Origin of the sequence: Pseudomonas sp. NFACC56-3 (assembly GCF_900100025.1) — a bacterium.
In the GTDB taxonomy this organism is placed as follows: Bacteria; Pseudomonadota; Gammaproteobacteria; order Pseudomonadales; family Pseudomonadaceae; genus Aquipseudomonas; species Aquipseudomonas fluorescens_AA.
The window spans coordinates 454910-507921 of record NZ_FMTK01000002.1 but is presented as its reverse complement, the minus strand read 5'-3'; the positions used below and the strand labels follow the sequence as shown (position 1 = coordinate 507921).

Here is a 53012-nt window from a genome sequence, read left to right as displayed (position 1 = left end):
CGTAAGGACGTACATGTTGGGCTGCTATGAGTTTGGGTTGATGGCCACAACTGACTGCGAATCGCCCCATGAAATGCGCACCGCCGCAGGCTTCCATAGCCAGGGTGCAAGGGGGCAGTTGAGCAATGAAGGCAAAAACCTGAGCGCGTGAAACCTTGGCACGGAACAGGTGGCGCCCGCGGTTATCTTGACCGTAGAAGTGGAAGCAGTTTTTGCCTAGATCCAAGCTGGTAATAGCAAGATTGTCAGTATTCATGGCGGCGGTCTCCGGTAGATCCCCCAGTGAAAGCTTAGCTTTCACTGGGGGAGGTCTGAGAGGACCATTTCATTAGGGGTTGTGACATGTCTTAAGAAGTCGGTGCTAAGCCTTGCCTCGAATTAAGGCCCGCAACGCGAACCGGTTCGGGTGGCAGGCCTCGGCCACGTTGCGGGGCAGTGGCAGCGGTTCGTTGTCCAGCCAGGCGGCGATCAGTTCGCCCGACAGGGGCGCGGTGATCAGGCCTCGGGAACCGTGGCCGCTGTTGATGTACAGCCCCTCGAGCCACGGGCAAGGGATATCCGGTACTTGGCGGGCGTCTTTGCCCAGGGCCGCATAGGCGTCGATAAAGGCCTGGCGGTCGGCCAACGGTCCGACAATCGGCAGGTAATCCGGGCTGGTGCAACGAAACGCCACGCGGCCTTCGAGGTGCTCCGGGTCCAAGGTAGTGGCGTTCAAGCGCTGCACCAGGTCTTGGGAGATTTCTTCGAGCATCCGCAGGTTACCGGCGTGCTCGGCGGCGGTGGGGGTCAGATCGTCACTATTGAAGTCGAAACTGGCGCCCAGGGTGTGTTCGCCCTGTCGCGGCGGCGCCACATAACCTTCGGCGCAGACTACCGTCGCCAGGCTCTGGCTGCGGTGGGTTTGCGGCAGACGGGTGATCTGCCCGCGAATGCGCTTGAGCGGCAAGTCGGCAGCCGGTTCGAAGCGTTTGATCTCGGCAGCACTGGCGAGGATCACCACCGGCGCACTGGCCAGGCAGCGTTCGCTGTCCCACGCCTGCCATTGGCCGTCGACGCGGCGCAAGTGCAGCACGTCATGATGGGGTTGCACATCGATCGCCGGTCCCGAGGCCTGCCAGCGACACAGCGCTGGCGGATGCACCCAGCCGCCCTCGGGATAAAACAAGCCTCCACAGGCCAGGCCGATGCCGGATCGGGCCTGGGCCTCGGACTGATCCAGGGAGTGCAGTAAATCCGCTGGGAACGCCTCGGCCAGTTGTGCCTGGCGTTCGGCTTCCTTGCTGTTGAAGGCCAACTGCAAGACGCCACAGGCATCCCAGTCAACGCCGCGTTGCAATTGCTCCAGCACGCGCCGGGTGTAGCCGAAGCCGCTGAGGATCATCTGCGACAACGCGGTGCCGTGGGCCGACAACTTGAGGTACAGCACGCCCTGGGGGTTGCCGGAGGCCTCCTCGGCCAACCCGGCATGACGCTCCAGCAGCGTCACCTGCCAGCCACGGGCGGCGAGGCTCGCCGCGCTGGCACAACCGGCCAGGCCGCCTCCGATCACCAGGGCCCGGCGCTCGCCGGCGGGGGGCACGGGGCGGGCGTACCAGGGTTTTGCCGGGGATGGCGCCGCCGTCTGCTCCGGCCAGCCAAGAAACACGCCCCGCAGGATTTCCCACTTATGGCCGATGCCCGGCGTGCGCTTCATCTTGAAGCCCGCCGCGTTCAGCAAGCGCCGGACCCAGCCGGTGCTGGTGAAGGTGCTGAGGGTGGCGCCGGGTGCGGCCAGCCGGGCCAGTTCGGCGAACAGCTCGGCGGTCCACATCTCGGGGTTCCGGGCCGGGGCGAAACCGTCCAGGAACCAGGCGTCGATCTGCCCGTCCAGTTGCGGCAACTGCTCCAGGGCATCGCCGATCAACAGGGTCAGCGTCACCCGCCCATTGGCCAGGACCAGGCGCTGGAAACCCTGATGGATCGCCACGTATTGCCCAAGCAGTTGCTCGGCCTGGAGGGCGAGCTGCGGCCAGAGGGCCAGGGCCCGGCACAGGTCCTGCGGGGTCAATGGATACTTCTCGACGCTGACGAAATGCAGCCGCGCCCCGGTCGGCGCGCATTGTTCGAACAACTGCCAGGCGCAGAGGAAATTCAAGCCGGTGCCAAAGCCGGTTTCGCCGATCACCAGGCGCCCGTTGGCGGGCAGCGCGGCAAAGCGCTCGGCCAGGTTGTTCTGCTCGAGGAACACGTAACGGGTTTCTTCCAGCCCGGACTGATCGGAGAAATACACGTCGTCGAACACCCGCGAACGCGGGCGACCCTGGTCGTCCCAGTCGAGTTGGGCGTGGTGCTGTACAGGCGTCATGGCAGGCTCGGTCGAAACAAGGTGGCCATTCTAGCCGATCGGTATCCGCTTGCTTGACCCATCGCAACACAGCGTTGTTCCTGATGGAATCTGCTGCACAGGGCCGCATCCAATCCGCTAGTCTTGCCCCAATCCCTGGAAGGAGCTGTCCATGTTTGAATCCGCTGAAATCGGTCACGTCATCGATAAAGACACCTTCGAAGCCGAGGTGCCGGCCCTGCGTGAAGCACTGCTGGAAGCGCAGTTCGAGTTGCAGCAGCAGGGTCGGTTTCCGGTCATCGTGTTGATCAACGGTATCGAAGGCGCGGGCAAGGGCGAGACGGTGAAGTTGCTCAATGAATGGATGGACCCGCGGCTGATCGAAGTGCGCACCTTCGACCAGCAGACCGACGAGGAACTGGCGCGGCCTCCCGCGTGGCGTTATTGGCGGATGCTGCCGGCCAAGGGGCGCATGGGGATTTTCTTCGGCAACTGGTACAGCCAGATGCTGCAAGGCCGGGTCCATGGCGAATTCAAGGACCCACGGCTCGACCAGGCGATCGCCGGGGCCGAGCGCCTGGAAAAAATGCTCTGCGATGAGGGCGCGCTGATCTTCAAGTTCTGGTTCCACCTGTCCAAGAAACAAATGAAGGCCCGCCTCAAGGGGCTCAAGGATGACCCGCTGCACAGTTGGCGCATCAGCCCGCTGGATTGGCAGCAATCCCAGACCTATGACAAGTTCGTCAAATACGGCGAGCGTGTGCTGCGCCGCACCAGTCGCGATTACGCGCCGTGGCATGTGATCGAAGGCATGGACAGCTGTTATCGCAGCCTCACCGTCGGGCGGATCCTGCTCGACGGCTTGCGCCAGGCCCTGGACCGGCCGAAGATCAAGCCGCAAAAGGTCAGCGTGGCGCCGCTGCCCGAGTTGGATGGCCAGATCACGTTGCTCGACAGCCTGGACATGACCCGGCGCCTGGACAAGGCCGACTACGAAGAACAGCTGATCACCGAGCAGGCGCGCTTCGCCGGGCTGCTGCGGGACAAACGCATGCGCCAGCATGCCCTGGTGGCGGTGTTCGAAGGCAATGACGCGGCGGGCAAGGGCGGGGCGATCCGGCGGGTCACGGCGGCCCTGGACCCGCGCCAATACAACATCGTGCCCATTGCCGCGCCCACGGAAGAAGAGCGCGCCCATCCCTACATGTGGCGGTTCTGGCGGCATATTCCCGCACGCGGCAAGTTCACCATGTTCGACCGCTCCTGGTACGGCCGGGTGCTGGTGGAGCGGGTCGAAGGGTTTTGCAGCCAGGCCGACTGGCTGCGGGCCTACGGGGAGATCAACGACTTCGAGGAACAGCTCGCCGATGCCGGCGTGGTGGTGGTCAAGTTCTGGCTGGCCATCGACAAGGAAACCCAGCTGGAACGTTTCCAGGAGCGCGAGGACATCCCGTTCAAGCGTTTCAAGATCACCGAGGATGACTGGCGCAACCGCGACAAGTGGGATGCCTACCGCGCGGCAGTGTGCGACATGGTCGACCGCACCAGCACCGAGATCGCCCCCTGGACCTTGGTGGAGGCCAACGACAAGCGCTGGGCGCGGGTCAAGGTGTTGCGCACCCTCAACCAGGCGCTGGAGGCGGCTTTCGAGCGCAGTGCGAAACAGGCTCGCAAGAAGAAGCGCTAGGGCGATGGGCGCGCATACGCCAGGTGAATGATTGTCGCGGTCGGTTATCCAGTGGATCTATGCTCGATCCACTCTCAACCGACTACAACAATGAGGTGCAGCCATGCGTGAAGTGGTGATCGTCGACAGCGTACGGACCGGCCTGGCCAAGTCCTTTCGTGGCAAGTTCAACATGACCCGTCCGGATGACATGGCGGCCCATTGCGTCAATGCCTTGCTGGCGCGCAACGACATCGACCCGGCCAGTGTCGAGGACTGCATCGTCGGGGCCGGGTCCAATGAAGGTGCCCAGGGCTACAACATCGGGCGCAACGTGGCGGTGCTCTCGCAATTGGGCATCGGCACGGCCGGCATGACCCTCAACCGCTTCTGCTCTTCGGGCCTGCAAGCCATTGCCATCGCCGCCAACCAGATCGCTTCCGGTTGCAGCGACATCATCGTGGCCGGCGGGGTGGAGTCCATCAGCCTGACGATGAAAAGCGTCAACACTGACAACCTGATCAACCCGCTGCTCAAGGAGCAGGTGCCCGGGATTTATTTTCCCATGGGCCAGACCGCCGAGATCGTCGCCCGTCGTTACCAGGTCAGCCGCGAGGAGCAGGATCGCTACGCCTTGCAGAGCCAGCAACGCACTGCCAAGGCCCAGGCGGCCGGGTTGTTCGATGACGAAATCATCCCGATGGCGGTCAAGTACCGGGTCGAGGACAAGAACACGGGTGCCGTGCAGATCCTCGATGGCGTGGTCGATCGTGATGATTGCAACCGTCCCGACACCACCTATGAAAGCCTCGCGGGCCTGAAGCCGGTGTTCGCCGAAGACGGCTCGGTGACGGCGGGCAACTCCTCGCAGTTGTCCGACGGGGCTTCGATGACCTTGGTGATGAGCCTGGACAAGGCCTTGGCCCTGGGGCTCAAGCCCAAGGCGTTTTTCCGTGGCTTTACAGTGGCCGGTTGCGAGCCGGACGAAATGGGCATTGGCCCGGTGTTTTCGGTGCCCAAGCTGCTCAAGGCCAAGGGCTTGCAGATCGCCGATATCGACCTGTGGGAACTCAACGAGGCGTTCGCTTCCCAGTGCCTGTACAGCCGCGACCGGCTGGAAATCGATCCGCAGAAATACAACGTCAATGGCGGTTCGATCTCCATCGGCCATCCGTTCGGCATGACCGGTTCGCGGCAGGTGGGGCATCTGGTGCGTGAGCTGCAACGGCGCAACCTGCGTTATGGCATCGTGACCATGTGCGTGGGCGGCGGGATGGGGGCTACGGGGTTGTTCGAGGCGGTGGGATAACCACGGGCTTATGGAGGTCGGCGGTTTTTGTGGCCAGGGAGCTTGTGTGGCGAGGGAGCTTGCTCCCGCTCGGCTGCGAAGCAGTCGTTAACCTGTCGATGCGGTTTATTGACGGGGCAGGGGGGCCGCTTCGCGACCCAGCGGGAGCAAGCTCCCTCGCCACAAGAGAGCGGTGCGCTAGCTGGCGACCTGAGTCAGTCGCAGCATTCGCTGTACATACGCCTCCACCTCCCGCAACGCATCTTCGCGACTGGCGAACGGCCCTTCCTGGGTGCCTTCCCGGGTGTTGAAGTAAAATTCGCCGTTTATCCGGCAAATCCGGTCACTGGGAAAGACCATCGCAGGGGCGAGGTCCTGGGCGCGTTTGCCGAGCATGAGGGGGCTCCAAAAGAGGCGGAGGGATCAGGTTGAGTGAAGTTTAGGAGCTGGCGTCGATGGCTGCTTGGCGAACCGATAGGCGGCGATGTGCCATATCCGTACCCGGTTCAATTAATCCACAACTGTTCCTGTGTTGCTGGGTGATAGATGCCTAGAATGGGCGTTCTTTGTCTTGGGCTTCGAGGGTCGCATGCACATATCGTCCGGTCGCTGGGTCTACGGCTTGTTCCTTGCCCTGTTGACTGCCCTGCTCTGGGGAATCCTGCCGATCAAGCTCAAGCAAGTGCTGCAAGTGATGGACCCGGTCACCGTGACCTGGTTTCGCTTGCTGGTGTCCGGCGGTTTGCTGTTCATCTATTTGGCGGCCACCCGGCGCCTGCCCAGTCGCAAGGTGCTCGGTCCTCGCGGCGGCTGGCTGGTGGCGATGGCGGTGCTCGGGCTGGTGGGCAACTACGTGTTGTACCTGATGGGCCTGAATCGCTTGAGCCCCGGCACCGCGCAACTGGTGGTGCAGATGGGGCCGATCATGTTGCTGGTCGCCAGCCTGTTCGTGTTCAAGGAGCGGTTCAGCGTGGGGCAGGGCATCGGCCTGCTGGTGCTGCTGATCGGTTTCACGCTGTTTTTCAACCAGCGCCTGGGCGAGTTGCTGACGTCCCTGAGCGACTACACCGCCGGGGTGCTGATGGTGTTGCTGGCGTCGACGGTCTGGACGTTTTATGCCCTGGGCCAGAAGCAATTGTTGACGGTGTGGAACTCGTTGCAGGTGATGATGGTGATCTACCTGTTCTGCGCGCTGCTGCTCACACCCTGGGTGCATCCGTTGGAGGCGCTGCAATTGAGCCCGTTGCAAGGCTGGTTGTTGCTCGCTTGCTGCCTCAACACACTGATTGCCTATGGCGCGTTTGCCGAAGCCCTGGCCCATTGGGAAGCGTCGCGGGTCAGCGCGACCCTGGCGATCACGCCGCTGGTGACCTTTGCCGCGGTGGCGATGGCGGCCTGGTGGTGGCCTGATTATGTCCATGCCGAGCAGATCAACCTGCTGGGCTATGGTGGGGCGGTGTTGGTGGTCCTGGGTTCGGCGCTGGTTGCCCTGGGGCCCTCGCTGATCGCCGGGCTCAGGGCCCGGCGCGAGCGTTTGGCGGTCGGGCGTTAGCCCCCTGTGGGAGCGAGCCTGCTCGCGATAACGGCTTGTGAGGCAACAGTGATGTCGAGCCTGCCGGCCTCATCGCGAGCAAGCTCGCTCCCACAGTGAATCTTCAGTGTATGCAATATTGCGGCTCACATGGATTCCCTGTGGGAGCGGGCTTGCCCGCGAAAGCGGCTTGGCAGGCGATGAGGATGTCGAGCCGACCGGCCCCATCGCGAGCAGGCTCGCTCCCACAGGGACGGCGTCAGCCCTGGCTACCCGCTTCCAACATATTCTCCGGCCTCACCCAGGCATCGAACTCTTCATCGGTGAGATACCCCAATTGCAAGGCCGCCTCGCGCAAGGTCAGCCCTTCACCGTAGGCTTTCTTGGCGATTTCCGCCGACTTGTCGTAGCCGATGTGCGGGTTCAGCGCGGTCACCAGCATCAACCCACGTTCCAGGTGCGCGGCCATCTGCTCGGCGTCCGGTTCGAGCCCGGCGATGCAGTGCTGCTGGAAGTTGCTGCAGCCATCGGCCAACAGGCGAATCGATTGCAGCAGGTTGTGGATGATCACCGGTTTGAACACGTTCAACTGCAAATGCCCCTGGCTGGCGGCAAAACCGATGGTCACATCGTTGCCCATGACCTGGCACGCCAGCATCGACAAGGCTTCGCACTGGGTCGGGTTGACCTTGCCGGGCATGATGGAACTGCCCGGTTCGTTGGCCGGCAATCTCACCTCGGCGAACCCGGCGCGTGGTCCGGAGCCCAGCAGGCGCAGGTCGTTGGCGATTTTCATCAGGGTCACGGCGAGGGTTTTCAGCGCACCGGACAATGAGGTCAGGGGTTCATGGCCGGCCAACGCGGCAAACTTGTTGGGTGCGGTGACGAACGGCAGGCCCGACAGCGCCGCCAGTTCAGCGGCAATCGCTTCGCCGAACCCATGGGGTGAATTGAGCCCGGTGCCCACTGCCGTGCCGCCCTGGGCCAGTTCGCAGACCGCCGGTAGCGCGGCGCGGATCGCCCGTTCGGCGTAATCGAGCTGGGCAATGAACGCCGACAGTTCCTGGCCAAAGGTGATCGGCGTGGCATCCATCATGTGGGTACGGCCGGTCTTGACCAGCTTCATGTGGCGTGCGGCCAGTTCCGCGAGACCGCCGGACAGCTCGCCGATGGCCGGCAGCAATTGCTGATGGACGGCCTGGGCGGCGGCGATGTGCATGGCGGTGGGGAAGCAGTCGTTGGAGCTCTGCGAACGGTTGACGTGGTCGTTGGGGTGCACCGGGCTCTTGCCGCCGCGTGGGTTGCCGGCCAGTTCGTTGGCGCGTCCGGCGATCACTTCGTTGACGTTCATGTTGCTCTGGGTCCCGCTGCCGGTCTGCCAGACCACCAGCGGGAACTGATCGTCATGCTGGCCGGCCAGCACTTCGTCGGCGGCCTGTTCGATCAGGCGGGCGATGTCGGCGGGCAGGTCTCCGTTGCGATCGTTGACCCGCGCGGCGGCCTTCTTGATCAGCGCCAGGGCGTGCAACACCGACAGCGGCATGCGTTCGTTGCCAATGGCGAAGTTGATCATGGAACGCTGCGTCTGCGCGCCCCAGTAGGCGTCGTCCGGGACTTCAACCTGGCCAAGGCTGTCGGTTTCGATACGGCTCATCGGGTCAAACTCCTTAAAGGCTGAATGCGCAGTTTAGGCCTAGATGGGCGGCTCCGGTTCCCTCAATCATCCCTCAATCCAGCAACGGTGGCTTCGGCCCGTCAATCGGACCCGACAACCATCGGGGTTGAGCCCCGGCGTTTTTTAGGCGCAGAATGGTCGCCCTTGGGGTTTTACCTCGCCTGTAATGAAAGGAAACTCGATGACCCGTCTTCGTGCCATCTGTACCGCAGTTGCTCTGGTGTGTGCCAGCGGCCCTGTTTTCGCCGATACCGCCAGCCACAACGCCAGCGCCGAAGCGTTCCTGACCCTGGCGCACGCTGACAAACTGGGCACTCCGGTGTACATGCAAGTGCAGCAGATGTTCGCCCAGCGCTTTGAACAGACCAAGGCCCCCGAATCGAAAAAAGCCACCCTGGAAACCTACCAGGCCAAGGCCAATGCCGCGTTGGACCAAGCCATCGGCTGGAACAAGCTCAAGCCGGACATGGTCAAGCTCTACACCAGCAACTTCAACGAATCGGAGCTCAAGGACCTGGTCGCTTTCTACCAGTCGCCATTGGGCAAGAAAGTCCTGGAAAAAATGCCACAGTTGACCCAGCAATCGGCCCAACTGACCCAGGCCAAGCTGGAAAGCGCGGTGCCGGTGGTCAACAAGCTGCTGGCCGACATGACGGCCGAACTCGAGCCAAAAGCCGCTCCAGCCAAGAAAAAGCCGTAAGCGGAGCCCGGTATGAGCATGCAACAACGCATCGAATCAACGCTTGGGCTGTTGCAGCCCGAGCATTTGCAAGTGCTGGATGAAAGCCACATGCACAGCCGTGGCCTGCAGACCCACTTCAAGGCCGTGGTGGTCAGCCAGCAGTTCGAAGGGCTCAATCGCGTCAAGCGTCACCAGAAGGTCTATGGCACGCTGGGCGAGCTGATGGGCGAATTCCATGCGTTGGCGCTGCACACCTACACACCTGAAGAGTGGGCCCGGATCGACGCGGCCCCGGCTTCGCCGACCTGTGCCGGTGGTAGCAAGCACTGAGTGGGCTGCTGTGGGTGGCAAGGCCTTGAGTCTATGGGAGCAAGGCTTGCTCCCATAGAGTGATCCTCACAGCATTGTTGGCCACAGCAATCGCTGTCTGCACCCCTCCTGTTTTTTGTTAGAATCCGCAACGCGCCGCTCACCCGGCGCGTTTTTTTTCGCATCCGGTTCACCCTTTACGAGGGTAGCCACCTGGAGAAACACCCATGACACAACCCATTGTCGTGGCGGCACTGTACAAGTTCGTCACCCTGGAAGATTACGTCGAGCTGCGTGAGCCCTTGCTCAAGGCCATGCTCGACAACGGCATCAAAGGCACGTTGCTGATCGCCGAGGAAGGCATCAACGGCACGGTCTCCGGCACCCGCGAAGGCATCGACGGCCTGCTGGCCTGGCTCAAGAACGATCCGCGCATGATCGACATCGACCATAAAGAGTCGTATTGCGATGAGCAGCCGTTCTACCGCACCAAGGTCAAGCTCAAGAAAGAAATCGTCACCCTTGGTGTCGAAGGCGTGGACCCGAACAAGCAAGTCGGCACCTACGTCGAACCGCGGGACTGGAACGCGCTGATCAGCGATCCGGAAGTGCTGCTGATCGACACTCGCAACGATTATGAAGTGTCCATCGGCACCTTCGAAGGCGCCATCGACCCCAAGACCACCAGCTTTCGCGAGTTCCCCGAGTACATCAAGGCCCACTTCGATCCGGCCAGACACAAGAAAGTCGCGATGTTCTGCACCGGTGGCATTCGCTGTGAAAAAGCTTCCAGCTACATGCTTGGCCAGGGGTTCGACGAGGTCTATCACCTCAAGGGCGGCATCCTGAAATACCTCGAAGAGGTCCCTCAGGAGGAAACCAAGTGGCGCGGCGACTGCTTCGTGTTCGATAACCGCGTGACCGTTCGCCACGACCTCAGCGAAGGAGACTACGATCAATGTCATGCCTGTCGTACTCCGGTGAGCGTAGAAGACCGCGCTTCGGAGCACTATGTGCCTGGCATCAGTTGCCCGCATTGCTGGGATAAGCTGAGCGAGAAAACCCGTCGCAGCGCCATCGACCGGCAGAAACAGATCGAGTTGGCCAAGGCGCGCAACATGCCGCACCCGATCGGCTACAACTACAAGCAAACATCTTCCGAGGCTTGAGCCATGACGTCACGCCTGCTCTATGTGATGGACCCTATGTGTTCCTGGTGCTGGGGCTTTGCGCCGGTGGCCGAGGCGTTGGTCGAGCAGGCGCACGCCGCGGGTGTGGAGCTACACCTGGTGGTGGGCGGTTTGCGCACCGGCAGCGGTTCGGCGCTGGAGCCGACCACCCGGCGCTACATTATCGAGCACTGGCAGGCCGTGACCCAGGCCACTGGACAGCCCTTCAAGTTTGAAGGCGCGTTGCCGGATGGTTTCGTCTACGACACCGAGCCCGCCTGCCGGGCAGTGGTGACGGCCCGCAGCCTGGCCCCGGATCTGGCCTGGACGCTGGTGAAGCTGATTCAACAGGCCTTTTATGTACAAGGCCGTGACGTCACCCACGCCAGCGTCCTGGTGGAGCTGGCCGAGCAGGCGGGGCTGCCACGCATCGAATTCGCCGCGGCCTTCGACCGCGCCGACCAGCACGCGGCCACTGCGGCGGATTTCACCTGGGTGCAGGATTTGGGCATTGCCGGGTTTCCCACGCTCCTGGCCGAGCGTGACGGCCAGTTGGCCTTGCTGACCAACGGTTACCAGCCTCTGAGCCAGTTGTCGCCTTTGCTTGGCCGCTGGTTGGAGCGCGCGACCTGTGCCTGAGCGGCCGTCAGCCCCATCGACCTCGCAGCGCATCGACCGGTTGAGCTGGGCGGAAATCCGTCGCCTGGCCCTCAAACATAAAAAAGCCCTGTGGATCGCCAACGGCGTGGCCGTGCTGGCGACGCTGTGCAGCGTGCCGATTCCGTTGCTGTTGCCGTTGCTGGTGGACGAGGTCCTGCTGGGCCACGGCGATGCGGCCCTGAAAGTCATGAACCATGCCTTGCCCACGGCTTGGCAGAGCGCAGCCGGCTACATCGGGCTGATGTTGCTGGCGACCCTGACCCTGCGCTGTGGTGCCTTGCTGTTCAACGTGGTGCAGGCGCGCCTGTTCGCCAGGCTGGCCAAGGACATTGTCTATCGCATTCGCATCCGCTTGATCGAACGCCTCAAACGAATCTCCCTGGGCGAGTACGAAAGCCTGGGCAGCGGCACCGTGGCGGCCCACCTGGTCACCGACCTGGACACCCTCGACAAATTCATCGGCGAGACCCTCAGCCGTTTCCTGGTGGCGATGCTGACCCTGGTGGGCACCGCCGGGATCCTGGTGTGGATGCACTGGAAACTGGCGCTGCTGATCCTGCTGTTCAACCCGCTGGTGATCTACGCCACGGTGCAACTGGGCAAGCGGGTCAAACACCTCAAGAAGCTGGAGAACGACAGTACCTCGCGCTTCACCCAGGCCTTGACCGAAACCCTGGATGCCATCCAGGAAGTGCGCGCCGGCAACCGCCAGGGTTATTTCCTTGGCCGATTGGGGATGCGTGCCAAGGAGGTCCGCGATTACGCCGTGAATTCGCAGTGGAAAACCGACGCCTCGAACCGCGCCAGTGGTTTGCTGTTCCAGTTCGGCATCGATATTTTTCGCGCGGCGGCCATGCTCACCGTGGTGTTTTCCGACCTGTCCATCGGCCAGATGCTGGCGGTGTTCAGCTACCTCTGGTTCATGATCGGCCCGGTCGAGCAGCTGTTGAACCTGCAATACGCCTATTACGCGGCCGGCGGCGCCTTGAACCGGATCAACGAACTGCTGGCCCGGGCCGACGAGCCCCAGTACACGGGGGGCGTCGATCCGTTCAAGGGCCGTGACACCGTGGGCATCGAAATCCAGGGGTTGAGTTTCGGTTACGGCGAGGAGCTGGTGCTCGACCAGTTGAACCTGTCCATTTCGCCGGGCGAGAAAGTCGCCATCGTCGGGGCCAGTGGCGGCGGCAAGAGCACCTTGGTGCAGTTGCTGCTGGGGCTGTACACGCCACAGTCGGGCAGCATTCGTTTTGGCGGCGCCACGCAGCAGGAGATCGGTCTGGAAACCATTCGGGAGAATGTTGCTGTGGTGTTGCAACATCCGGCACTGTTCAACGACACGGTACGGGCCAACCTGGCCATGGGGCGTGAGTGCAGCGACGACGACTGCTGGCGGGCATTGGAAATCGCCCAGCTCGACGCCACGGTACGGGCGCTGCCCCAGGGCCTGGAAAGCGTTGTAGGGCGTTCCGGGGTTCGGTTGTCGGGCGGACAGCGTCAACGGCTGGCCATCGCCCGCATGGTACTGGCTGACCCACGGGTGGTGATTCTCGACGAAGCCACCTCGGCATTGGACGCGGCCACCGAGTACAACCTTCACCAGGCACTGGCGCGTTTTTTGAGCGCACGCACCACGTTGATCATCGCCCACCGGCTTTCGGCGGTGAAGCAGGCCGATCGGGTGTTGGTGTTCGACGGTGGTCAAATCGCCGAAGACGGCGACCATTTGCAGTTGATTGCCGACGGGGGCCTTTACGCTCGACTCTACGGTCATTTGCAACAGATACAACAGCCTTGAGTTTCCCGCCGTTTTCTGTGCTTAGTATCGGAAAAAACAGGCAAACACGTCGATTCTTCCAAATTCCACGCAAAGATCTCTTCATCCATTCATTCTATGGGGCGAAAACTAGCCTAGGCTGTTGAGTCAGGAGCGGAATTCTCGCGGGTGTTCGTTCGGCAGTACCTGTGCAAGGGACCTCATGAAGCAAAAGCAGACTCTCGGAACACCACGGCTGCTGGGCATCGTCTGGCCCTTTATTGCCGTTGTGCTATTTCAGGCATTGCTTGGCGGCGTCAGCCTTTACGTGCTTTCCGCCGTCCGCGGCTATGTAGCGGGGGAGAGTCTCTGGTCCAAGGGCCAGAAAGACGCCATCTATTACCTCAACCTCTACGCCGACAGCCGCGACGAGGCGATTTTCCACAAATACCAGCAAGCCATCGCCGTACCCGAGGGCGGCCATGAACTGCGGGTCGCGCTGGACCGCGAACCGCCGGACCTGGAAGCGGCACGGGCCGGGATCCTCAAGGGCGGCAATCACCCGGACGATGTGGCCAGCCTGATCTGGCTTTATCTGAACTTCCGTCACTTCAGTTACCTGGAAGAAGCCATCGATCTCTGGACGGTGGGCGATGGCTATCTGACCGAACTGGATAACGTCGCCCGGCAGATGCACGGCAGTATTGTCGCGGGCCAGGCGTCAGAGGTGGATATTCGCGGCTGGAAGGCCCAGATCTTTGCGATCAACGATTCCGTCACCCCGGCTGCCAAGGCGTTCAGCGACGCATTGGGCGAGGGCTCGCGCTTCATCCTGAGGCTCTTGCTGGTGACCAATTTCGCCACCGCCCTGGGGTTGATCGTCCTGGCGTTGTTGCGTACCCATAAACTGCTGGCCCAGCGGCAGGTGTTCGCCAATGCGCTGCAGATGGAGAAAGAGCGGGCACAGATCACCCTGCAATCCATCGGCGATGGGGTGATTACCACCGACGTGGAGGGGGCCATCGCCTACATGAACCCCGCCGCCGAAGCGATGACGCATTGGAAGGCCGAACACGCCACGGGCTTGCCCCTGGCCGCGCTGTTCAATTTGCTCGATGACAATGCCCAGACCGAAGGACTGACCCTGATCGAGCACATCCTCAGCGGTCGGCTCAGCGGCGCCAGTGAACATTCGAAACTGATCCAGCGCCTGGATGGCAGTACCGTGTCGGTCACCCTGGTGGGCGCGCCGATCCGCCATGCGGGCAAGGTCAGTGGCGCCGTGCTGGTGCTGCATGACATGACCCAGGAGCGGCAATACATCGCCAACCTGTCATGGCAGGCCACTCATGACGCCCTGACGGGCCTGGCCAACCGCCGGGAGTTCGAGTATCGCCTCGAGCAAGCCTTGCACAACCTCACTCGCCAGATCGGGCGCCATGCCTTGATGTTTCTCGACCTGGATCAGTTCAAGCTGGTCAACGACACCTGCGGTCATGCGGCGGGTGACGAATTGTTGCGGCATATCTGCGCCTTGCTGCAGTCAGGGCTGCGGGAAAATGACACCCTGGCCCGGCTGGGTGGCGATGAGTTCGGGATACTGTTGGAGAACTGTTCGCCGGAGGCGGCGGAAAAAATCGCTGAAGGGCTGCGCCAGACCGTGCAAAACCTGCACTTTGTCTGGAAGGGCCGGCCGTTCGTGACCACCGTGAGCATCGGCCTGGTGCATATCGCCCAGACCCCGACGACCCTGGAGGCGTCCCTGCGGGCTGCCGACATGGCCTGTTACATGGCCAAGGAAAAGGGGCGCAACCGGGTCCAGGTCTATCACGCCGATGACTCGGAGTTGTCCCTGCGCTTTGGCGAGATGGCCTGGGTCCAGCGCTTGCACATGGCCCTGGAGGAAAACCGCTTTTGCCTGTACGCCCAGGAAATCGCCGCGCTGGGGCCGGGCGATCATGGTGGCGGACACATTGAAATCCTGTTGCGCCTGCATGACGAAGCCGGGCGGATGATCCTGCCGGACAGCTTCATTCCCGCGGCGGAACGCTACGGGCTGATGACGTCCCTGGACCGTTGGGTGGTGGAGAATGTCTTCAAGATCATCCGCCGGTGCCTGAATGAATCGCGGCAGGGGCCCATGGCGATGTGTGCGATTAATCTGTCAGGCACAACTATCGGAGATCAGGCGTTCCTCGACTTCCTGCGTAAACAGTTCGTGGCCTACTCCATTCCGCCGGAAATGATTTGTTTTGAAATTACAGAGACCAGCGCTATTTCGAATTTGGGCAGTGCGATCCGCTTTATCAATGAACTCAAGAGCTTGGGCTGCTATTTCTCTCTGGATGACTTTTGCGCCGGAATGTCTTCATTCGCTTACCTGAAACATTTACCTGTAGACTTCTTGAAGATCGACGGGAGTTTCGTAAAGGATATGCTGGACGACCCGATTAACCGTGCAATGGTCGAAGTGATCAATCACATCGGTCACGTCATGGGTAAGCGCACGATTGCCGAGTTTGTTGAAACCGCCCAGATCGAGCAGGCATTGCTGGAGATAGGGGTGGACTACGCTCAGGGGTATGTGATCGAACGCCCGCAATTGTTTACCTGCGACACGTTGCAATGTCGGCCGGCCCGGCCCCAGCCGCTGTTATTCAAGGCCCCCGGCACGTTCCGCTGAAACTCTTGCTGATCCGAGAAAATCACAATCAAAAGGAGCCCGACAGTGATCGACACATTCAACCGAACAGGCCCGCTCATGGACGCCACAAGCTATCCGAAATGGGCACAGCAGCTCATTACCGATTGCAGCGAGAGCAAGCGCCGGGTTGTCGAACACGAACTGTATCAGCGCATGCGCGACAACAAGCTCAGCGCCAAGACCATGCGCCACTACCTCATTGGTGGTTGGCCGGTCGTCGAACAGTTCGCTTTATACATGGCACAGAACCTCACCAAGACCCGCTTTGCCCGCCACCCCGGCGAGGACATGGCGCGTCGCTGGCTGATGCGCAACATTCGTGTCGAACTCAACCATGCCGACTACTGGGTCAACTGGAGCGCCGCCCATGGCGTGACTTTGGAAGACCTGCAAGCCCAGCAGGTACCGCCTGAGCTGCATGCCTTGAGCCACTGGTGCTGGCACACCAGTTCCTCGGACTCGTTGATCGTGGCCATCGCCGCGACCAACTACGCCATCGAGGGCGCCACGGGAGAGTGGTCGGCGCTGGTGTGTTCCAACGGTGTCTATGCGGCCGCTTTTGCCGAGGAAGACCGCAAGCGGGCCATGAAGTGGCTGAAGATGCATGCCCAGTACGACGATGCCCATCCTTGGGAAGCCCTGGAAATCATCTGTACGCTGGCGGGGATGAACCCGAGCAAGGCCCTGCAAACGGAGCTGCGCCAGGCCGTGTGCAAGAGCTATGACTACATGTACCTGTTCCTGGAGCGTTGCATGCAGCTGGAACAGGCGGAGCCTGCCAGCAGGGCGTCAGCCACCCGTGAGCGTCTGGCAATGGCCGGTAGCTGATTACTACCGCTACAGATAGCCACACAACCTGTGGGAGCGAGCCTGCTCGCGAAGAGGCCTGACAGTCGACGGGGAGGTTGACTGCCAGGCCGCTATCGCGGGCAAGCTCGCTCCCACGGTCGTTTTGGATGAGCGCTGGCTTCAGATTCACCCCAAATCCCTGTGGGAGCGAGCTTGCTCGCGATAGCGGTGGGTCAGCTCGCGCAGATGTCGGATATGCTGCCGCCATCGCGAGCAAGCTCGCTCCCACACAAGCTCGGTCCCACAATCGTTTTCAGCCGGCCATCGCCAGCCGGTTGCGGCCTTCGCGCTTGGCTACGTACAACGCGCTGTCGGCCCTGCGCAGCAGGCTTTCCGAGGATTCCCCCGGTAGCAGGGTGGCGCACCCCAGGCTGACCGTCAGATCGATCCTTGTGCCTGCGGCGAAGTAATCCTGGGTCTGGGCGGCATGACGCAGTCGTTCACCGACCATCGCCGCCGCATCCCGACTGGTATTGGCCAGCAAGATCAGAAACTCTTCACCACCGAACCTGAACACCATGTCCACATTGCGCAGTTGGCCCTTGATCGACTCGGCCACGGCCTTGAGCACTTCGTCGCCAACACCGTGACCATGGCTGTCGTTGATGCGCTTGAAATGATCGATATCGAGCATCAGCACCGACAAGGGTTGCGAATGACGCTTGGCCATGTCGATTTCCCGCATCAGGGTCTGGTCCATGGCGATGCGGTTGCCGGTACCGGTCAGTGGATCGCGCAGGGCGCTTTGGGTCGCGGCGCGGTAGAGCAGCGCGTTGCGCAGCGGATACAGCAGCGTCGACATGATGGATTCGAGGTCGCTCTGTTCCGCCTCGGAGAAACGTTGGTTACGACGGAATACCAGCTCACCCAGGTGTTCGCCTTCATGGCTGAGGTTATAGCTGAGGGTGTGATGCCCGCGTTGCCCGAACTCCAGGCGCAGATCACTGGCTTTGTGCTGATAAGCCAACGCATCCAGGGGCACCAGTCGCTGGATTTCCCGGAAAAACAGGCCCAGGATCCGCTGCGGCTCCAGGCTGGTCTGTAGTTGCTGGCTCAATTGCTGGCGCAATTGCGACAGACTGACGGAGCGTGCAGGGAGCGGCGATGGCCGAGCCAGGCCCAAACGCTGCAATTTGGCGCTGTCGAAATCGAACGCGTTGATCTGGTTGGGCGTTTTCATATGGCGTTAGCCCCTAAGCTAAATCTGTCCCGCAGGTTGGGTGCGGCGGCTTTGGGCTGCACGTCGTACTGGTCCTTCAGTCCCATAGGACAACTGATTTGAGTTTAGTCCGCTTTCCATGGCAGGCATAAGTCTCGTCTCACCGTCCATTACCTGCCGAACATGGCATGTTTGAAGAGGTTAGAGCGAAAGTCGTGCCATTCGGTTCACTTCCGTAAAAACCGATTAGGAATCAATGAATTGATAGCGAGTCACGAATGCAGGGCGACGTGGACTTGGCGGTTCGCCTGGTTTGGCGTCGACCGGGGCCGGCATCGCGACGGTAAATCGTCGCGATGCCGGCTTCATTATTGTGCATTGAACGCCTGACCGTTGACGCCGGTGCTGTCCGGGCCCATGAGGTACAGGTAGACCGGCATGATCGCTTCGGGCGTCGGATTGTTGAGCGGGTTTTCTCCCGGATAGGCCTGGGCGCGCATGCTGGTGCGGGTGGCGCCGGGGTTGATGCTGTTGGCGCGCACGGCGGCGACGGTATCGACTTCGTCGGCCAGGGTCTGCATCAGCCCCTCGGTGGCGAACTTGGACACGCCATAGGCGCCCCAGTAGGCCCGGCCCTTGCGGCCGACGCTGCTGGAGGTGAACACCACGGACGCATCCTTGGACAGCTTGAGCAGCGGCAGCAAGGTGCTGGTGAGCATGAACATCGCGTTGACGTTGACGTGCATCACCCGCATGAAGTTCTCCCCGGACAACTGTTCCAGTGGGGTGCGTGGGCCGATGATCGAGGCGTTGTGCAACAAGCCGTCCAGATGACCGAACTCGGTTTCGATCATCGCCGCCAGTTCATCGTATTGATGAGGCAGTGCGGTTTCGAGGTTGAACGGGATCACCGCTGGCTGCGGATGACCGGCCGCTTCGATTTCATCATAGACCTGGGTCAGGTTGGCTTCGGTCTTGCCCAGCAGCAGTACGGTGGCACCGTGGGCGGCGTAGGTTTTCGCCGCTGCGGCACCGATCCCGCGACCGGCGCCGGTGACCAGGATCACCCGGCCATTGAGCAGGTCGGGACGGGCGGAATAATCAAACATAAAAAACCTCAACAATTAGAGCGGCACAGTACCGGTGACGAGGAAGCTTTTGTGGCAAAGAGGCTTTTGTGGCGAGGGAGCTTGCTCCCGCTCGGCGGCGCAGCCGTCGTCCAGGGGACCGCTTCGCGGTCCAGCGGGAGCAAGCTCCCTCGCCACAAAGGCAGTAGCCTCGATTTCGCCAGTTCAGCAACTGCACAACGCGTTATCCAGCACTTCACGCAGCGCCGAGGGGTGGTCGATCACCACATCCGCGCCCCAATGGTTCGGGTTGTCGTCCGGGTGGATATAGCCGTAGGTCACCGCGCAGGTCTTGGTGCCGGCGCTGCGGCCGGACTCGATGTCCCGCAAGTCATCGCCCACGAACAGCACGCTGGCCGGGTCCAGGTCGAGCATCTTGCAGGCCAGGGTCAGCGGTTCCGGGTCCGGCTTGCTGTTTTTCACGTGGTCAGGGCAGATCAGCACTTTCGAACGCTCGGCCAGGCCCAGTTGCTGCATGATCGGTTCGGCGAAACGCACGGGTTTGTTGGTGACCACACCCCAGATCAGGTTGGCCGCTTCGATATCGGCCAGCACTTCGGCCATGCCGTCGAACAGGTGGCTGTGGACCGCACAACCCTTGAGGTAGCGGTCGAGGAATTCCTGGCGCAACTCCTCGAACCCTGGTGATTCCGGGTCCATGGAAAAGGTCACCGCGACCATCGCCCGGGCGCCGCCGGAAATCTCGTCGCGAATGTGCTGAGTGTTCATGGGGGGCAAGCCACGGTCGGCGCGCATGGCCTGGCAGATGGCGATGAAATCCGGCGCGGTGTCGAGCAGCGTGCCATCCATGTCGAAGAGAACCGCTTTGAGACGCATCGCCTTACTCCTCGCGCAGGGTCTGGATCATGTAGTTGACGTCAACGTCGGCGGCCAGCTTGTAATGCTTGGTCAGCGGGTTGTAGGTCAGGCCGATGATGTCCTTGACGGTCAGCCCGGCCGCGCGGCTCCAGGCGCCCAGTTCGGAGGGGCGGATGAATTTCTTGAAGTCGTGAGTGCCCCGTGGCAACAGCTTCATGATGTATTCGGCGCCAATGATGGCGAACAGGTAGGCCTTCGGGTTGCGGTTGATGGTGGAGAAGAACACCTGGCCGCCCGGCTTGACCATGCGGAAGCAGGCGCGGATGACCGAGGACGGGTCCGGCACGTGTTCGAGCATTTCCAGGCAGGTGACCACGTCGAATTGGCCGGGCATTTCTTCGGCCAGGGCTTCGGCGGTGATCTGCCGGTATTCCACGCTGACGCCCGACTCCAATTGATGCAGTTGCGCCACCGCCAGCGGCGCTTCGCCCATGTCGATGCCCATCACCGTCGCCCCGCGCTGGGCCATGGCCTCACTGAGGATGCCGCCACCGCAACCGACGTCGAGGACTTTCTTGCCGGCCAGGTTGACCCGTTCGTCAATCCAGTTGACCCGCAGCGGGTTGATGTCGTGCAGCGGTTTGAATTCGCTTTCACGGTCCCACCAGCGATGGGCCAGGGCTTCGAATTTGGCGATTTCGGCGTGGTCGACGTTGCTCATGTGCAGATCCTCGAAAAGCTTGAAAAATCAGATGCCCCGAGCCGCGGCTCCAGGGGCGTGGTCATTCGTTGTGGCCGCTGATGCGCCGACCCCAGGCCTGGGCCGTGGCGATCAGTGTCGGTTCGTCCATGCGGGTCAGCCGGCCATCCTCCAGTAACGGCTTGCCGCCTACCCAAAGGTGTTTGACGCAATCGCGGCCAGTGGCATAAATCAGTTGCGACACCGGGTCGTAGATCGGCTGCTGGGCCAGGCCTGACAGATCGAAGGCCACCAGGTCGGCGGCCTTGCCGACTTCCAGGGAGCCGACGGTCGCTTCGATGCCCAGCGCCCGGGCGCCGTTGAGCGTGGCCATGCGCAGCGCCCGATGGGCATCCAGGGCCGTGGCCGAACCGGCGACGGCCTTGGCCAGCAGGGCGGCGGTGCGGGTTTCGCCGAGCAGGTCCAGGTCGTTGTTGCTCGCCGCACCGTCGGTACCGAGGGCGACATTGACGCCGGCTTGCCACAGGCGCTCCACCGGGCAGAAACCGCTGGCCAGCTTCAGGTTCGATTCCGGGCAATGGATCACGCTGCAATTGCTTTCTACCAGCAGGGCCTGGTCCTCGTCGCTGATCTGAGTCATGTGCACGGCCTGGAAGCGTGGCCCCAGCAGGCCAAGACGTGCCAGGCGAGCCATTGGCCGCTCAGCGGTGTTATCCACAGCCTGCTGCACTTCGAAGGCGGTTTCATGAACATGCATATGAATGGCCGCGTCCAGTTCCTCGGCGATCACGCGGATTTTCTCCAGGTTCTCGTCCCCCACCGTGTAGGGCGCGTGCGGGCCGAATGCCACTTTGATCCGCGGATGGTGCTTGAGGTCGCCAAACAATTCGATGCCCTGACGAATGGCATCGTCGGCGCTGGCGGCACCGGGGATCGGAAAATCGAGGATCGGAATGGCGATTTGCGCGCGAATACCGCTGTCGTGGACGCACTCGCTGGCGATCTTGGGGTAGAAATACATGTCGGAGAAGCAGGTGATGCCACCCTTGATCTGCTCGGCGATCGCCAGGTCGGTACCATCCCGGACGAAATCTTCATCGACCCATTTGGCTTCAGCCGGCCAGATGTGCTGTTCCAGCCAGGTCATCAAGGGCAGGTCGTCGGCCAAGCCGCGAAACAGGGTCATGGCCGCGTGGCCGTGGGCGTTGATCAGGCCGGGGGTGAGCAGCATGCCGGGCAGTTCACGGACCTCGGTGGCGTCACACTTCAGGGCCTCTGCCCGTGGACTGATGAACACGATGCAACCGTCGCGAATGCCCAGGCCATGGTCCTTGAGCACTACACCGGCGGGTTCGACAGGTACCAACCAGGTCGGCAGCAATAATAAGTCGAGCGCAACGACAGGCTTGGGCATCGTGGAACGGCTCCATGGGGTATAAAGGATGGCGAAGTATACCCGAGCGTCTTCGCGGAGGGATCGCTATAATCGGCGGCTTTGTTCATGAGTACGGGGTGAAGGATGCGCGATCGACTATTGGCTGCGGAGAAGGTGAAGGCCATCGATTGGCGTGATGGCGTCCTGTACCTGCTGGACCAGCGTAGCTTGCCGTTCGAGGAAAGCTGGATCGCCTGCACCCGTATCGCCGATGTGGCCGAGGCCATTGGCTCGATGGCCGTGCGCGGTGCGCCGGTCATCGGCATCAGTGCGGCGTACGGCGTGGTGCTGGCGGCGCGGGCCAGGATGGCCGAAGGCGGCGATTGGCAAGCGGCCCTGGAGGCCGATTTTGCCTTGCTGGCCGCAGCCCGGCCGACGGCGGCGAACCTTTTCTGGGCGCTGGATCGAATGCGCGACCGGCTGGGGCGCTTGAAAGAGCATGCCGAGCCGCTGGCGGTGCTTGAGGCTGAAGCCATCGCGATCCACGTGAGCGATCGCGAAGCCAACCTGACCATGGCCCAGTTGGGGGTCGACCTGATCCGCAAGCACCAGGGCAACGCCCAGGCCATTCTCACCCATGGCAACACCGGCGCCCTGGCCTCCGGCGGTTTTGGCACGGCCTTGGGGGTTATCCGGGGGGCGTATATCGAGGGCATGGTGGAATGCGTCTATGCCGATGAAACCCGGCCGTGGCTGCAAGGCTCGCGCCTGACGGCATGGGAACTGGCCCGGGAAGGCATTCCGGTGACCCTCAACGCCGATTCCGCCGCTGCCCATATCATGAAGACCAAGGGTGTGACCTGGGTGATCGTCGGTGCCGATTGCATCGCCGCCAATGGCGACGTGGCGAACAAGATCGGCACTTATCAACTGGCGGTCTGTGCCATGCACCATGGTGTGCGCTTCATGGTGGTGGCACCGAGCTCGATCATCGACATGAGCCTGGTCAGCGGTGAAGACATCCCGACGGAGGAGCGCGACGGGCGCGAACTGCTGGAAATCGGCGGCAGGAGGCTCGGCGCGGAGGTGGGCGCCTTCAACCCGGTCTTCGATATCACCCCGGCGGATCTGATCGACGTCATCGTCACGGAGAAGGGCATCATCGAGCGCCCGGACACCGCGAAGCTGGCACAGTTGATGTGCCGCAAGCGGTTGCACTGATGGTTCGTGCTGCCTGACCTGTCGCCATCGCGAGCAAGCTCGCTCCCACATTGGATCGGGTCGTGGCCGAAATCTCGAGCATGCAAAGATCCCTGTGGGAGCGAGCTTGCTCGCGATGAGGCCCTTGAAGGCTACAAATCCCTTGCATTTTGCCCCTGAATCTCCATCCGCAGCGCTTCTAAGCCCCTCTGGTCCCATATCAGCCTGTCACCGGTCAACTAACTACGCACCATGCGCATCTGGGGGATAGGTGCGTGGCGGCTCTTGTGATAACATCCGGCGGTTTCCAGGGCTACCTCGCGAGGTGGCCTTTACTGCGCAGATCCATGGCATAACTCGTTGATTTGTCGTAAGTCGCTGCACGGCATTTGTTCTGCAGCGGCGAGCTTCGTTCGTCCCATCTGGATGTGACGAGGTTTCACCAGAAAAAGGAATCAGGCTTCTCATGGGCGAACTGGCCAAAGAAATCCTCCCGGTCAATATCGAAGACGAGCTGAAACAGTCCTACCTCGACTACGCAATGAGCGTAATCGTCGGGCGGGCGCTGCCGGATGCGCGCGATGGCTTGAAGCCCGTGCACCGGCGCGTGCTGTTCGCGATGAGCGAGCTGGGCAACGACTTCAACAAGCCGTACAAGAAATCCGCCCGTGTCGTCGGCGACGTGATCGGTAAGTATCACCCTCACGGCGACACTGCCGTGTACGACACCATCGTTCGTATGGCGCAACCCTTCTCCTTGCGCTACCTGCTGGTAGACGGCCAGGGCAACTTCGGTTCGGTGGACGGCGACAACGCCGCGGCCATGCGATACACCGAAGTGCGCATGACCAAGCTGGCTCACGAGCTGCTGGCCGACCTGCACAAGGAAACCGTGGACTGGGTGCCGAACTACGACGGCACCGAAATGATCCCGGCGGTCATGCCGACCCGTATCCCGAACCTGCTCGTCAACGGCTCCAGCGGTATCGCCGTGGGCATGGCGACCAACATCCCGCCGCACAACCTCGGTGAAGTCATCGACGGTTGCCTGGCGCTCATCGACAATCCCGAGCTGACCGTCGATGAGCTGATGCAATACATCCCCGGTCCGGACTTCCCGACCGCTGCGATTATCAACGGTCGCGCCGGCATCATCGAAGCCTACCGTACCGGCCGTGGCCGCATTTACATGCGCGCCCGCTCGACGGTGGAAGACATCGACAAGGTCGGCGGCCGCCAGCAGATCGTCATCACCGAACTGCCGTACCAGCTGAACAAGGCTCGCCTGATCGAGAAGATCGCCGAGCTGGTGAAAGAGAAGAAACTCGAAGGCATCACCGAACTGCGTGACGAGTCCGACAAGGATGGCATGCGTGTCGTGATCGAGCTGCGCCGTGGCGAAGTGCCTGAGGTGATCCTCAACAACCTCTACGCCCAGACCCAGCTGCAAAGCGTGTTCGGCATCAACATCGTTGCGCTGATCGACGGCCGTCCGCGGATCCTGAACCTCAAGGACCTGCTGGAAGCCTTCGTGCGTCACCGTCGCGAAGTGGTCACCCGTCGCACGGTGTTCGAACTGCGCAAGGCTCGCGAGCGCGGCCATATTCTCGAAGGCCAGGCCGTCGCCCTGTCGAACATCGACCCGGTGATCGCCTTGATCAAGGCCTCGCCAACCCCGTCGGAAGCCAAGGAAGCGCTGATCAGCACCCCTTGGGAGTCCACCGCGGTGGTGGCGATGGTCGAGCGCGCTGGCGCCGATTCGTGCCGCCCGGAGAACCTCGACCCGCAATACGGCCTGCGCGAAGGCAAGTACTTCCTGTCCCCGGAACAGGCGCAAGCCATCCTGGAACTGCGCCTGCACCGCCTGACCGGCCTCGAGCACGAGAAGCTGCTGGCCGAGTACCAGGAAATCCTCAACCAGATCGGCGAGCTGATCCGCATCCTCAACAGCGCTACGCGCCTGATGGAAGTGATCCGCGAAGAGCTGGAAGTGATCCGCGCCGAGTACGGCGACGTACGCCGCACCGAGATTCTCGATGCGCGCCTGGACCTGACCCTGGGTGACATGATCCCGGAAGAAGAGCGCGTGGTGACCATTTCCCACGGCGGCTACGCCAAGACCCAGCCGCTGGCCGCCTACCAGGCCCAGCGTCGCGGCGGCAAGGGCAAGTCCGCGACTGGCGTCAAGGACGAGGACTACATCGCTCACCTGCTGGTCGCCAACAGCCATACCACGCTGCTGCTGTTCTCCAGCAAGGGCAAGGTGTACTGGCTCAAGACCTACGAAATCCCGGAAGCGTCCCGTGCCGCTCGTGGCCGTCCGCTGGTCAACCTGTTGCCGCTGGACGATGGTGAATACATCACCACCATGTTGCCGGTGGAAGAGTACACCGAGGGTCACTACATCTTCATGGCCACCGCCAACGGAACCGTGAAGAAGACCCCGCTGGAGTCCTTCAGCCGTCAGCGCAGCGTCGGTCTGATCGCCTTGGAACTGGACGAAGGTGACGTGCTGATCTCCGCCGCCATCACCGACGGCGAGCGTGAGGTCATGCTGTTCTCCGACGGCGGCAAGGTCACTCGCTTCAAGGAATCCGACGTTCGCGCCATGGGCCGTACCGCTCGCGGTGTGCGCGGCATGCGCCTGCCGGAAGGCCAGAAGCTGATTTCCATGTTGATCCCCGAAGAAGGCAGCCAGATCCTCACCGCTTCGGCTCGTGGTTATGGCAAGCGCACGGCCATCAGCGAGTTCCCCGAGTACAAGCGTGGCGGCCAGGGCGTGATCGCCATGGTCAGCAACGAGCGTAACGGTCGCCTGGTCGGTGCGGTCCAGGTGCTCGATGGCGAGGAGATCATGTTGATCTCCGACCAGGGCACCCTGGTGCGCACGCGGGTCGCCGAAGTGTCGAGCCTGGGTCGTAACACCCAGGGCGTGACGCTGATCAAGCTGGCCAGCGACGAAACGCTGGTCGGGCTTGAGCGGGTCCAGGAACCGTCGGAGGTTGAAGGCGAGGAGTTGGACGGCGAGGAAGGCGTGGCGTTCGACGGTACCCTCGGTGCCGATGTCGACGACGCTGTCGGCGACCAACCGCTCGACGCTGCCGCAGACGAAGAAGAACCGCAGGACTAAGCGGACACGCAGGGGGCGGATGAAGATTCGCCCCCTTGTTGTTTGTTCCTTTTGAAAATTTGCGACACTGCGCATTCTCCTTGTGGGAGCGGGCTTGCTCGCGAATGCGGTGGATCAGTTAATGGGATGTCGACTGACACACCGCATTCGCGAGCAAGCCCGCTCCCACAGGGAGGAATGGGTTGAATGAAGATTTATGTGACCACCAGATCAGAGCGAGATTGGATGTGAGCAAGAGAGCCTATAACTTCTGTGCCGGCCCGGCGGCGCTTCCTGAAGCGGTCCTGAAGCGTGCCCAGGGTGAACTTCTCGACTGGCACGGCAAGGGCCTGTCGGTCATGGAAATGAGCCATCGCAGCGATGAGTTCGTGTCCATTGCCACCAAGGCCGAGCAGGACTTGCGTGATCTGCTGAACATCCCGTCCAACTACAAGGTGCTGTTCCTGCAAGGCGGCGCGAGCCAGCAGTTCGCCCAGATCCCGCTGAACCTGCTGCCGGAAAACGGCAAGGCCGACTACATCGACACCGGCATCTGGTCGCAGAAAGCCATCGAAGAAGCTTCGCGCTACGGTCACGTCAATGTGGCCGCCACCGCCAAGCCCTACGACTATTTCGCGATTCCCGGCCAGAACGAGTGGAACCTGTCCAAGGACGCGGCCTACGTTCACTACGCACCGAACGAAACCATCGGCGGCCTGGAATTCAACTGGATCCCGGAAACGGGCGACGTGCCATTGGTGGCCGACATGTCCTCGGACATTCTCTCGCGCCCTGTGGATATCTCCCGTTTCGGCATGATCTACGCGGGTGCCCAGAAGAACATCGGCCCAAGCGGCATCCTGGTCAGCATTATCCGTGAAGACTTGCTGGGGCGTGCCCGCTCCCTGTGCCCGACCATGCTCAACTACAAGGTCGCGGCCGACAACGGCTCGATGTACAACACCCCACCGACCCTGGCCTGGTACCTGTCGGGCCTGGTGTTCGAATGGCTGAAGGAGCAGGGCGGTGTCGAAGCCATCGGCAAGCTCAACGAAGTGAAGCAGCGCACGCTGTATGACTTCATCGACGCCAGCGGCCTCTATAGCAATCCGATCAACAAGACCGATCGCTCGTGGATGAACGTGCCGTTCCGCTTGGCCGATGATCGTCTCGACAAACCATTCCTGGCCGGCGCCGATGAGCGCGGCCTGCTGAACCTCAAGGGCCACCGTTCGGTCGGTGGCATGCGCGCCTCCATCTACAACGCCGTCGACATCAACGCCGTCAATGCGTTGATCGCCTACATGGCAGAGTTCGAGAAGGAACATGGCTGATGTCTGAGCAAGAACTCAAGGCGCTGCGCCTGCGTATCGATGCCCTGGACGAAAAGGTCCTGGAGCTGATCAGCGAGCGCGCGCGCTGCGCCCAGGAAGTCGCCCGGGTGAAGATGGCCTCCCTGGCCGAAGGCGAAGTGCCCGTGTTCTATCGCCCCGAGCGTGAAGCGCAGGTGCTCAAGCGTGTCATGGAGCGCAACAAGGGGCCGCTGGGCAACGAAGAGATGGCGCGTCTGTTCCGCGAAATCATGTCTTCGTGCCTGGCCCTCGAGCAGCCGCTGAAAGTCGCCTACCTGGGCCCGGAAGGCACCTTCACCCAGGCCGCGGCCATGAAGCACTTCGGTCACGCCGTGATCAGCAAGCCGATGGCGGCCATTGACGAAGTGTTCCGTGAAGTGGCTGCCGGCGCGGTGAATTTTGGCGTGGTACCGGTGGAGAACTCCACCGAAGGCGCGGTCAACCACACGCTGGACAGCTTCCTCGAGCACGACATGGTGATCTGCGGCGAAGTCGAGTTGCGCATCCACCACCACCTGCTGGTGGGCGAGAACACCAAGACCGACAGCATCAGCCGGATCTATTCCCACGCCCAGTCGTTGGCCCAGTGCCGCAAGTGGCTGGACGCCCACTATCCGAACGTCGAGCGCGTGGCGGTATCGAGCAACGCCGAGGCGGCCAAGCGGGTCAAGGGCGAGTGGAACTCGGCGGCGATTGCTGGCGATATGGCTGCCGGCCTTTACGGGCTGACGCGCCTGGCCGAGAAAATCGAGGACCGCCCGGACAACTCCACGCGGTTCCTGATGATCGGCAGCCAGGAAGTACCGCCGACCGGCGACGACAAGACATCGATCATCGTTTCCATGAGCAACAAGCCCGGCGCGCTCCATGAACTGCTGGTGCCGTTCCATGACAACGGTATCGACCTGACGCGGATCGAGACCCGTCCGTCGCGCAGCGGTAAATGGACCTACGTGTTCTTCATCGATTTCGTCGGCCACCACCGCGATCCGCTGGTAAAAGGTGTGCTGGAGAAAATCAGTCAGGAAGCAGTGGCACTCAAGGTGCTGGGTTCCTACCCCAAAGCAGTTCTTTAAGGGCGGATAGCAAATGAGTGGCAACTTCCTCGCTCTGGCTCAGCCAGGCGTGCAACAACTCTCGCCTTACGTTCCGGGCAAGCCCGTGGACGAACTGGCCCGTGAGCTGGATCTGGATCCGGCCAGCATCGTCAAGTTGGCGAGCAACGAAAACCCGTTGGGCGCGAGCCCCAAGGCATTGGCGGCGATCCGCGACGAACTGGCCGAGCTGACCCGTTACCCCGATGGCAATGGCTTTGCACTCAAGAGCCTGCTGGCCGAGCGCTGTGGTGTCGAGCTGAACCAAGTGACGCTGGGCAATGGTTCCAACGACATCCTTGAGCTGGTCGCTCGTGCGTACCTGGCGCCAGGTCTCAACGCGGTGTTCAGCGAGCACGCGTTCGCGGTTTACCCGATCGCGACCCAGGCCGTCGGCGCGGATGCCCGTGTGGTTCCCGCCAAGGACTGGGGGCACGACCTGCCAGCCATGCTGGCCGCCATCGACGCCAACACCCGCGTGGTTTTCATTGCCAACCCGAACAACCCGACCGGCACCTGGTTCGATGCCCAGGCCCTGGATGACTTCCTGCAGGACGTGCCCGCGCACGTGCTGGTGGTGTTGGACGAGGCTTACATCGAATACGCCGAAGGCAGTGATTTGCCCGATGGGCTGGATTTCCTCGCGGCTTACCCGAACCTGCTGGTTTCGCGCACCTTCTCCAAAGCCTATGGCCTGGCCTCGCTGCGGGTCGGCTACGGCCTGTCCACTGCCGTGGTGGCCGATGTGCTGAACCGCGTGCGTCAGCCGTTCAACGTCAACAGCTTCGCCCTGGCCGCCGCTTGTGCGGCCTTGCAGGATGAAGCCTACCTGGCTGAAAGTCGTCGCCTCAACGCGGCCGGCATGCTGCAGTTGGAGGCGGGGCTGCGTGAGCTGGGCCTGGGTTGGATTCCATCCAAAGGCAATTTCATCTGCATCGACCTGGGGCGTGTCGCCGCGCCGGTGTACCAGGGGCTGTTGCGCGAAGGTGTGATCGTGCGTCCGGTGGCCAATTACGGCATGCCGAACCACTTGCGCGTCACCATCGGCCAGCCGGCGGAAAACAGCCGTTTCCTCGAGGCGTTGAGCAAGGTCCTGGTTCGTGGTTGATGTCACTTCGCTGCAACCTGCTGCCCCTATGATCGGTCGCCTGGTGGTGGTCGGCCTGGGGTTGATCGGCGGTTCGTTCGCCAAGGGCTTGCGTGAAAGCGGCCTGTGCCGCGAGGTGGTCGGTGTCGACCTGGATCCGCAGTCGCGCAAGCTGGCCGTGGAGCTGGGTGTGGTCGATCGCTGCGAGGATGACCTGGCGATCGCTTGCCAGGGCGCGGACGTGATCCAGCTGGCAGTGCCGATCCTGGCCATGGAAAAACTGCTGGCACGCCTGGCGAGCATGAATTTGGGGCAAGCGATCCTGACCGATGTCGGCAGCGCCAAGGGCAACGTCGTGCGCGCCGCCACCGAGGCGTTCGGCGGGATGCCGGCGCGCTTCGTGCCCGGTCATCCAATTGCCGGTTCCGAGCAGAGCGGGGTGGAAGCTTCTAACGGCGAACTGTTTCGTCGTCACAAAGTGATTCTCACGCCGCTGGACCAGACGGATCCAGCCGCGCTGGCGGTGGTGGACCGTTTGTGGCGCGAACTGGGTGCCGATGTCGAGCACATGCAGGTCCAGCGTCATGATGAAGTATTGGCCGCCACCAGCCATTTGCCGCACCTGTTGGCGTTCGGCCTGGTGGATTCATTGGCCAAACGCAATGAAAATCTTGAGATCTTCCGTTACGCTGCCGGCGGTTTCCGCGATTTCACGAGAATCGCCGGAAGCGACCCGGTCATGTGGCACGACATCTTCCTCGCCAACCGCGAAGCTGTCTTGCGCACACTCGATACATTTCGCAGCGACCTCGACGCCTTGCGCGACGCGGTCGATGCAGGGGACGGGCACCAATTGCTGGGCGTTTTCACGCGCGCCAGGGTGGCCCGCGAGCACTTCAGTAAAATCCTGGCCCGTCGGGCCTATGTGGACGCTATGAACTCCAACGATCTGATTTTCCTGGCACAACCTGGTGGCTCCCTGAGTGGGCGTATTCGTGTACCGGGCGATAAATCGATTTCCCACCGTTCGATCATGCTCGGCTCCCTGGCCGAAGGCGTGACCGAGGTGGAAGGTTTCCTCGAGGGCGAAGACGCCCTGGCGACGCTGCAAGCGTTTCGCGACATGGGGGTGGTCATCGAAGGTCCGCACCACGGTCGCGTGACCATCCATGGTGTCGGCCTGCACGGCCTCAAGCCTGCCCCGGGGCCGATCTACCTGGGTAACTCCGGGACTTCGATGCGTCTGTTGTCCGGCTTGTTGGCTGCGCAGGACTTCGACAGCACCCTGACCGGCGACGCCTCGCTGTCCAAGCGCCCGATGAATCGTGTCGCCAACCCGTTGCGGGAAATGGGCGCGGTCATCGAGACGGCCGCCGACGGTCGTCCGCCGATGACCATCCGCGGTGGCAACAAGCTCAAGGGCCTGACCTACACCATGCCGATGGCCAGCGCCCAGGTGAAATCCTGCCTGCTGCTGGCCGGTCTCTACGCCGAGGGCAAGACCACCGTCACCGAGCCGGCCCCGACCCGCGACCACACCGAGCGCATGCTGCGCGGCTTCGGCTACCCGGTCACGGTGGACGGCGCCACGGCGTCCGTCGAGTCTGGTAATAAGCTGACCGCGACCCACATCGAAGTGCCGGGCGATATCTCGTCTTCGGCATTCTTCCTGGTGGCCGCCTCGATCGCCGAAGGCTCCGACCTGGTGCTCGAGCACGTCGGCATCAACCCGACCCGCACCGGTGTGATCGACATCCTGCGCCTGATGGGCGCTGACATTACTCTGGAAAACCAGCGTGAAGTCGGCGGCGAACCCGTAGCGGACCTGCGCGTACGAGCAGCTAAACTCAAGGGTATCGAGATTCCGGAGGCGCTGGTTCCGCTGGCCATCGACGAGTTCCCGGTGCTGTTCGTGGCGGCCGCCTGTGCAGAAGGGCGCACCGTGCTGACTGGCGCCGAAGAGCTGCGGGTCAAGGAGTCGGATCGCATCCAGGTGATGGCTGATGGCTTGCTCACCTTGGGCGTCAAGTGCCAGCCGACGCCGGACGGCATCATCATCGACGGCGGCCAGATCGGCGGCGGCGAAGTCCATGGTCACGGTGATCACCGCATCGCTATGGCCTTCAGTGTTGCGTCTCTGCGCGCCAGCGCGCCGATTCGCATCCATGATTGCGCCAACGTCGCCACGTCGTTCCCGAACTTCCTGGCGCTGTGCGCACAGGTCGGTATTCGCGTAGCACAAGAGGCGCAGTCGTGAACATCAAGGCACCGGTCATCACCATCGATGGCCCAAGCGGTTCGGGCAAGGGCACCGTCGCCGGGATCCTGGCCAGGCAGTTGGGCTGGAACCTGCTCGATTCGGGTGCCTTGTACCGGCTACTGGCATTCGCCGCCGCCAACCATGGCGTCGACCTGACCAATGAAGAATTGCTCAAGGCGCTGGCGGCTCACCTGGACGTGCAATTCATTGCGGCGACCGATGGCCAGCTCCAGCGCATTATCCTGGAAGGTGACGAAGTCAGTGATGTCATCCGTACCGAAAGCGTGGGCGCCGGGGCCTCCCAGGTCGCCGCGCTGCCAGCGGTGCGCGAAGCGTTGCTGCAACGCCAGCGCGCTTTCCAGGAGCCGCCGGGGCTGGTGGCCGATGGTCGCGACATGGGCACGGTGGTCTTTCCTGACGCGCCGTTGAAGATTTTCCTCACCGCCAGCGCCGAGGAGAGGGCGCGCCGCCGATATTTGCAGTTGAAGGGCAAAGGCGAGGATGTTAGTCTGTCGAGTCTGCTAGATGAGATCCGTGCACGCGACGAGCGTGACACCCAGCGCGCAGTAGCCCCGCTCAAGCCGGCGGCCGACGCGATACAGCTGGATTCAACGGAGTTGTCCATCGATCAGGTGCTGCAACGCATCATGAGCGAGATCGCCATTCGCGATATCGCCGGGTGACCAGGAAGCTTCGCAGGGGACCAGTCATAGTCCTGCGATGCTTCTTTTATATGAAACTAACCCACACCGTCTGGGGTGTGGAGGCGGGCGTATTCTTCGCCCTAATCAACAGGAATTAAAATGAGCGAAAGCTTTGCGGAACTCTTTGAAGAAAGCCTGAAAACCCTGAACCTTCAGGCAGGCTCCATCATCACCGGTGTTATCGTTGATATCGATTACCAAGCTCGCTGGGTAACCGTTCACGCTGGTCTGAAGTCTGAAGCACTCATCCCGCTTGAGCAGTTCTACAACGACGCTGGCGAACTGAACATCAACGTCGGTGACGAAGTTCACGTTGCGCTGGACTCGGTTGAAGATGGCTTTGGTGAAACCAAGCTGTCCCGTGAAAAAGCCAAGCGCGCTGAATGCTGGATCGTTCTGGAAGCGGCTTTCGCAGCTGAGGAAGTGGTCAAGGGCGTTATCAACGGTAAGGTTAAAGGCGGCTTCACTGTCGACGTTAACGGCATCCGTGCGTTCCTGCCAGGTTCCCTGGTTGACGTCCGTCCAGTGCGCGACACCACGCATCTGGAAGGCAAAGAGCTGGAATTCAAGGTCATCAAGCTGGACCAGAAGCGCAACAACGTTGTCGTTTCCCGTCGCAGTGTCCTGGAAGCCGAGAACTCCGCCGAGCGTGAAGCTCTGCTGGAATCGCTGCAGGAAGGCCAACAGGTCAAGGGTATCGTCAAGAACCTCACCGATTACGGCGCATTCGTCGATCTGGGTGGCGTCGATGGCCTGCTGCACATCACCGACATGGCCTGGAAGCGTATCAAGCATCCTTCGGAAATCGTCAACGTTGGCGACGAGATCGATGTCAAGGTTCTGAAGTACGATCGCGAGCGCAATCGTGTTTCCCTGGGCCTCAAGCAACTGGGTGAAGATCCATGGGTTGCTATCAAAGCCCGTTACCCGGAAGGCACCCGCGTCACCGCTCGTGTTACCAACCTCACCGACTACGGCTGCTTCGCTGAGCTGGAAGAAGGCGTTGAAGGCCTGGTACACGTTTCCGAAATGGACTGGACCAACAAGAACATCCACCCTTCGAAAGTCGTACAAGTCGGCGACGAAGTGGAAGTCATGGTTCTGGACATCGACGAAGAGCGTCGTCGTATCTCCCTCGGCATCAAGCAGTGCAAGTCCAACCCATGGGAAGACTTCTCTGGCCAGTTCAACAAGGGCGATAAAATCTCCGGCACCATCAAGTCGATCACCGATTTCGGTATCTTCATTGGTCTGGACGGCGGCATCGACGGCCTGGTTCACCTGTCCGACATCTCCTGGAACGAAGTGGGCGAAGAAGCCGTACGCCGCTTCAAGAAGGGCGACGAGCTGGACACCGTTATCCTGTCGGTTGATCCAGAGCGCGAGCGCATCTCCCTGGGTATCAAGCAGCTGGAAAGCGATCCGTTCTCCGAGTACGTTCAAGAGAACGACAAAGGCGCAATCGTTAAGGGCATCGTGAAAGAAGTTGACGCCAAAGGCGCCATCATCACCCTGGCCGACGATATCGAAGCGACTCTGAAAGCCTCCGAAATCAGCCGTGACCGCGTTGAAGACGCGCGTAACGTTCTGAAAGAAGGCCAGGAAGTAGAAGCCAAGATCATCAGCGTTGACCGCAAGAGCCGTGTAATCCAGCTCTCCATCAAGTCGAAAGACGATGCTGAAGAGAAAGAAGCCATCCAAAGCTTGAAAGACAAGCCTTCGGATAGCATCGCTGCTGGTCCTACCACTCTGGGCGACCTGTTGCGTGCACAAATGGAAAAACAGAACTGAGTTCTGTCAGACCATAGAAAAAGGGCGACTTCAGTCGCCCTTTTTTGTGGGCGCGATTCGGGAAAGCCAGGCTTTGCTCGTTCCAGATGCGCTGTCTGGTCTCGCTGTGAAACCAATCCGGCAGCCTGGCTGTCTCTTTCTTTAAGCGGATCAGCCATCTATCAAGGTTGGACCACAGATGTCCTGGTTTTCTTAGAGCAATGTGGGAGCGAGCTTGCTCGCGATAGCGTCAGATCAGGCGCCACCCAGTCGAGTGGTGGATATTTAAGGAGATGAATGAACAGACTCATCCTGATATTCGCAATACTGGCATTGGCAGGTTGCACCACAAGCGCCAAGACCCACGCAGTGCGTGGTGTCAGCGGTATCGAGGTCGACTGCTCAGGGTTGGGCTCCGGCTGGGAGAAGTGCCATAAGAGGGCTGCGAGAGAGTGTAAGGGCGCAGGCTACAAGGTCATTACCCGATCTGACGACGCGAAGGATGACGATCAGTATCCCTTTGGTTTTAATCCGGCTGGCTATCTGACTCGCACGATGCTGGTCATCTGTCGATAGCTTGAGAAAATCTTCTTGTCTGCATGGAAAGAAGCGGCAAGGGAGCGATGAAGAATGTCAATACTTGGGCTGTTCAAATCCCTCCGGTCATGCTAAAACCTTTTCAAGCGATTTTCCTAGCTGCTTGAAAAAGAAGGGAAAAATATGACGAAGTCGGAGTTGATCGAACGAATTGTCACCCATCAAGGGCTACTCTCATCCAAGGATGTGGAGCTGGCCATCAAGACCATGCTTGAACAAATGTCCCAGTGCCTGGCGACGGGGGATCGTATTGAAATCCGTGGTTTTGGCAGCTTTTCCCTGCATTACCGCGCTCCGCGGGTTGGGCGCAATCCGAAGACCGGTCAGTCCGTCAGCCTTGACGGGAAATTTGTCCCTCATTTCAAACCGGGCAAGGAACTCAGGGATCGTGTGAATGAGGAGGAGGGGGACGAGCTCTGAAGAAGAAGCCTGCAGAGGAAGCAATTTATGAGAGGTTTTAAGCGGGTGGTTTTTTTCGTAGCCGCGTTGTTGGTGGCTTTGACGATTATTCTATTTGTAATTGAAAATACACAACCTGTATCCTTGGCCTTCGTTGGTTGGTCAGCGCCACAGCTTCCCGTCTCGGTCTTGATTCTCCTTGCGCTTCTCGCAGGGATGGTTATCGGCCCGTCACTTGCTTGGTTCGTGAAGGTACGTTTGCGGTTAAAATAAGGTTACATGGTTTCCAGTCACCTTGGTGAGGGGATCGTCGTTAGCATTTGTTTTTATATTTTGGGTGTGCTTTTTTCATGTCAGAATTCTCACGGTCTACCGAAATTTCTTTCGGGATCTCCTCCGCGTTAACCTTTAGTGCTTTCCGCACGGTGAAGGGCAAATTTTCCGCCGCCGCAATTGAGAGCCCGTATGCGTAATAATCGTGTTGATGCACATGACGCTCAGGAAATTGATTTGATTGCGCTGCTACGCAATTTTTGGGTTCAAAAGTGGCTGATTGTAGGCGTTGCGTTCGTAGTAACGGTCGGGGCTGGGGCGGTTGCCTATCTTACCAAACCAATCTATGAGGCTAGATTTTATATTAGCCCTCCAACTCAAAATGGCATTGCTGAGTTAAATTACGGCCGTGGCGCAAGTACTGAGCTGGACCCCTATTCAATCAAGCAAGTTTACGATCTGTTTGCTCGCAATCTTCAGAGTGAAACCCTTCGCCAAACCTTTTTCCGTGATGTCTATTTGCCTTCGCTTGAAGAGTCTCAGCGCAAGGGGCCGCTTGATCGTTTATATGAGAATTTTTCTCGTGTACTGATGGTCGGAGGACCGGGTAAGGATACTCCCGAAAGATTCTCGGTCGTCGTCCAAAGTGATGACGCGGCAGAGGCGACAGAGTGGGTCAAGGTTTACGTGCAGCGTGCCAGTGATATATCCAAGGCAGAGTTGATCAAAAACGTTACAACTGAGGCCTCGGTTCGAGCAAGGAATTTGGAACAGCGAATCATGAGCTTGCGAGAGAATGCTCAACGGGTTCGTGAGGACCGTATTCAGCAACTTCGCGAAGCTTTAAAAGTTGCTGAAACAATTGGCTTGAAGACGCCTGTGATAAACTCCTCTGCTGCCGTTGATATCACTGTCGATACAGGCAATAAGATGGATTATCAGCGAGGAAGCTTAGCGCTGGCAGCGGAGGTGTCCGCTTTGGAAGCAAGAGCTTCTGATGATGCATTCATTCCAGACCTGCGTACGCTACAGATGCGTTACAATTTCTACCGTATGCTTAAAGTCGAACCTGGTCAGGTCTCGGTATACAGGCAGGATGGTAACGTAGAGGTGCCACAAACCCCAATTAAGCCAAATAAGCTGGCGATCCTATTGAAAGGAATGATCCTGGGCCTTGTTTTGGGATTAGGTGCTGCGCTGATGAGGCAGGTATTTCAAGCGCGTGTTGAAAAATAAATCGATATCATGGCTTTAGGTCTGTATCGATAGATTTCAGGTAGGCTGGCAATAGATATGCAAGTAATTTGTATCTCTAGATGGAATCACTTTTAGTGAATTTTATCGGCAGTGATTCTGATTTTGACAGCGTTAGTGCTAAACCATAAATATGCTGGTCCGTCAATCTGGATGAAATGGAGTTTTGGATATGGATTCCCCAGGTTGTAGGTCCGATCGAACCTAGCGACATAGATAATGGTTTCTAGCTTCGAAAATGATGTCGTTATGGTTTTTTTTGTTGCTCGTGTTAGGTGTTGCGCTATGGTTGCCAGTACGGCAATAAGAAAGGGGATGCTTCGGCCGATCATAAATATTGCCGTTCAGGCTATATTTAAATTGATGTTTTCTGTCGCCTCGCTAAAGGTGGTGGCATTTTATGTTGGGCCCAGTGGGATCGCTGTAGTTGGACAGGTACAATCCTTTCTTCAAATATTAAGTGCTGGTGTGTCATCGGTTACTACAACTGGTGTGGTAAAGCTAATCGCAGAAGATAAGCACTCTAAAGAAAGTATAGTGCGGACTTCTGCGTTTTTGTTGGTTTTTTTGAGTTTTATTTGTTTTATTTTTTTGCTCATTTCAAGTAGGGAGATAGCGAATTATTTTCTGGAGGGAGAGTGGGTCGTAGTGCTGCTACTGTTGCCACTTGGTGGTTTTTTTTTAGGGCTAAATAATTTGTTTGTGTCCTATTTTAATGGAATGCAGAAATATAATGAGTACTTTTGGTACTCAATGATTACAGCTTTTATAACGGCGCTTTCAATCTGCGCGATTTCATTTTATTTTGGAAAGGTTGGGGCGGTTTATTCTGTAGTAATTGCACCGGTTGTTGCGGGTGTATGCATGTTTTTTTTGCCAGAAAGATTTCGTTTGCCGCGAGCACCGGGTGTTTTTAAAAAAATCGATGGTGAGATACTAAGGATATTAGTTTCTTACTCATTCATGGCTTTGGGATCCGCAGTGGTTGTGTATGGAGGGCAGATCTTCCTGAGGAACTATATCGCAACGAGCAGCTCAATGGCTGAATCCGGACTGTGGTATGCGGCCACCCGTCTGTCCGATATCTATATGGGCATCTGTAGCGTGCTGTTCTCTACTCTTTTATTGCCAAAGTATAGTGCGATGGAAGGGCGAACTCTGGACGGTTTTGTTTGGCGAATGGCGGCCATAGCCTTGGCTTTTGGAGTTGTTCTGGTTCTTGTGGTTGGCCAGTTGGCAAGTTTTATTGTCTGGCTGATTTATGGTGAAGCTTTCACAGCCTCTTCAGAAGTGTTGAAGATATATGTCATAGGGGATGGGCTAAAATGTTTGGGTTGGATATTTCTTTATGTGATGCTTGCCAAACAGCGCGTTCGAGCCTACCTCCTCTATGAAGTGATCACGGCAATTCTACATCTGGCGGCATGTATCTTTTTCTACAGGCTGTATGGGCTTGAAAGTATGGCGTACGGCTACGTTCTGCAAGGCTTGATTTCGCTGTTTTTAGTGCTGCTATGGTTTTTTATCAGCCGAAATAAAACGACGTCTTTAGGGGCGGTCGCATCATGATGCAGTATAACGTTATATATGCGTTGATTTGGATGTTGGCCCTGTTGTCACTGAAAAAGACGGCCTCTCCGTCTAAGATGATATATGCATTTCAAGTGGCGCTTCTTTCCTTGTTTGTTGGTTTGAAATTTCAGACAGGGTATGACTGGCCCATCTACGAATCACATTACGATGCGATACGAAGTGATCAAGAGTTTTATCTTGATTTTGAATTTGGATATGAATGGCTCGTTCGTATTTCATCGTTTTTTGACTTGGCATTTGAACATTTCTCCGCCTTGCTCTCTATCATAGAGGTGGTATTCATATCGATAGTAGTGAGGAGTTTTTTCCCAAGGCATTGTTTGCTTGTGTTGGCTGTAATGTACTCGGTCCCGGATTTTTATTTGATTCCCACGTTTTCATTACTTAGGCAAGGGTTGGCGGTTAGTATATTTTTACTTGGGGTGCACAAATTTTTGTCAGGAAGACAATTTCTTGCATTTACGCTGTTTGTCATCGCTGCCTCTATACACTACTCGGTGTTGGGTGGGGTGCTGCTGTTGCTGCTAATTCATTGGTTCCCCTTAAGTCGAACGACGTTCTTAATCGTTTTTGTGGCGTCGGTGGGGCTGTACTTGTCTTCGTTGGATGTCATCCGTGCCGCTGTAGAAGTGCTTATAGTTTATGTGAATCCCAAATACATGATTTATCTGGATAGGGATGTGTTTAATGCTTCTTTTGCCTACCGTACGGCTTATGTCCTTGTTTCGATCGTGATTTTTTCAAGTATTTATGTGGCTTGGGATAATGTAGGTGTTCAAAACAATACAAATCAATTGGCGCGTCCGATACTCTACCGTCTGGCATTTGTAGGTCTGCTTATCCCTCTGATAATATTTGGATTCCCAACGCTGTCTACTAGGTACCAGTATTTTTTTGCAGTGTTTTTAATCGGTGCGGCAATGAATATATTATTGCGTTTGAATTATACAAGCCGACTGGTTGCGGTTTTTGTAATGGCTATAGTCGCGTACTTGCCGTTTTATCGATTCCTCTCAAGTCCACTTTCTATCGTTTATATTCCTTACCAGAGTCAGCTATTTTATGATATGCACAATTCAACGGGGCAGGAGCGAACAAATAACTTACTCAATCAACTTGACGAGCTGTGGTCCAAATGATGAGCTTGCGTAAAGATATTGTACTGCTTACCACGAAGTATGCTGACGACAAAAAAGACGCTTGGCTCACCAATGAGCTGGCCTATTCTATGAGCGAAGAGGGAAGTGACGTTACGGTCGTCGTTTTCTCTTGGTTAAAAAACGAGCCAGAATCGGTTACGAAGGTTATCGATGGGATTAAAGTAATACGGATCAAGCTCCCTGCCATATTTTATAATTCCGGTGCCATTGGCACGGCTTTGAAAATTTTCATATTTCCCTTTCTGGCAAGGTACAAAATTGCCAAAGAGATTAAGCGCTGTGATTTGCTCATAGCGAATACGCCTTGCGTCACGATTTTAGGGTTGTCCCGGTTCTTTAGAAAACGATATGGTTCAAAAAGTTTTCTTGTGCTGTGGGATTTTTTTCCTTTTTATTTAAAAGATCTCGGTGCGATCAGAAATAAGCTGTTCTTCGGTTTTTTTCGGTATCTGGAACAATTGATGTATACCAGTTTTGATCGAATAGGCTGTATGACTGAAGGAAATGCTCGATTTCTTTTCGATAATTTCCCATCCGTTTCAAAGGAAAAAGTAACACTTTTGCCGCTCTGGGCAAAAATCAAGCAGATTGAACCAGTCGATAAAATTGAAGTTCGGAAAAAGTATAATTTGCCACCGGAAGGATTTGTTGCGATATATGGTGGTGCCATGTCAATCGTGCAAGAATTGGAAAATATTCTTGATCTGGCTGCAATGTATTCAAAAGATGAAGTGGCTTTTGTTTTTATTGGTAAAGGCACTGAAAAAGAGCGTCTACAAAAAGCAGTTGTGACTCGTGGGTTACGGAATGTTATATTTATTGATTATATTCCCCGCGAAGAATATGAGCACGTTGTCCAGTCGTGCGATGTCGGTTTGATATCGCTGTCGAGAAAATTAACGGTGCCCAGTTTTCCATCTAAATCTCTTGATTACTTTAAAGTTTCACTGCCGATTCTGGCATCGCTGGATTCGGTTACGGATTTTGGCGACATATTGGAAAACGACGTTCGCGGTGGCTATGCTGTCGTGGCTGGTGATACGGCGGCGTTGAAGGCAAAGCTGGATTTTTTGATTGAGAATTCAGCGCTCTGCACAGAGCTCGGCAGGAACGGTCGACATTATTATGAAAAAAACTTGAGCGTAGAAAACGCGAGAAGTATCATTATTTCATTATTGTAAAGGGGTGGTTCATGGCTATTTCATTCAAGGATTCTACGCTTTTAATCACCGGGGGAACAGGTTCCTTCGGTAATGCAGTGCTCAAGCGGTTTCTAAATACCGATATCAAAGAGATACGTGTATTTAGCCGAGATGAAAAAAAACAAGATGATATGCGTAAAAAATATGCCAATAGTAAGTTGAAGTTTTACATTGGTGATGTTAGGGACTTTCAAAGTGTTCTTAACGCTACACGCGGAGTAGACTACATATTTCATGCGGCCGCTTTGAAGCAAGTGCCTTCTTGCGAGTTTCATCCTATGGAAGCCGTTAAGACTAACGTACTGGGCACGGATAATGTGCTTGAGGCAGCCATACAGAATGATGTGAAGCGCGTCGTTTGCCTCAGCACTGATAAAGCCGTTTATCCAATCAACGCAATGGGGATCTCCAAAGCGATGATGGAAAAGGTGATGGTTGCCAAGTCGCGAAATGATAACAACACTGTGATTTGTGGTACGCGTTATGGGAATGTAATGGCCTCAAGAGGGTCGGTGATTCCTTTGTTTATCGATCAAATTAGGTCAGGCATTCCTCTGAGTCTGACTGATCCTAATATGACTCGATTCATGATGACGCTTGCGGATGCTGTGGATCTTGTATTGTATGCGTTTGAACACGGCTCGAATGGCGACATGTTCGTTCAGAAAGCTCCGGCAGCTACGGTTGAAGTCTTGGCACAAGCATTGACTCGCATGCTTGATGTGCCAGATCACCCTATTCAGGTAATTGGTACACGGCACGGCGAGAAATTGTTTGAAGCTTTGCTTAGTCGCGAAGAAATGGCATGTGCAGAGGACCGTGGTGATTATTTCCGTGTGCCTCCTGATCTACGCGATCTGAACTATGCTAAGTTTGTGGAGCAAGGTGAAACAAAAATTTCCCGTACCGAAGATTATAACTCTCATAATACTGAGCGTCTCGATGTAAAAGGCATGCAGGAACTGTTGCTAAAATTGGACTTCATGCGTGCGATTCAGCGCGGCGAGCACGCGACACCTGAGGAGTAATTAATGAAAATTCTGATCACAGGTGCTAACGGTTTTATTGGCCGAAATCTCGTATCGCATTTTAGTGTTAAATCCGATGTTGAGGTATTATCATTTACACGTAATGATTCTATCGCGAGTCTTCCAGGTTTAATTGATCAAGCGGATTTTGTTTTCCATTTGGCTGGGATCAACCGTCCTCTAGATCCTCTGGATTTCCAAAAGGGTAACACTGACCTTACTGGTATCCTCTGCGATGCGATCCGAAAACGTGGTCAGTCAGTACCTGTGGTCTATACATCGTCCACTCAAGCTTCTTTGGATAATCCCTATGGAAGCAGTAAGCTTGGGGCTGAACAATTATTAATCGATTTGCAAAACGAAACCGGATCTCCAGTACATATATTTCGTTTGCCCAACGTGTTCGGTAAATGGGCGCGGCCTAACTACAATTCAGCTGTAGCTACATTTTGCCATAACATTGCTCATGGATTGCCGATTACAATAAATGATCCAAGTTCGTCTTTAAAGCTTACGTATATCGATGATGTTGTACGATGCTTTATGGATGTTCTGGAGGGAAGAAGAAAAGGCACACCTTATGTTGAGGTGCCTCACTACGATACCACTGTAGGAGCGCTAGCTGAGCAGCTGGAATCCTTTCGCGACAGTCGCGATACGATGATCTCCGAGCGTGTTGGAACAGGCTTGTGTCGGGCGTTGTATTCTACGTACCTCAGCTACCTGTCTCCAGATCAATTTACTTACGAAGTTCCAAGGCACGTTGATCCTCGGGGCGCTTTTGTTGAGATGTTGAAAACTAAGGATTCTGGCCAGTTTTCTTATTTCACGGCACACCCAGGCATTACTCGTGGCGGGCATTATCACCATTCGAAAACGGAAAAGTTTCTTGTTATCAAAGGCACTGCGTGTTTTCGATTCCGCCATATAGTGTCAGGTGAATTCTATGAGTTGATCACAACAGGTGAACGTTCTGAAATAGTTGAAACGGTGCCAGGGTGGACACATGACATCACGAATATTGGCACCGATGAAATGATTGTGATGCTTTGGGCGAACGAGATTTTTGATCGAGCTGCACCGGATACTTATGCGCTACCCGTTGGTACGGAGGCTTAGCATCGAATGTTCAGAGAAGGTGTATCAGTAGACGCGCGAATGAAGTCTCTGAATATTTCATCTCATGCCGAGACCTTGAGTGACCATCGTTGACTTTGCAGTCCGGTGGCATTGCGGCTGATATGTTAAGCAAGTTTAATTTATTTTAAAAGTGGCCTTAGCAAATGAAAAAACTAAAAGTCGTAACTGTAGTCGGGACCCGTCCGGAAATTATTCGCTTGTCGCGAGTCATGGCCGCGCTGGACCAGTATTGTGAGCACATCCTTGTTCATACTGGGCAGAATTACGACTACGAGCTGAACGAAATTTTCTTTCAGGACTTAGGCATCCGAAAGCCTGACCACTTCTTGAATGCAGCCGGGAGCACTGGCGCGGAAACCATCGGCAATGTAATCATCGCCGTGGACCGGGTGCTGGCTACCATTGAGCCTGAAGCCTTGCTGGTACTGGGCGATACAAACAGTTGCATGGCTGTTATTCCCGCCAAGCGACGCAAGATCCCCACATTCCATATGGAAGCTGGAAACCGTTGCTTTGATATGCGCGTCCCTGAGGAAATAAACCGACGCATCGTTGACCATACAGCAGATATCAACCTGACCTATAGCACTATCGCCCGAGATTATTTGCTAAGCGAAGGTTTGCCTGCCGATCGTGTCATCAAAACGGGCAGTCCTATGTTTGAGGTGCTCAACCATTATCGCGACAGCATCGAGGCTTCAAATGTCCTGGAACGACTTGGTTTGGAAGCGGGTAAGTTCTTTATAGTCAGCGCTCACCGCGAAGAGAACGTCGACTCGGATAAGAATTTCCTCAAATTGGTAGAGGTACTCAATACCGTGGCCAGTACGTTTGGCCAGCCTGTTATCGTCTCTACCCATCCGCGCACTCAAAAGCGTGTTGATGCCATGGGCATCGTGTTTCATGAAAATGTCCGATTGCTCAAACCCTTGGGATTCATGGACTACAACAAGCTGCAGCTCGAGTCGCGTGCGGCTCTGTCTGACAGCGGCACCATCAACGAAGAGTCTTCCATTCTCAATTTTCCAGCCTTGAACCTGCGCGAAGCTCATGAGCGACCAGAGGGGATGGAAGAAGCTGCCGTGATGATGGTGGGGCTGGAAGTCGAGCGAGTGCTGCAAGGACTGAATATTCTTCAGACACAACTATCAGGTAGTGAGCGTAGCCTTCGCTTGGTGGCGGACTACAGCATGCCTAACGTTTCCGAAAAAGTTGCCAGGATTCTGCATAGCTATACCGACTACGTAAACCGTGTTGTTTGGAAGCGGTATTGAGTCGAGTTGTGAAAATGCCAGAGAGCAAGCTGAATATTTTGGTGGTCACACAGTATTTCTGGCCAGAGAACATGCGCATCAACGATTTGGTACGTGACTTCATCCAAAAAGGACACTCGGTCACGGTGCTTACTGGGGTGCCTAATTATCCAGAAGGAGAGGTGTTTGAAGCCTACAAGGCAGCCCCTGCGCAGTTCGCCGAATATCAGGGTGCCTCTATTGTCCGGGTGCCTATGCTCTCGCGCGGCAAACGCAGTATCCGGTTGATCTTCAACTACCTGAGTTTTTTTTCCAGTGCTTCGACCTTGGGTACCTATGCGTTACGAGGACGCCGCTTCGATGCCGTATTCGTCTACGCAGTTTCCCCGATCATGGCGGCTATTCCTGCCTTGGTGATCGGTCGTTTGAAGAAGGCCCCTGTGTTCATTTGGGTGCTGGATTTGTGGCCGGACACTCTAAAGGCGGTTGGCGTATTGAAACAGCCGGTATTATTGTCAATGGTTGGTCGGATGGTATCCTGGATCTATAACCGTGCTGACTACCTTTTGCTGCAATCCAATGGGTTTCTTGAGAACGTCAAAGGCTACTGTACTCGGCCCATAGACCCGCAGCGCTTGATTTACTTTCCCAGTTGGGCTGAAGACGACTTCTCTGCAACTGCGGATCAGTCGACCTCGTTACTTGCACGTGAGGAGTCGGTGTTCACGGTGGTATTCGCCGGAAATCTGGGTGAGGCCCAGGATTTCCCAGCCATTCTGGACGCTGCTGAGCAACTGCGTGGGAAAGTTGCTGTGCGTTGGGTCATTGTCGGTGATGGCCGGATGAGTCAGTGGCTAAGCCAACAGGTAAGTGCGCGAGGCTTGGACAATGTTCTGCTCTTGGGCAGGCATCCATTGGATGCCATGCCTGCCTTGTTTGCCAACGCCGATGCACTGTTGGTATCACTGAAGACCAATGATGTTTTTGAAAAAACCATTCCCGGTAAAGTCCAGGCTTACCTGGCTTCGGGCAGGCCTTTGCTAGGTATGATCAATGGGGAAGCCGCACGTGTAATTGACGAGTCCGGTGCGGGTTTTACATGTGCATCCGGCGATGCGGATGGCTTGGCACGAATCACTCGGGCATTGGCGGACATCGCTCCCCCCCTGCGTAAGGTCATGGGGGAGAGCGGCCGTGACTATTATCTTCAACACTACTCCAAGCAGCGACTACTGACGCGTTTGGAAGATATGTTCAGAAAAGCCACGCTACGGAAGGTGAACCACTGATGCAGAAAAGTATTCTCGTGACCGGAGCGAGCGGGTTTGTAGGTGGGGCGGTATCCATACGGTTGCAGGCAGACTCGGGGAGATCGGTAGTTGCCGTGGTTCGCGGTGATCGGCATTTATCAATGCCTGTCAACACGGTGCGAATCGACTCATTTTCTGCGCAAACCCAATGGCACGCACACTTGGCCAACGTGGAGACAATCATTCATTGCGCCGCTCGTGTCCACGTAATGAATGATACGGAAGCTGATCCGCTGGCTGCTTTTCGGCAGGTCAATGTGGAAGGAACGCTGAATTTTGCAAGGCAAGCAGCTGAAGCCGGCGTCCGTCGATTTATTTTCATCAGCTCCATCAAGGTGAACGGAGAAGGTACGTCGGCCGGCCAACCTTACACCGCCGACGATGTACCTGCGCCAACGGACCCGTATGGCGTATCCAAGCAGGAGGCCGAGCAAGGCCTGCGGGAAGTTGCGCAGGCGACAGGCATGGAAGTGGTCATCATCCGGCCTGTCCTGGTTTATGGGCCTGGCGTGAAGGCAAATTTCTTGAACATGATGCGTTGGTTGGACAAAGGCGTGCCTTTACCATTCGGCGCCATCGATAACCGGCGCAGCCTGGTGAGCATCGATAACCTGGTAGACCTCATCGTGACGTGTATCGATCACCCGGCGGCGGCGAACCAGACCTTCCTGGTCAATGATGGAGAAGATCTGTCGACCACGATGTTGCTCAGCCGGATGGCCCGTGCGCTGGGTAAACCCGCGCGGTTGATTCCAGTCCCCAGTTGGTTGCTCGAGCGTGGCGCCAGCATGCTGGGCAGGAAAGCACTTTCCCAACGGCTGTGTGGTTCGCTGCAGGTCAGTATCGAGAAGACCCGTACACTTTTGAATTGGACCCCACCCGTGGGCGTCGATGATGCACTAGCCAAGACCGCACAGTATTTCAGGATGAATCAAGCTAAATGATGTATTTCTGGTTATTTGCCTCTGTCACGGTGGTGTCGCTGCTCATGACTGCGGGGCTGCGTCGCTATGCCTTGGCGCGTAGCATCATTGATATTCCGAATGCACGCAGCTCCCACAGTATCCCGACGCCACGGGGCGGGGGCGTCGCCATCGTCGTGGCGTTCCTACTGACGTTGCCCGTGCTGGGGCAACTGGGTTTGGTACAGCTTCACTACCTGGTCGCATTAGGTGGGGCGGGTGCATTGGTCGCCATCGTAGGTTTCATGGATGACCATGGACATATTGCGGCGCGGTGGCGATTGCTTGGGCATTTCAGTGCCGCTGTCTGGGCGTTGGCATGGCTTGAAGGCTTGGCGCCCCTGGACCTGTTTGGGGTCAGTGTTGATCTATCCTGGATAGGACATGCCCTGGCTGCGTTTTATCTTGTCTGGATTCTCAACCTGTACAACTTCATGGACGGTATTGACGGTATCGCCAGTATAGAGGCTGTGCTGGCCTGCCTGGGGGCGAGCGCTCTCTACGTACTGTCGGGTTTTACCGACCTGATCTGGCCGCCGCTGGTCTTGGCAGCTGCCGTGCTGGGCTTTTTGTTCTGGAATTTTCCACCCGCGAAAATCTTCATGGGCGACGCGGGCAGTGGCTTCCTGGGTATCGCACTTGGGATCATGTCCCTGCAAGCCGCCTGGGTTTCCCCACCCTTGTTTTGGGCATGGCTGATCCTGCTGGGGGTGTTTATCGTCGACGCGACTGTCACCCTGATTCGGCGGTTTCTGCGGGGAGATAAAGTCTACGAGGCCCATCGTAGCCATGCCTATCAGTTCGCCTCGCGCCGTTATGGGCGTCATCGTCCTGTCACGTTGGCAGTGGCGGCGATCAACGTGCTGTGGTTGTTCCCCTTGGCGTGGTGCGTCGTGGTCCTGAAGCTGGATGGGCTGACAGGTGTTTTGCTGGCCTACGTGCCCCTGGTGCTATTGGCTTTCAAGTTCAAGGCCGGCCAGTTGGAGGGCGCCTGATATACCGGGTAAAGATGTGAAATGGGTCATGGAAGGCTGTCATCGGACAGCTGGACATAACGAGAATGGTACGAACAACAAGGTGCTGGAAACATCCATGGATAGACTTCGCGTTGCATTGCTGGGGCTGCCACGGCGGCAGAAACGCCTGCTTCAGGTCGTAACCGATGTATTGCTGGTCTGGGCCGCTTTGTGGTTGGCGTTCGCAGTGCGCCTTGGCTTCGACGAGATGATCAATCCGTTTAGCAGTCATCCGTGGCTCCTTGTCAGTGCTTCTTTAATTGCTATCCCGCTGTTCATTCGTTTTGGTATGTACCGGGCTGTCATGCGTTACCTGGGTAACGATGCCTTGATCGCAATTGTCAAGGCTGTGAGTCTGAGCGCGTTGGTATTGGCGCTCGTGGTGTACTGGGGCGCTTCTTATATGGCGCCTGTGCCGCGTTCGGTTATTTTCAATTACTGGTGGCTCAGCCTGGTGATGGTCGGCGGTTTGAGATTGCTCATGCGCCAGTATTTCATGGGTGATTGGTTCATTCCCTCCGGTCAAGTGCCCTTCGTCAATCGTGGTGCCGGTCTTACCAAAGTGGCGATCTACGGGGCCGGGGCCGCCGGTAATCAGCTTGTAGCGGCCTTGCGTATTGGTCGACACATGCAGCCGGTAGCTTTCATTGATGACGACACCAGTATTGCGAATCGAATGATCTCTGGTTTGCAGGTGTTCAAGCCCAAGCATATCCAGAAGATGATTGAACTCACCGGCGCTCAAGAAGTGCTGTTGGCCGTTCCCTCGGCAAGTCGTGCGCGACGCCGCGAAATCCTCGAGTATCTGGAAGGCTATCCACTGCACGTACGCAGTGTGCCGGGTTTTATGGACCTGGCCAGCGGCCGTGTGAAAGTTGACGATATCCAAGAGGTCGATATTGCCGACTTGTTGGGGCGCGATGCGGTGCCTGCGCAACCCGAGCTTCTGTCCCGTTGTATCAGTGGAAAGGTCGTTCTGGTCACGGGAGCGGGTGGGTCGATCGGTTCTGAACTCTGTCGTCAGATTCTCGCCCTGCAACCGTCTACTTTGCTGTTGTTCGATCATAGTGAGTTCAACCTCTACAGTATCTTGAGTGAACTGGAAGAGGCCATCGCCCGACGATCTATCCCGGTGAACTTATTGCCGATCCTGGGCTCGGTGCGTAATGCGGCTAAATTGTTTGACGTCATGACTTCCTGGAACGTCGAGACGGTGTATCACGCAGCAGCCTATAAGCATGTGCCCTTGGTGGAGCACAATATTGCCGAAGGTATGCTTAACAACGTCATCGGTACGTTAAATACCGCGCAAGCGGCGTTGAAGGCCCAGGTCGAGAATTTCGTGCTCATATCCACGGACAAGGCCGTGCGTCCGACCAATGTCATGGGCAGTACCAAGCGTCTGGCGGAAATGGTCTTGCAAGCACTCAGTCAAGAGCTCGCGCCGGTGCTCTTCGCAGACAGCGGTAATGTTGCCCGGGTCAACAAGACCCGTTTCGTCATGGTGCGCTTCGGTAATGTGCTGGGCTCGTCCGGCTCGGTCATTCCGCGTTTCCGGCAGCAGATCAAATCCGGCGGCCCCATCACCGTCACGCATCCCAATATCACCCGTTACTTCATGACGATCCCGGAAGCAGCCCAATTGGTGATTCAGGCGGGTTCAATGGGGCGAGGCGGCGATGTGTTTGTGCTGGATATGGGGGAACCGGTGAAGATCGCCGAGTTGGCTGAGAAAATGGTCCACCTGTCTGGCTTGAATGTGCGTTCCGAGAAGAACGTGCACGGTGATATTGCGATTGAGTTCACGGGGTTGCGCCCGGGAGAGAAGCTCTATGAGGAACTGTTGATCGGTGACAACGTGGTCGCGACTCAGCACCCCATGATCATGAGCGCCAATGAAGACCATCTGCCATGGGAACAACTCAAGGTCAAACTGGAAGAGTTGATGGCCGCCGTTACCAAGGATGAATATTCACGGGTCCGAATGCTGCTACGCGAAACCGTAAGTGGTTACACGCCCGAAGGCGAGATCGTCGATTGGATATTCCAGCAACGACGACTGATTCCAAAACACAGGGACCGCTAAGGTAGCACTTTGGCGGTCGCTGGAAGGATCGGCATCCCGTTCAAAGTCAGCGAACGGATGCAGTCCGTAAAACAGTTCGTTTGGGTCGAGGACTCAACTTCCGGATGGGCTGTGGATATCGTGTATCAGTAGTAAAAAACTTTCATTAATTTCCTGTTGGCCTGGGAATGTCATTATGGGCATGCTCCCTTCATGACGGGGCTTGCTGACGCGCGATAGCCTATTGCTACAAGCCAATACAAAAGTGCGCAAAAGAGGCTGCGCTGAGCGTTCCTCCAAGTACTTCGATTCGCCGAGAATTATGTGGATTTCGACTGATTGCGCAGCGCCACTGCGTCTTCAGACCTTGCCGCTAATGTGTGAACATATCTTGACGATCCGTGACTATGGTAGGTTGCTCGCCTCAGCCATTAACATACGGGCGCCATCTGCTCGACCCCGTTGTGCCTGTCGGCTGGTCCGTGCTCTGGAGCCTGGTGCGATGAGTCAGGCATGAACTTGTGCCGCCGGTGCCATGAGCTTCAGCTCACGCTGGGATGACCAGAGATCTTGGAAGCTGATACAGGTATTCTTTTTTGATGAGTGTTTTATCAGTGATGCGTGACGTCGACCGGTTCAATAAAAACGGAGTTGCGCCAGAGGCAGGTCAAGATGCGTAAAGGATTTATGGATAAGTTAAGAGTCGCCCTGCTGGGATTGCCGCGACGCCACAAGCGGGCGATACAAGTGGCAACAGACATTCTTCTTGTCTGGATTGCCCTCTGGCTGGCCTTCGTCGTTCGCTTGGGCGTTGAAGCATTGGCCAGCCCGATTGCAACGCATTTATGGCTTTTCGGCTCCGCCCCGTTGGTTGCCATTCCGATCTTCATCCGCTTTGGCATGTATCGCGCTGTGATGCGTTATTTTGGTAATGATGCGCTGATCACGATTTGCAAGGCGGTCAGCCTTTCGGCCTTGTTGCTGGCCCTTGTGGTGTATTGGTACAGCAATCATAAAACCGTGGTACCGCGCTCCATTATTTTCAATTATTGGTGGTTGAGTCTGGTCATGATTGGCGGTTTACGCCTGATGATGCGGCAGTATTTCCTGGGCGACTGGTTCGCCGCAGCTCAACATGTTCCATTCACCAATCGTGACGATGGACTGCCAAAGGTTGCTATCTACGGAGCGGGGGCCGCTGGTAATCAATTAGTGGCCGCGCTACGCATGGGGCGGGTGATGCGACCGGTTGCATTTATCGATGATGACAGCAATATCACAGACCGCGTGATCGCCGGGTTGCAGGTCTACGCGCCCAGAAATATTCAAAAGATGATCGATACAACCGGCGCAGAAGAAGTTCTGCTGGCGGTGCCTTCCTCATCACGTGGGCGTCGTCGGGAGATACTGGCGCTGCTTGAAGGTTTTCCGCTGCATGTGCGCAGCGTCCCGGGCTTCATGGACCTGGCCAGCGGTCGGGTCAAGGTCGATGACATCCAGGAAGTGGACATCGCGGACCTTCTCGGGCGTGATTCGGTACCTGCACAAGCTGACCTGCTTGAGCGTTGCATCGCTGGACAGTCGGTTCTGGTCACTGGTGCCGGCGGGTCGATTGGCTCCGAGCTTTGTCGGCAAATCCTGGCATTGAAGCCGACTACGCTGCTGCTGTATGAGCATAGCGAATTCAATCTCTATAGCATTCTGTCCGAGCTTGAACCTCGAATCATTCGAGAGTCGTTGTCGGTTCGGTTGCTGTCTATCCTGGGATCGGTACGAGATCAGGACAAGTTGCTGGACGTGATGAAGACCTGGGGTGTCGATACGGTCTATCACGCCGCCGCTTATAAACACGTCCCGATGGTCGAGCACAACATCGCCGAAGGCATCCTGAACAACGTAATCGGCACATTGAACACAGCACAGGCTGCGTTACAGGCGGGGGTATCGAACTTCGTCTTGATCTCCACCGATAAAGCGGTGCGCCCGACCAATGTAATGGGCAGCACCAAGCGGCTCGCGGAGCTGACATTGCAAGCCCTCAGTCGTGAGCTGGCCCCAGTGTTGTTCGGCGACATGAGTAACGTCTCGCGGGTGAACAAAACGCGCTTTACCATGGTCCGGTTCGGCAATGTATTGGGTTCGTCCGGTTCGGTTATTCCCCTGTTCCATAAACAGATCAAGTCCGGCGGGCCGTTGACTGTTACCCATCCCAAGATCACCCGCTATTTCATGACCATTCCCGAGGCCGCGCAATTGGTGATCCAGGCTGGCTCCATGGGGTTGGGCGGGGATGTGTTTGTACTGGACATGGGCGAGCCGGTGAGGATAGTCGAGCTGGCGGAAAAAATGATTCATTTGTCTGGCCTGAGCGTTCGTTCGGAAAAGAACCCCCACGGTGACATTTCAATCGAGTTCAGCGGCCTGCGCCCAGGCGAGAAGCTTTACGAGGAGTTGCTGATTGGCGATAACGTCGCCGCCACCCAGCACCCGATGATCATGAGTGCCAATGAGGACCATTTGTCGTGGGACACGCTCAAGACCAAGCTGGCCGAGTTGCTGGCCGCCATTGAGCACGATGACTATACCAGGGTCCGCCAGCTGCTTCGGGAGACTGTCAGCGGTTACGCACCGGACGGAGAGATTGTCGACTGGATCTATCAGCAGCGGCGTCTTGAACCCTGACTGTTACATACGCTGTAACGTACACATTTTTGACAGCGATCCATCATCGCCTAAGTTTGAGAGGCAGCTTCGGAAAAGCTGTTCCTTTCTTAACGATGTCATGGAGCTTCACTGATGCGTACACGCTATTTCTATTCCTTGGTTTTTGCCCTTCTGACAGGCGCCTCAATCGCTGCTGTCGCTGCACCCGCCGCCAAATTGGAAACCGTAGCCTCGCAACAGGCCATTGAGGTGGGCACATCTCAACGCGTAAAGATCGATCTTAATGGTGCCGATGCCACGACTTTGCAACGGGAGCTGTTGGGGGTAGGAGAGGCTAAAGCCAAGGCGATTGTCGCTTATCGTGAGAGTAATGGGGCGTTTTCGTCGGTTGAGGAGTTGTTAGAGGTCAAGGGAATTGGCAAGGCTATCGTGGATAGGAATCGCGACAAACTGGAAGTGAGATAAGGGTTAAATAAACGAAAAAGGCCGGTCTCGATGACCGGCCTTTTTTGCATTCCGTTCTAGCGCTACACAAAAACATTCAAACTCATCACGCACGCGCATCTTTTCAGGAAACGGCGCGCTGTAGCGAGTCGACGATATGGGGGAGTTGGTCCTCACTCAGTCCCATCCAGAGTGGCAGGCGGATCAAGCGTTCCGACATGGTATCTGTATTTGTCATCGCGCCATGGGTACGACCGTAACGTTGTCCTGCTGGCGAGGAATGT

Annotated in this window: 43 protein-coding genes and 1 pseudogene (1 of these 44 cut by a window edge); 34 read left to right on the top strand and 10 right to left on the bottom strand. The window is 57.6% G+C overall.

The features are described from left to right. Both BLO80_RS30040 and mnmC read right to left on the bottom strand, forming a co-directional pair. Positions 1-256 (bottom strand): annotated as a pseudogene (locus BLO80_RS30040) (IS110 family transposase); the annotation flags it as partial. Between the two features lie 105 nt (positions 257-361). Then, entirely contained in the window at positions 362-2344 is a 1983-nt protein-coding gene (gene mnmC, locus BLO80_RS05300; protein ID WP_092327187.1) for a bifunctional tRNA (5-methylaminomethyl-2-thiouridine)(34)-methyltransferase MnmC2/FAD-dependent 5-carboxymethylaminomethyl-2-thiouridine(34) oxidoreductase MnmC1, read from the bottom strand. Between the two features lie 151 nt (positions 2345-2495). On the opposite strand from mnmC, the gene pap reads away from it, so the two are divergent. After that, complete coding sequence (gene pap / locus BLO80_RS05295) at positions 2496-4010, top strand: polyphosphate:AMP phosphotransferase (protein WP_092327186.1); 1515 nt, start codon at positions 2496-2498, stop codon at positions 4008-4010. 103 nt (positions 4011-4113) lie between these two features. Beyond that, complete coding sequence (locus BLO80_RS05290) at positions 4114-5298, top strand: thiolase family protein (RefSeq protein WP_092327184.1); 1185 nt, start codon at positions 4114-4116, stop codon at positions 5296-5298. Positions 5299-5475: 177 nt separating this feature from the next. Here BLO80_RS05290 and BLO80_RS05285 read toward each other — a convergent pair whose 3' ends face one another. Continuing rightward, positions 5476-5673, bottom strand: a complete 198-nt coding sequence (locus tag BLO80_RS05285) for a DUF6316 family protein (protein ID WP_092327182.1) — start codon at positions 5671-5673, stop codon at positions 5476-5478. A 193-nt stretch (positions 5674-5866) separates the two neighbouring features. Here BLO80_RS05285 and BLO80_RS05280 point away from each other — a divergent pair, with 193 nt between their 5' ends. Continuing rightward, positions 5867-6829, top strand: coding sequence for a DMT family transporter (locus BLO80_RS05280; RefSeq protein WP_041475797.1), 963 nt, complete (start codon positions 5867-5869; stop codon positions 6827-6829). A gap of 238 nt (positions 6830-7067) precedes the next feature. Here BLO80_RS05280 and BLO80_RS05275 read toward each other — a convergent pair whose 3' ends face one another. Beyond that, a complete protein-coding gene (locus BLO80_RS05275; RefSeq protein WP_092327181.1) occupies positions 7068-8462 on the bottom strand; it encodes a class II fumarate hydratase in 1395 nt (464 codons plus the stop codon). Positions 8463-8664: 202 nt separating this feature from the next. Here BLO80_RS05275 and BLO80_RS05270 point away from each other — a divergent pair, with 202 nt between their 5' ends. The 7 genes from BLO80_RS05270 (at position 8665) to BLO80_RS05240 (ending at position 16591) form a co-directional block, all read left to right on the top strand. Further along, a complete protein-coding gene (locus BLO80_RS05270; protein ID WP_060738605.1) occupies positions 8665-9183 on the top strand; it encodes a DUF2059 domain-containing protein in 519 nt (172 codons plus the stop codon). A 12-nt stretch (positions 9184-9195) separates the two neighbouring features. Next, positions 9196-9495: a BolA family protein gene (locus BLO80_RS05265; protein WP_060738604.1), complete on the top strand. Its 300-nt coding sequence runs from the start codon at positions 9196-9198 to the stop codon at positions 9493-9495. Between the two features lie 206 nt (positions 9496-9701). Then, positions 9702-10643 (top strand): oxygen-dependent tRNA uridine(34) hydroxylase TrhO, encoded by a 942-nt coding sequence (locus BLO80_RS05260; RefSeq protein ID WP_072408456.1) that lies wholly within the window; start codon positions 9702-9704, stop codon positions 10641-10643. A gap of 36 nt (positions 10644-10679) precedes the next feature. Further along, positions 10680-11282 carry a DsbA family protein gene (locus BLO80_RS05255; RefSeq protein ID WP_175459457.1) on the top strand — a complete coding sequence of 201 codons (603 nt, stop codon included), beginning with the start codon at positions 10680-10682 and terminating at the stop codon, positions 11280-11282. Next, positions 11275-13101, top strand: coding sequence for an ABC transporter ATP-binding protein (locus BLO80_RS05250; RefSeq protein ID WP_092327178.1), 1827 nt, complete (start codon positions 11275-11277; stop codon positions 13099-13101). Before BLO80_RS05255 ends, BLO80_RS05250 begins: the two co-directional genes overlap by 8 nt. Before the next feature lie 181 nt (positions 13102-13282). Beyond that, positions 13283-15742: an EAL domain-containing protein gene (locus tag BLO80_RS05245; RefSeq protein ID WP_092327176.1), complete on the top strand. Its 2460-nt coding sequence runs from the start codon at positions 13283-13285 to the stop codon at positions 15740-15742. Positions 15743-15820: 78 nt separating this feature from the next. Then, positions 15821-16591, top strand: coding sequence for an iron-containing redox enzyme family protein (locus BLO80_RS05240; RefSeq protein ID WP_371856600.1), 771 nt, complete (start codon positions 15821-15823; stop codon positions 16589-16591). A gap of 274 nt (positions 16592-16865) precedes the next feature. On the opposite strand, the gene BLO80_RS05235 is transcribed toward BLO80_RS05240, so the two are convergent. The 5 genes from BLO80_RS05235 to BLO80_RS05215 all read right to left on the bottom strand — a co-directional run bounded on the left by BLO80_RS05235 (position 16866) and on the right by BLO80_RS05215 (position 21831). After that, on the bottom strand, positions 16866-17792 hold the full coding sequence (locus BLO80_RS05235; RefSeq protein ID WP_092327173.1) for a GGDEF domain-containing protein: 927 nt from the start codon (positions 17790-17792) through the stop codon (positions 16866-16868). Between the two features lie 347 nt (positions 17793-18139). Next, the gene (locus BLO80_RS05230) at positions 18140-18880 is read right to left on the bottom strand and encodes a YciK family oxidoreductase (protein ID WP_060738597.1); all 741 of its coding nucleotides are present in this window, start codon (positions 18878-18880) and stop codon (positions 18140-18142) included. A 183-nt stretch (positions 18881-19063) separates the two neighbouring features. Further along, positions 19064-19735, bottom strand: coding sequence for an N-acetylmuramic acid 6-phosphate phosphatase MupP (gene mupP, locus BLO80_RS05225; RefSeq protein WP_072408441.1), 672 nt, complete (start codon positions 19733-19735; stop codon positions 19064-19066). Between the two features lie 4 nt (positions 19736-19739). After that, entirely contained in the window at positions 19740-20438 is a 699-nt protein-coding gene (gene ubiG / locus BLO80_RS05220; RefSeq protein WP_063322361.1) for a bifunctional 2-polyprenyl-6-hydroxyphenol methylase/3-demethylubiquinol 3-O-methyltransferase UbiG, read from the bottom strand. Between the two features lie 61 nt (positions 20439-20499). Next, entirely contained in the window at positions 20500-21831 is a 1332-nt protein-coding gene (locus BLO80_RS05215; protein WP_092327171.1) for a TRZ/ATZ family hydrolase, read from the bottom strand. 105 nt (positions 21832-21936) lie between these two features. On the opposite strand from BLO80_RS05215, the gene mtnA reads away from it, so the two are divergent. From mtnA to BLO80_RS05095, 24 genes are all read left to right on the top strand, one after another. Continuing rightward, positions 21937-23013, top strand: a complete 1077-nt coding sequence (gene mtnA, locus BLO80_RS05210) for an S-methyl-5-thioribose-1-phosphate isomerase (protein WP_092327170.1) — start codon at positions 21937-21939, stop codon at positions 23011-23013. Between the two features lie 445 nt (positions 23014-23458). Continuing rightward, the gene (gene gyrA, locus BLO80_RS05205) at positions 23459-26122 is read left to right on the top strand and encodes a DNA gyrase subunit A (protein ID WP_092327168.1); all 2664 of its coding nucleotides are present in this window, start codon (positions 23459-23461) and stop codon (positions 26120-26122) included. 227 nt (positions 26123-26349) lie between these two features. Continuing rightward, positions 26350-27435 (top strand): 3-phosphoserine/phosphohydroxythreonine transaminase, encoded by a 1086-nt coding sequence (serC, locus tag BLO80_RS05200; protein ID WP_041024563.1) that lies wholly within the window; start codon positions 26350-26352, stop codon positions 27433-27435. Continuing rightward, positions 27435-28529 carry a prephenate dehydratase gene (gene pheA, locus BLO80_RS05195; RefSeq protein ID WP_003199233.1) on the top strand — a complete coding sequence of 365 codons (1095 nt, stop codon included), beginning with the start codon at positions 27435-27437 and terminating at the stop codon, positions 28527-28529. Before serC ends, pheA begins: the two co-directional genes overlap by 1 nt. 13 nt (positions 28530-28542) lie before the next feature. Beyond that, entirely contained in the window at positions 28543-29655 is a 1113-nt protein-coding gene (hisC, locus tag BLO80_RS05190; RefSeq protein ID WP_092327167.1) for a histidinol-phosphate transaminase, read from the top strand. A 28-nt stretch (positions 29656-29683) separates the two neighbouring features. Then, entirely contained in the window at positions 29684-31891 is a 2208-nt protein-coding gene (locus BLO80_RS05185; RefSeq protein WP_256573355.1) for a bifunctional prephenate dehydrogenase/3-phosphoshikimate 1-carboxyvinyltransferase, read from the top strand. Then, positions 31888-32577: a (d)CMP kinase gene (gene cmk / locus BLO80_RS05180; protein WP_014337227.1), complete on the top strand. Its 690-nt coding sequence runs from the start codon at positions 31888-31890 to the stop codon at positions 32575-32577. Before BLO80_RS05185 ends, cmk begins: the two co-directional genes overlap by 4 nt. Before the next feature lie 120 nt (positions 32578-32697). Continuing rightward, positions 32698-34389 (top strand): 30S ribosomal protein S1, encoded by a 1692-nt coding sequence (gene rpsA / locus BLO80_RS05175; protein WP_092327163.1) that lies wholly within the window; start codon positions 32698-32700, stop codon positions 34387-34389. Between the two features lie 276 nt (positions 34390-34665). Beyond that, positions 34666-34944 carry a hypothetical protein gene (locus tag BLO80_RS05170; protein ID WP_092327162.1) on the top strand — a complete coding sequence of 93 codons (279 nt, stop codon included), beginning with the start codon at positions 34666-34668 and terminating at the stop codon, positions 34942-34944. A gap of 144 nt (positions 34945-35088) precedes the next feature. Further along, the gene (ihfB, locus tag BLO80_RS05165; RefSeq protein ID WP_003199243.1) at positions 35089-35385 is read left to right on the top strand and encodes an integration host factor subunit beta; all 297 of its coding nucleotides are present in this window, start codon (positions 35089-35091) and stop codon (positions 35383-35385) included. Positions 35386-35412: 27 nt separating this feature from the next. Then, on the top strand, positions 35413-35637 hold the full coding sequence (locus BLO80_RS05160; protein WP_092327160.1) for a lipopolysaccharide assembly protein LapA domain-containing protein: 225 nt from the start codon (positions 35413-35415) through the stop codon (positions 35635-35637). Between the two features lie 192 nt (positions 35638-35829). Then, positions 35830-36873 carry an LPS O-antigen chain length determinant protein WzzB gene (locus BLO80_RS05155; RefSeq protein ID WP_092327159.1) on the top strand — a complete coding sequence of 348 codons (1044 nt, stop codon included), beginning with the start codon at positions 35830-35832 and terminating at the stop codon, positions 36871-36873. 303 nt (positions 36874-37176) lie between these two features. Next, complete coding sequence (locus tag BLO80_RS05150; protein WP_092327198.1) at positions 37177-38460, top strand: oligosaccharide flippase family protein; 1284 nt, start codon at positions 37177-37179, stop codon at positions 38458-38460. Then, the gene (locus BLO80_RS05145) at positions 38457-39623 is read left to right on the top strand and encodes an EpsG family protein (RefSeq protein ID WP_092327157.1); all 1167 of its coding nucleotides are present in this window, start codon (positions 38457-38459) and stop codon (positions 39621-39623) included. The genes BLO80_RS05150 and BLO80_RS05145 overlap by 4 nt, the downstream gene beginning before the upstream one ends. Beyond that, positions 39620-40825, top strand: coding sequence for a glycosyltransferase family 4 protein (locus tag BLO80_RS05140; protein WP_092327156.1), 1206 nt, complete (start codon positions 39620-39622; stop codon positions 40823-40825). The genes BLO80_RS05145 and BLO80_RS05140 overlap by 4 nt, the downstream gene beginning before the upstream one ends. An 11-nt stretch (positions 40826-40836) precedes the next feature. Beyond that, positions 40837-41874 carry a polysaccharide biosynthesis protein gene (locus tag BLO80_RS05135; protein WP_092327154.1) on the top strand — a complete coding sequence of 346 codons (1038 nt, stop codon included), beginning with the start codon at positions 40837-40839 and terminating at the stop codon, positions 41872-41874. A gap of 3 nt (positions 41875-41877) precedes the next feature. Further along, a complete protein-coding gene (locus BLO80_RS05130) occupies positions 41878-42993 on the top strand; it encodes a UDP-2-acetamido-2,6-beta-L-arabino-hexul-4-ose reductase (RefSeq protein ID WP_092327153.1) in 1116 nt (371 codons plus the stop codon). Between the two features lie 164 nt (positions 42994-43157). Continuing rightward, complete coding sequence (wecB, locus tag BLO80_RS05125; RefSeq protein WP_092327151.1) at positions 43158-44288, top strand: non-hydrolyzing UDP-N-acetylglucosamine 2-epimerase; 1131 nt, start codon at positions 43158-43160, stop codon at positions 44286-44288. 14 nt (positions 44289-44302) lie between these two features. After that, positions 44303-45556, top strand: coding sequence for a glycosyltransferase family 4 protein (locus BLO80_RS05120; RefSeq protein WP_175459456.1), 1254 nt, complete (start codon positions 44303-44305; stop codon positions 45554-45556). After that, positions 45556-46521, top strand: coding sequence for a UDP-glucose 4-epimerase family protein (locus BLO80_RS05115; RefSeq protein WP_092327148.1), 966 nt, complete (start codon positions 45556-45558; stop codon positions 46519-46521). Before BLO80_RS05120 ends, BLO80_RS05115 begins: the two co-directional genes overlap by 1 nt. After that, the gene (locus tag BLO80_RS05110) at positions 46518-47534 is read left to right on the top strand and encodes an MraY family glycosyltransferase (protein ID WP_092327147.1); all 1017 of its coding nucleotides are present in this window, start codon (positions 46518-46520) and stop codon (positions 47532-47534) included. The genes BLO80_RS05115 and BLO80_RS05110 overlap by 4 nt, the downstream gene beginning before the upstream one ends. Before the next feature lie 97 nt (positions 47535-47631). After that, positions 47632-49641: a polysaccharide biosynthesis protein gene (locus tag BLO80_RS05105; protein ID WP_092327145.1), complete on the top strand. Its 2010-nt coding sequence runs from the start codon at positions 47632-47634 to the stop codon at positions 49639-49641. A 666-nt stretch (positions 49642-50307) separates the two neighbouring features. Continuing rightward, positions 50308-52302 (top strand): polysaccharide biosynthesis protein, encoded by a 1995-nt coding sequence (locus BLO80_RS05100; protein ID WP_092327144.1) that lies wholly within the window; start codon positions 50308-50310, stop codon positions 52300-52302. Positions 52303-52416: 114 nt separating this feature from the next. Next, positions 52417-52749, top strand: coding sequence for a ComEA family DNA-binding protein (locus tag BLO80_RS05095; RefSeq protein ID WP_092327142.1), 333 nt, complete (start codon positions 52417-52419; stop codon positions 52747-52749). Between the two features lie 103 nt (positions 52750-52852). Here BLO80_RS05095 and rffA read toward each other — a convergent pair whose 3' ends face one another. Next, positions 52853-53012 carry the 3' portion of a dTDP-4-amino-4,6-dideoxygalactose transaminase gene (rffA, locus tag BLO80_RS05090; protein WP_092327141.1) on the bottom strand. Its footprint extends 980 nt past the window's final position, so only the last 160 of its 1140 coding nucleotides appear in the window; its start codon lies off the right edge, out of view; its stop codon occupies positions 52853-52855.

Coding starts and splice junctions, on each gene's coding strand:
- BLO80_RS05135 (WP_092327154.1), top strand. CDS start 40,837: ATGGCTATTTCATTCAAGGATTCTACGCTTTTAATCACCGGGGGAACA.
- BLO80_RS05275 (WP_092327181.1), bottom strand. CDS start 8,462: ATGAGCCGTATCGAAACCGACAGCCTTGGCCAGGTTGAAGTCCCGGAC.
- BLO80_RS05265 (WP_060738604.1), top strand. CDS start 9,196: ATGAGCATGCAACAACGCATCGAATCAACGCTTGGGCTGTTGCAGCCC.
- gyrA (WP_092327168.1), top strand. CDS start 23,459: ATGGGCGAACTGGCCAAAGAAATCCTCCCGGTCAATATCGAAGACGAG.
- hisC (WP_092327167.1), top strand. CDS start 28,543: ATGAGTGGCAACTTCCTCGCTCTGGCTCAGCCAGGCGTGCAACAACTC.
- mupP (WP_072408441.1), bottom strand. CDS start 19,735: ATGCGTCTCAAAGCGGTTCTCTTCGACATGGATGGCACGCTGCTCGAC.
- BLO80_RS05170 (WP_092327162.1), top strand. CDS start 34,666: ATGAACAGACTCATCCTGATATTCGCAATACTGGCATTGGCAGGTTGC.
- BLO80_RS05270 (WP_060738605.1), top strand. CDS start 8,665: ATGACCCGTCTTCGTGCCATCTGTACCGCAGTTGCTCTGGTGTGTGCC.
- BLO80_RS05100 (WP_092327144.1), top strand. CDS start 50,308: ATGGATAAGTTAAGAGTCGCCCTGCTGGGATTGCCGCGACGCCACAAG.
- BLO80_RS05255 (WP_175459457.1), top strand. CDS start 10,680: ATGTGTTCCTGGTGCTGGGGCTTTGCGCCGGTGGCCGAGGCGTTGGTC.
- BLO80_RS05260 (WP_072408456.1), top strand. CDS start 9,702: ATGACACAACCCATTGTCGTGGCGGCACTGTACAAGTTCGTCACCCTG.
- BLO80_RS05280 (WP_041475797.1), top strand. CDS start 5,867: ATGCACATATCGTCCGGTCGCTGGGTCTACGGCTTGTTCCTTGCCCTG.
- ihfB (WP_003199243.1), top strand. CDS start 35,089: ATGACGAAGTCGGAGTTGATCGAACGAATTGTCACCCATCAAGGGCTA.
- rpsA (WP_092327163.1), top strand. CDS start 32,698: ATGAGCGAAAGCTTTGCGGAACTCTTTGAAGAAAGCCTGAAAACCCTG.
- BLO80_RS05095 (WP_092327142.1), top strand. CDS start 52,417: ATGCGTACACGCTATTTCTATTCCTTGGTTTTTGCCCTTCTGACAGGC.
- mtnA (WP_092327170.1), top strand. CDS start 21,937: ATGCGCGATCGACTATTGGCTGCGGAGAAGGTGAAGGCCATCGATTGG.
- pap (WP_092327186.1), top strand. CDS start 2,496: ATGTTTGAATCCGCTGAAATCGGTCACGTCATCGATAAAGACACCTTC.
- BLO80_RS05240 (WP_371856600.1), top strand. CDS start 15,821: ATGGACGCCACAAGCTATCCGAAATGGGCACAGCAGCTCATTACCGAT.
- BLO80_RS05185 (WP_256573355.1), top strand. CDS start 29,684: ATGATCGGTCGCCTGGTGGTGGTCGGCCTGGGGTTGATCGGCGGTTCG.
- BLO80_RS05285 (WP_092327182.1), bottom strand. CDS start 5,673: ATGCTCGGCAAACGCGCCCAGGACCTCGCCCCTGCGATGGTCTTTCCC.
- BLO80_RS05150 (WP_092327198.1), top strand. CDS start 37,177: ATGGTTGCCAGTACGGCAATAAGAAAGGGGATGCTTCGGCCGATCATA.
- BLO80_RS05145 (WP_092327157.1), top strand. CDS start 38,457: ATGATGCAGTATAACGTTATATATGCGTTGATTTGGATGTTGGCCCTG.
- BLO80_RS05110 (WP_092327147.1), top strand. CDS start 46,518: ATGATGTATTTCTGGTTATTTGCCTCTGTCACGGTGGTGTCGCTGCTC.
- BLO80_RS05120 (WP_175459456.1), top strand. CDS start 44,303: ATGCCAGAGAGCAAGCTGAATATTTTGGTGGTCACACAGTATTTCTGG.
- ubiG (WP_063322361.1), bottom strand. CDS start 20,438: ATGAGCAACGTCGACCACGCCGAAATCGCCAAATTCGAAGCCCTGGCC.
- BLO80_RS05130 (WP_092327153.1), top strand. CDS start 41,878: ATGAAAATTCTGATCACAGGTGCTAACGGTTTTATTGGCCGAAATCTC.
- BLO80_RS05235 (WP_092327173.1), bottom strand. CDS start 17,792: ATGAAAACGCCCAACCAGATCAACGCGTTCGATTTCGACAGCGCCAAA.
- BLO80_RS05245 (WP_092327176.1), top strand. CDS start 13,283: ATGAAGCAAAAGCAGACTCTCGGAACACCACGGCTGCTGGGCATCGTC.
- BLO80_RS05215 (WP_092327171.1), bottom strand. CDS start 21,831: ATGCCCAAGCCTGTCGTTGCGCTCGACTTATTATTGCTGCCGACCTGG.
- BLO80_RS05160 (WP_092327160.1), top strand. CDS start 35,413: ATGAGAGGTTTTAAGCGGGTGGTTTTTTTCGTAGCCGCGTTGTTGGTG.
- BLO80_RS05155 (WP_092327159.1), top strand. CDS start 35,830: ATGCGTAATAATCGTGTTGATGCACATGACGCTCAGGAAATTGATTTG.
- BLO80_RS05140 (WP_092327156.1), top strand. CDS start 39,620: ATGATGAGCTTGCGTAAAGATATTGTACTGCTTACCACGAAGTATGCT.
- BLO80_RS05115 (WP_092327148.1), top strand. CDS start 45,556: ATGCAGAAAAGTATTCTCGTGACCGGAGCGAGCGGGTTTGTAGGTGGG.
- pheA (WP_003199233.1), top strand. CDS start 27,435: ATGTCTGAGCAAGAACTCAAGGCGCTGCGCCTGCGTATCGATGCCCTG.
- BLO80_RS05105 (WP_092327145.1), top strand. CDS start 47,632: ATGGATAGACTTCGCGTTGCATTGCTGGGGCTGCCACGGCGGCAGAAA.
- mnmC (WP_092327187.1), bottom strand. CDS start 2,344: ATGACGCCTGTACAGCACCACGCCCAACTCGACTGGGACGACCAGGGT.
- BLO80_RS05290 (WP_092327184.1), top strand. CDS start 4,114: ATGCGTGAAGTGGTGATCGTCGACAGCGTACGGACCGGCCTGGCCAAG.
- wecB (WP_092327151.1), top strand. CDS start 43,158: ATGAAAAAACTAAAAGTCGTAACTGTAGTCGGGACCCGTCCGGAAATT.
- BLO80_RS05230 (WP_060738597.1), bottom strand. CDS start 18,880: ATGTTTGATTATTCCGCCCGTCCCGACCTGCTCAATGGCCGGGTGATC.